The 57671-nt window shown below is 68.2% G+C and carries 51 protein-coding genes (1 of these 51 running past the window's edge); 8 read left to right on the top strand and 43 right to left on the bottom strand.

Annotated features, from left to right (window positions below; genetic code table 11):
• A protein-coding gene (locus ACVOMM_RS12780; RefSeq protein ID WP_053518585.1) for a ribonucleoside-diphosphate reductase subunit alpha crosses the window boundary here: on the bottom strand, positions 1–1573 show its 5' portion. 830 nt of this gene lie to the left of the window's left edge; the window shows 1573 of its 2403 coding nt (coding positions 1–1573); the start codon lies at positions 1571–1573; the stop codon falls past the left edge of the window.
• Between the two features lie 560 nt (positions 1574–2133).
• Here ACVOMM_RS12780 and ACVOMM_RS12775 point away from each other — a divergent pair.
• Positions 2134–2943 carry a DUF2884 family protein gene (locus ACVOMM_RS12775; RefSeq protein WP_053518587.1) on the top strand — a complete coding sequence of 270 codons (810 nt, stop codon included), beginning with the start codon at positions 2134–2136 and terminating at the stop codon, positions 2941–2943.
• A gap of 67 nt (positions 2944–3010) precedes the next feature.
• On the opposite strand, the gene zapE is transcribed toward ACVOMM_RS12775, so the two are convergent.
• Together zapE and ACVOMM_RS12765 are read right to left on the bottom strand one after the other, a co-directional pair.
• A complete protein-coding gene (gene zapE, locus ACVOMM_RS12770; protein WP_053518589.1) occupies positions 3011–4111 on the bottom strand; it encodes a cell division protein ZapE in 1101 nt (366 codons plus the stop codon).
• Positions 4108–4779 (bottom strand): alpha/beta hydrolase, encoded by a 672-nt coding sequence (locus ACVOMM_RS12765; RefSeq protein WP_065174186.1) that lies wholly within the window; start codon positions 4777–4779, stop codon positions 4108–4110. The genes zapE and ACVOMM_RS12765 overlap by 4 nt, the downstream gene beginning before the upstream one ends.
• A 43-nt stretch (positions 4780–4822) precedes the next feature.
• Here ACVOMM_RS12765 and ACVOMM_RS12760 point away from each other — a divergent pair, with 43 nt between their 5' ends.
• Entirely contained in the window at positions 4823–5680 is an 858-nt protein-coding gene (locus ACVOMM_RS12760) for an EamA family transporter (RefSeq protein ID WP_481526323.1), read from the top strand.
• A 136-nt stretch (positions 5681–5816) separates the two neighbouring features.
• Here ACVOMM_RS12760 and ACVOMM_RS12755 read toward each other — a convergent pair whose 3' ends face one another.
• From ACVOMM_RS12755 to ACVOMM_RS12745, 3 genes are all read right to left on the bottom strand, one after another.
• Entirely contained in the window at positions 5817–7262 is a 1446-nt protein-coding gene (locus ACVOMM_RS12755) for an ExeM/NucH family extracellular endonuclease (protein ID WP_481526322.1), read from the bottom strand.
• Positions 7263–7462: 200 nt separating this feature from the next.
• Positions 7463–7981: a c-type cytochrome gene (locus tag ACVOMM_RS12750; RefSeq protein WP_053518595.1), complete on the bottom strand. Its 519-nt coding sequence runs from the start codon at positions 7979–7981 to the stop codon at positions 7463–7465.
• 199 nt (positions 7982–8180) lie between these two features.
• Positions 8181–8798 carry a TetR/AcrR family transcriptional regulator gene (locus ACVOMM_RS12745; protein ID WP_053518597.1) on the bottom strand — a complete coding sequence of 206 codons (618 nt, stop codon included), beginning with the start codon at positions 8796–8798 and terminating at the stop codon, positions 8181–8183.
• A 155-nt stretch (positions 8799–8953) separates the two neighbouring features.
• Here ACVOMM_RS12745 and ACVOMM_RS12740 point away from each other — a divergent pair, with 155 nt between their 5' ends.
• Genes ACVOMM_RS12740 through ACVOMM_RS12730 form a run of 3 tightly spaced genes read left to right on the top strand, consistent with a single transcriptional unit; the run spans position 8954 to position 13746 of the window.
• Positions 8954–10117: an isovaleryl-CoA dehydrogenase gene (locus ACVOMM_RS12740; protein WP_053518598.1), complete on the top strand. Its 1164-nt coding sequence runs from the start codon at positions 8954–8956 to the stop codon at positions 10115–10117.
• A 9-nt stretch (positions 10118–10126) separates the two neighbouring features.
• Entirely contained in the window at positions 10127–11737 is a 1611-nt protein-coding gene (locus ACVOMM_RS12735) for a carboxyl transferase domain-containing protein (protein ID WP_065174183.1), read from the top strand.
• A gap of 26 nt (positions 11738–11763) precedes the next feature.
• Positions 11764–13746 carry an acetyl/propionyl/methylcrotonyl-CoA carboxylase subunit alpha gene (locus tag ACVOMM_RS12730; RefSeq protein ID WP_481526321.1) on the top strand — a complete coding sequence of 661 codons (1983 nt, stop codon included), beginning with the start codon at positions 11764–11766 and terminating at the stop codon, positions 13744–13746.
• Positions 13747–13752: 6 nt separating this feature from the next.
• Here the strand turns inward: ACVOMM_RS12730 and ACVOMM_RS12725 are convergent, their stop codons facing one another.
• The gene (locus ACVOMM_RS12725; RefSeq protein WP_053518602.1) at positions 13753–14922 is read right to left on the bottom strand and encodes a putative peptide maturation dehydrogenase; all 1170 of its coding nucleotides are present in this window, start codon (positions 14920–14922) and stop codon (positions 13753–13755) included.
• A gap of 118 nt (positions 14923–15040) precedes the next feature.
• Here ACVOMM_RS12725 and ACVOMM_RS12720 point away from each other — a divergent pair, with 118 nt between their 5' ends.
• Complete coding sequence (locus ACVOMM_RS12720; RefSeq protein ID WP_053518604.1) at positions 15041–15325, top strand: NHLP-related RiPP peptide; 285 nt, start codon at positions 15041–15043, stop codon at positions 15323–15325.
• 7 nt (positions 15326–15332) lie between these two features.
• Here the strand turns inward: ACVOMM_RS12720 and ACVOMM_RS12715 are convergent, their stop codons facing one another.
• From ACVOMM_RS12715 to aceB, 4 genes are all read right to left on the bottom strand, one after another.
• Positions 15333–17849: a putative peptide modification system cyclase gene (locus ACVOMM_RS12715; protein ID WP_065182044.1), complete on the bottom strand. Its 2517-nt coding sequence runs from the start codon at positions 17847–17849 to the stop codon at positions 15333–15335.
• A 16-nt stretch (positions 17850–17865) separates the two neighbouring features.
• Positions 17866–18906, bottom strand: coding sequence for a GGDEF domain-containing protein (locus tag ACVOMM_RS12710; protein ID WP_053518607.1), 1041 nt, complete (start codon positions 18904–18906; stop codon positions 17866–17868).
• A 357-nt stretch (positions 18907–19263) separates the two neighbouring features.
• Positions 19264–20556, bottom strand: coding sequence for an isocitrate lyase (gene aceA / locus ACVOMM_RS12705; RefSeq protein ID WP_053518608.1), 1293 nt, complete (start codon positions 20554–20556; stop codon positions 19264–19266).
• Positions 20557–20620: 64 nt separating this feature from the next.
• Positions 20621–22243 (bottom strand): malate synthase A, encoded by a 1623-nt coding sequence (aceB, locus tag ACVOMM_RS12700; protein WP_053518609.1) that lies wholly within the window; start codon positions 22241–22243, stop codon positions 20621–20623.
• Between the two features lie 109 nt (positions 22244–22352).
• Here aceB and ACVOMM_RS12695 point away from each other — a divergent pair, with 109 nt between their 5' ends.
• Both ACVOMM_RS12695 and ACVOMM_RS12690 read left to right on the top strand, forming a co-directional pair.
• A complete protein-coding gene (locus tag ACVOMM_RS12695; protein ID WP_053518611.1) occupies positions 22353–23321 on the top strand; it encodes a LysR family transcriptional regulator in 969 nt (322 codons plus the stop codon).
• A gap of 316 nt (positions 23322–23637) precedes the next feature.
• On the top strand, positions 23638–24546 hold the full coding sequence (locus ACVOMM_RS12690) for a LysR family transcriptional regulator (RefSeq protein WP_053520468.1): 909 nt from the start codon (positions 23638–23640) through the stop codon (positions 24544–24546).
• Positions 24547–24650: 104 nt separating this feature from the next.
• On the opposite strand, the gene ACVOMM_RS12685 is transcribed toward ACVOMM_RS12690, so the two are convergent.
• The 32 genes from ACVOMM_RS12685 to fliD form a co-directional block, all read right to left on the bottom strand.
• Positions 24651–26477 carry a chemotaxis protein CheA gene (locus tag ACVOMM_RS12685; protein ID WP_164153067.1) on the bottom strand — a complete coding sequence of 609 codons (1827 nt, stop codon included), beginning with the start codon at positions 26475–26477 and terminating at the stop codon, positions 24651–24653.
• A gap of 2 nt (positions 26478–26479) precedes the next feature.
• Positions 26480–27085: a protein phosphatase CheZ gene (locus ACVOMM_RS12680; protein WP_053520062.1), complete on the bottom strand. Its 606-nt coding sequence runs from the start codon at positions 27083–27085 to the stop codon at positions 26480–26482.
• The gene (cheY, locus tag ACVOMM_RS12675) at positions 27085–27477 is read right to left on the bottom strand and encodes a chemotaxis response regulator CheY (protein ID WP_053520063.1); all 393 of its coding nucleotides are present in this window, start codon (positions 27475–27477) and stop codon (positions 27085–27087) included. The genes ACVOMM_RS12680 and cheY overlap by 1 nt, the downstream gene beginning before the upstream one ends.
• Positions 27478–27534: 57 nt before the next feature.
• Entirely contained in the window at positions 27535–28278 is a 744-nt protein-coding gene (locus ACVOMM_RS12670; protein ID WP_053520064.1) for an RNA polymerase sigma factor FliA, read from the bottom strand.
• Complete coding sequence (locus ACVOMM_RS12665) at positions 28275–29162, bottom strand: MinD/ParA family ATP-binding protein (protein WP_053520065.1); 888 nt, start codon at positions 29160–29162, stop codon at positions 28275–28277. The genes ACVOMM_RS12670 and ACVOMM_RS12665 overlap by 4 nt, the downstream gene beginning before the upstream one ends.
• A complete protein-coding gene (flhF, locus tag ACVOMM_RS12660; protein ID WP_180875118.1) occupies positions 29149–30801 on the bottom strand; it encodes a flagellar biosynthesis GTPase FlhF in 1653 nt (550 codons plus the stop codon). The genes ACVOMM_RS12665 and flhF overlap by 14 nt, the downstream gene beginning before the upstream one ends.
• Positions 30802–30946: 145 nt before the next feature.
• The gene (gene flhA / locus ACVOMM_RS12655; RefSeq protein ID WP_065176156.1) at positions 30947–33052 is read right to left on the bottom strand and encodes a flagellar biosynthesis protein FlhA; all 2106 of its coding nucleotides are present in this window, start codon (positions 33050–33052) and stop codon (positions 30947–30949) included.
• The gene (gene flhB / locus ACVOMM_RS12650; RefSeq protein WP_053520068.1) at positions 33049–34179 is read right to left on the bottom strand and encodes a flagellar biosynthesis protein FlhB; all 1131 of its coding nucleotides are present in this window, start codon (positions 34177–34179) and stop codon (positions 33049–33051) included. The genes flhA and flhB overlap by 4 nt, the downstream gene beginning before the upstream one ends.
• Before the next feature lie 84 nt (positions 34180–34263).
• Entirely contained in the window at positions 34264–36498 is a 2235-nt protein-coding gene (locus tag ACVOMM_RS12645; RefSeq protein ID WP_481526320.1) for a CocE/NonD family hydrolase, read from the bottom strand.
• A gap of 72 nt (positions 36499–36570) precedes the next feature.
• On the bottom strand, positions 36571–38703 hold the full coding sequence (locus ACVOMM_RS12640) for a putative bifunctional diguanylate cyclase/phosphodiesterase (protein ID WP_481526319.1): 2133 nt from the start codon (positions 38701–38703) through the stop codon (positions 36571–36573).
• Between the two features lie 163 nt (positions 38704–38866).
• Positions 38867–39658 (bottom strand): flagellar biosynthetic protein FliR, encoded by a 792-nt coding sequence (fliR, locus tag ACVOMM_RS12635; RefSeq protein ID WP_481526318.1) that lies wholly within the window; start codon positions 39656–39658, stop codon positions 38867–38869.
• A 13-nt stretch (positions 39659–39671) separates the two neighbouring features.
• Entirely contained in the window at positions 39672–39941 is a 270-nt protein-coding gene (locus ACVOMM_RS12630) for a flagellar biosynthetic protein FliQ (RefSeq protein WP_053519605.1), read from the bottom strand.
• Between the two features lie 93 nt (positions 39942–40034).
• Positions 40035–40817 (bottom strand): flagellar type III secretion system pore protein FliP, encoded by a 783-nt coding sequence (gene fliP / locus ACVOMM_RS12625; RefSeq protein WP_053519604.1) that lies wholly within the window; start codon positions 40815–40817, stop codon positions 40035–40037.
• Position 40818: 1 nt separating this feature from the next.
• Positions 40819–41226: a flagellar biosynthetic protein FliO gene (gene fliO, locus ACVOMM_RS12620; RefSeq protein WP_053519603.1), complete on the bottom strand. Its 408-nt coding sequence runs from the start codon at positions 41224–41226 to the stop codon at positions 40819–40821.
• A complete protein-coding gene (gene fliN / locus ACVOMM_RS12615; protein ID WP_053519602.1) occupies positions 41223–41558 on the bottom strand; it encodes a flagellar motor switch protein FliN in 336 nt (111 codons plus the stop codon). Before fliN ends, fliO begins: the two co-directional genes overlap by 4 nt.
• Positions 41555–42559 (bottom strand): flagellar motor switch protein FliM, encoded by a 1005-nt coding sequence (gene fliM / locus ACVOMM_RS12610; RefSeq protein WP_065176161.1) that lies wholly within the window; start codon positions 42557–42559, stop codon positions 41555–41557. Before fliM ends, fliN begins: the two co-directional genes overlap by 4 nt.
• A gap of 10 nt (positions 42560–42569) precedes the next feature.
• Entirely contained in the window at positions 42570–43088 is a 519-nt protein-coding gene (locus ACVOMM_RS12605; RefSeq protein ID WP_481526317.1) for a flagellar basal body-associated FliL family protein, read from the bottom strand.
• A gap of 111 nt (positions 43089–43199) precedes the next feature.
• Positions 43200–44291 carry a flagellar hook-length control protein FliK gene (locus tag ACVOMM_RS12600; RefSeq protein ID WP_346480327.1) on the bottom strand — a complete coding sequence of 364 codons (1092 nt, stop codon included), beginning with the start codon at positions 44289–44291 and terminating at the stop codon, positions 43200–43202.
• The gene (gene fliJ / locus ACVOMM_RS12595) at positions 44288–44755 is read right to left on the bottom strand and encodes a flagellar export protein FliJ (protein WP_164153022.1); all 468 of its coding nucleotides are present in this window, start codon (positions 44753–44755) and stop codon (positions 44288–44290) included. The genes ACVOMM_RS12600 and fliJ overlap by 4 nt, the downstream gene beginning before the upstream one ends.
• A gap of 3 nt (positions 44756–44758) precedes the next feature.
• Positions 44759–46144, bottom strand: a complete 1386-nt coding sequence (locus tag ACVOMM_RS12590; RefSeq protein WP_481526316.1) for a FliI/YscN family ATPase — start codon at positions 46142–46144, stop codon at positions 44759–44761.
• Positions 46141–46782 (bottom strand): FliH/SctL family protein, encoded by a 642-nt coding sequence (locus ACVOMM_RS12585; RefSeq protein ID WP_053519596.1) that lies wholly within the window; start codon positions 46780–46782, stop codon positions 46141–46143. Before ACVOMM_RS12585 ends, ACVOMM_RS12590 begins: the two co-directional genes overlap by 4 nt.
• Positions 46779–47765, bottom strand: a complete 987-nt coding sequence (fliG, locus tag ACVOMM_RS12580) for a flagellar motor switch protein FliG (protein ID WP_053519595.1) — start codon at positions 47763–47765, stop codon at positions 46779–46781. The genes ACVOMM_RS12585 and fliG overlap by 4 nt, the downstream gene beginning before the upstream one ends.
• 7 nt (positions 47766–47772) lie before the next feature.
• Positions 47773–49419 (bottom strand): flagellar basal-body MS-ring/collar protein FliF, encoded by a 1647-nt coding sequence (gene fliF / locus ACVOMM_RS12575; RefSeq protein WP_053519594.1) that lies wholly within the window; start codon positions 49417–49419, stop codon positions 47773–47775.
• Positions 49420–49431: 12 nt separating this feature from the next.
• Entirely contained in the window at positions 49432–49797 is a 366-nt protein-coding gene (fliE, locus tag ACVOMM_RS12570; protein WP_053519593.1) for a flagellar hook-basal body complex protein FliE, read from the bottom strand.
• 259 nt (positions 49798–50056) lie between these two features.
• Complete coding sequence (locus ACVOMM_RS12565) at positions 50057–51562, bottom strand: sigma-54 dependent transcriptional regulator (protein WP_053519592.1); 1506 nt, start codon at positions 51560–51562, stop codon at positions 50057–50059.
• Complete coding sequence (locus tag ACVOMM_RS12560; protein ID WP_053519591.1) at positions 51559–51936, bottom strand: response regulator; 378 nt, start codon at positions 51934–51936, stop codon at positions 51559–51561. Before ACVOMM_RS12560 ends, ACVOMM_RS12565 begins: the two co-directional genes overlap by 4 nt.
• Before the next feature lie 14 nt (positions 51937–51950).
• Positions 51951–53360 (bottom strand): RNA polymerase factor sigma-54, encoded by a 1410-nt coding sequence (gene rpoN / locus ACVOMM_RS12555; protein ID WP_053519590.1) that lies wholly within the window; start codon positions 53358–53360, stop codon positions 51951–51953.
• A 269-nt stretch (positions 53361–53629) separates the two neighbouring features.
• Positions 53630–54262, bottom strand: a complete 633-nt coding sequence (locus tag ACVOMM_RS12550; protein ID WP_053519589.1) for a response regulator — start codon at positions 54260–54262, stop codon at positions 53630–53632.
• Between the two features lie 91 nt (positions 54263–54353).
• Complete coding sequence (locus tag ACVOMM_RS12545) at positions 54354–54932, bottom strand: PilZ domain-containing protein (RefSeq protein WP_053519588.1); 579 nt, start codon at positions 54930–54932, stop codon at positions 54354–54356.
• A complete protein-coding gene (locus tag ACVOMM_RS12540) occupies positions 54929–55222 on the bottom strand; it encodes a hypothetical protein (RefSeq protein WP_111186089.1) in 294 nt (97 codons plus the stop codon). The genes ACVOMM_RS12545 and ACVOMM_RS12540 overlap by 4 nt, the downstream gene beginning before the upstream one ends.
• Positions 55219–55635 carry a flagellar export chaperone FliS gene (gene fliS / locus ACVOMM_RS12535; RefSeq protein ID WP_053519586.1) on the bottom strand — a complete coding sequence of 139 codons (417 nt, stop codon included), beginning with the start codon at positions 55633–55635 and terminating at the stop codon, positions 55219–55221. The genes ACVOMM_RS12540 and fliS overlap by 4 nt, the downstream gene beginning before the upstream one ends.
• Before the next feature lie 127 nt (positions 55636–55762).
• Positions 55763–57178 carry a flagellar filament capping protein FliD gene (gene fliD / locus ACVOMM_RS12530; protein WP_053519585.1) on the bottom strand — a complete coding sequence of 472 codons (1416 nt, stop codon included), beginning with the start codon at positions 57176–57178 and terminating at the stop codon, positions 55763–55765.
• Positions 57179–57671 lie beyond the last annotated feature (493 nt).

Here is a 57671-nt window from a genome sequence, read left to right as displayed (position 1 = left end):
AGCCCAGGCCGACGGGGCGCCAGCGCAGGTTGGCGCGGCGGGCGGTTTCGATCGGGTAGAAGTTCAGGTCGATGACACGGTCGAGCTGGCGCACGGCCAGGCGCACGGTCTCGGCCAGCTTCTCGAAGTCGAACTCGTTGTGCTCGTCGAAGTGGTTGCCCAGGTTGATCGAACCCAGGTTGCACACCGCGGTTTCATCGTTGGAGGTGACCTCCAGGATTTCCGTGCACAGGTTGGACAGGTGGATCACGTTGCCCGGACGCAGGGTCTGGTTGCTGGCGCGGTTGCACTTGTCCTTGAAGGTCATCCAGCCGTTGCCGGTCTCGGCCAGCGTACGCATCATGCGGGCGTACAGCTTGCGGGCGGAGATGGTGCGGTTGGCCTTGCCCTGGGCTTCGGCCTGCAGATAGGCCTGCTCGAAGGCTTCGCCGAACAGATCGGTGAACTCCGGCACGACGCGCGGATCGAACAGCGACCATTCCTGGTCGGCCTCGACGCGCTTCATGAACAGGTCCGGCACCCAGTTGGCCAGGTTCAGGTTGTGGGTACGGCGGGCTTCGTCACCGGTGTTGTCACGCAGCTCGAGGAAATCCTCGATGTCGGCGTGCCAGGTTTCCAGATACACGCAGGCCGCGCCCTTGCGCTTGCCCCCCTGGTTCACCGCCGCCACGGACGAGTCCATGGTCTTCAGCCACGGCACGATGCCGTTGGAATGGCCGTTGGTGGACTTGATGAGCGAACCACGCGAACGCACGCGGGTGTAGCTGACGCCGATGCCGCCGGAGAACTTCGACAGCTGGGCGATATCGCCGTACTTGGAGTAGATCGACTCCAGCGAGTCCTGCGGCGAATCGAGCAGGAAGCACGAGGACAGCTGCTCGTGGGTGGTGCCGGAGTTGAACAGGGTCGGGCTGGACGGCAGGTAGTCCAGGTTGCCCATGCGCTTGTACAGCGCCAGGGTCTCGGACACGTCCTCGCTCAGCGCGCTGGCGATGCGCAGGAAGAACTGCTGCGGGGTCTCGATCACCTTGCGGGTGTGCGGATGGCGCAGCAGGTAGCGGTCGTACAGGGTACGCAGGCCGAAGTAATCGAAGTTCAGGTCCAGCGAGATGTCGATCGCATCGTTGAGCTTGCGCGCGTTGGTCTGCACGAAGTTCAGCAGGCGGTCGTTGATCAGGCCGACTTCATGGCCACGGCTGACCGACTGCGAGAAGGCATAGATTTCCTGGCCCGACACTTCCTTGGCGATGTAGTTGGCCAGCAGGCGCGCGGCCAGACGGCCGTACTCGGGTTCTTCACCGATCAGCAGGGCGGCGGTGCGGATGGACAGCTCGTCCAGCTCGCGGGTGGTGGCGCCGTTGTACAGGCCGGAAATGGTGCGGGTGGCCACGCGCATCGGATCGACGGCGTGCAGGCCTTCGGAGGAACGCTGCACCGCACGCACGATCTTGTTCAGGTCCACCAGTTCGGTCGTGCCATTGCGCTTGGTCACACTCATCGCGTTGGCCGTCGGCGGCGACGTCAACAGGAACTCGCTTTCCTTTTCGATGGTGGCGCTGGTTTCGGTGGTCACGGCGTGTGTCCTCTTGGCGTGATGGGGTGGTTGCAGGTGCATCGGTGGCGCGGCCCAGGACATGACGGTCCAGGATGGCAGCTGGGCGTCGCAGGAGGTGAGACCTGCGCCTGCCGCTGCCGTGACGGTCGCCGACGGGTATCGCGGTGGACGTGGGTGCCGCGTAGCTCCCGCCTCCGCGCCTTCCCCGTTGTCCTTGCGACGTGGGGTCGCTGCGACCGATGGCCACAAGATAGTGGGGGTGGTGGGGTCCGTCAACGCCAAATGTAGTGAAATTCGGCAATCCCTTGCGCCGCAAGGATCGTGCCATCGGCGCCCGGATCAGACGCTTTGGACCTGCCGGAACGGGCCGCGCAGTCAAGACCGGAACGCGTCATTCCGGCAGTACAACGGAGTGCGGAAACAGAACAATGACAGCTTCACATGACAGTAACGGAATGACCAAGGGACAACCCTGTGGATAGAAGGTGGGCAGCCGGTGGACGGCGTGACTTCCGGCCGATGACGGACAGGCCGGAGAGGCGGACGCTGGGCTCTGGCGACTGGAAAAGGAATGTCCAATGGACCTGCGACTGCCTGCCCTGGCAGTGCTGTCGGCGCTGTGCATCATGCCGGCGCAGGCGGCCGACGCGCCGAAGCTGCACGCGGACCAGTGTGGCATCCGCACGGACTATGACGTGCTGGTGGACAGCGGCGGCATCTGGCTGCGACACGGCCCACAGGCGCCGCACGAGGTGGTGTTCCACGATGGTGTGCTGAGCCTGGATGACACGATCGTGCCGGTCAGCGACGCCGATGCCGCCCGCCTGCGCCAGCTGGAGGCCGGCGCGCGCCGGTTGATGCCCGCCGCCACGGCATTGGCGCGCGATGTCAGCCAGCTGAGCTTCGACGCGCTCGATGGCGTCTACGAGAGCCTGACCGGCACCGCCAACAGCCGCAAGGTCAGGCGCCTGCGGCGGCAGGCGGATGACTGGATCGAGGGGACGCTCGGAAAGGGCTACTGGGAACAGGCGACCTTCGGCCCCGGATTCGAGGCGAAGGTGCAGGACATGGCCGAGACGCTGTCCGGCTCGATCGCCCGCAGCGTGCTCTGGCAGGTCTTCACCGGCCGCAGCGACGCCATGGAGGAACGTGCCGAGCGCCTGGATGCCGAGCTGGACCGGCGCCTGGAAGCCGGTGCCCAGCGTGTGGAGGCCAGCGCGATGGCGTTGTGCCCGCTGGTGCGTGCGCTGGCCGATACCCACGATGCGCTGGAAGTGCGTTACCAGGGCCAGCCGCTGCGGCTGCTCGAGCGCAGCGACAACGGCCTGCAGGTGTCGACCGGGCCGGAGGAGCGGCCGCAGGGCAACGCACTGGCGCCCAGCCGGTAACGTCGAGCTGCCGCTGCAGCGCCTGCGCGCGGCTGCCCTTCCGGCAGATCGTGCAGCTCCCGGGCCCTCACGCCCGGTGCGGGGTACCCAGGTATTCAGCGCTCTGCATCTCGATCAGGCGCGAGGCGGTGCGCTCGAACGCGCCCTGCAGGCGCTGGCCGGTGTACAGCTCGACCGGCGAGGTGCTGGCGGTGCAGACCAGGTTGACGTGGCGGTCGTACAGTTCGTCGATCAGGTTGACGAAGCGGCGCGCGGCGTCCTCGTTCAGGCGATCGAAGGCGGGAATGCCGCCCAGCAGCACCGTATTGAACTCGTGCGCGATCTCGATGTAGTCCGATGGGCCGCGCGGGCCTTCGCACAGGGCGGCGAAGTCGAACCAGGCGATGCTCTTGCCCCGGCCGCGGACCGGAATCTTGCGGCCTTCGATCTCAATGTTGCCGGCCTTGGCGGGCTGACCACCACTCAGTTCGTTCCAGCGCGTGGCGAGCCAGTCGTCGCTGTCGGCGGCCAGCGGCGCGCGGTACACCGGCGAGCGGGTCAGCGCGCGCATCCGGTAATCCTCCGTGCCTTCGGCGTACAGCTCGACGCAGAAGCGCTGCAGCAGGCTGATGGCGGGCAGGAAGCTCTCGCGCTGCAGGCCATTGAGATACAGGTTCTCCACCGCCGTATTGGAGGTGGTGACCAGGGTCACGCCCTCGGCGAACAGGCGTTCGAGCAGGCGCGCCAGCAGCATGGCGTCGCCGATGTCGGTGACGAAGAATTCGTCCAGCACCAGCACGCGCAGGTTGCTGCGCCATTCCTGGGCGATCTTCGCCAACGGGTCGCTCTGGCCCTGGTGCTCGCGCAGGCGCTCGTGGACGCTGCGCATGAAACGATGGAAGTGGGTGCGGTACTTCTGCTTGATTGGCAGCCCGTCGTAGAACAGATCCACCAGGAAGGTCTTGCCGCGGCCGACTCCCCCCCAGAAATACAGCCCCTTGACCGGCTCGGGCTTCTTCCAGAACGAGGACAACCGGTCCAGCCAGCCGTCGTCGGCGTTGTCCAGCAGGCCCACGTGGATGCGGTCCAGCTCGGCCAGCGCCGCGTGCTGGGCGGGGTCGTCCTGCCAGTCACCCCGGGCAACCCCGGCCGCATACCGCTGCGACGGGGTCAACTCGACTGCACTCATGCCGCTGCGCCCAGCCAGTGCTTGACGCCGTGGGTCAACGCACCCCGCAGGTCGATCAGCTTGCGATGGAAGAAGTGGCTGGTGTCGGGCATCCGCACCAGCTCATGCGGAGCCTGCAGCGCGTCCAGCCACTGATAGACCGCCTGCGGGTCGACGATCTCGTCCTGCTCGCCCTGGATCACCAGCCAGCGGGCCGGTGGCTGCACGCCGTCGAAATCCCAGCGGCCGGCCGGCGGCGCGATCGAGATCAGCGCCTCCGGCTGCAGCGTGGCGGCTGCCTTCAGCGAAACGAACGCACCAAAGCTGAAGCCGGCCAGCCACAGGCGGTCGTCGGGGCGCTGGCTGCGCACCCAGGCGGTCACGGCCTTCAGGTCATCCTGCTCGCCCACGCCGCCATCGAAGGTGCCCGCCGAACCACCGACGCTGCGGAAGTTGAAGCGCACCGTGGCGATGCCCAGCTCGCGCAGGGTGCTGGCGGTCATGGTGACCACCTTGTTGTGCAGGGTGCCGCCCTCGGTGGACAGCGGATGGCAGACGATGGCCACGATCGGCTGCACCGGCACATCGGCCTTGGGCAGGTCGACGACCACTTCCAGCGGGCCGGCCGGGCCGTCCAGTTCGAGGCAGGCGGTTTCGCCGGGGGCGACGGGGAACGAAGGCTTGTGCATGGCACCATGATACCGTCCCCCGCCCCTGCCCTGTGCCCGCCCCATGCTCTACCTGTCTTTGGCCGTGATCTGCAGCGTGCTGGTTTCGGTGTTGTTGAAGGTGGCCGGACGCCGCCAACTGGATGTTGCGCAGATGGTCACCTGGAACTATCTGGTGGCTGCGACCCTGACCGCCGTGGTGCTGCAGCCGCCGCTGGATGCGCTGCGCGCGCCGCATGCCCCGTGGCCGTCGTTGCTGGCGCTGGCGGTGGTGCTGCCCTCGATCTTCCTGGTGCTGGGCCGCGCGGTGGCGGTGGCCGGCATCGTCCGCAGCGACGTGGCGCAGCGGCTGTCGCTGCTGCTGTCACTGGCGGCGGCGTTCCTGTTCTTCGGCCAGACCGCCACGCTGTGGAAGCTGGCCGGGCTCGGCCTGGGCCTGCTGGCGATGGTGGCCATCAGCCTGCGCCCGCGCGGTCCGGCGGTGGCGTCCTCGCCGGGTGGCTGGGGCTGGCTGCTGGGCGTGTGGGGCGGCTTCGCGGTGGTGGACGTGCTGCTCAAGCAGGTGGCGCTGTCCGGCACGCCGTCGATGGCGGCGGTGCTGGCCAGCTTCAGCGTGGCCTTCGTACTGATGCTGGCATTGCAGCTGTGGCGGCACTTCAGCGGTCGCAGCCGGCTGGCCTGGCACAACCTCGGCGCGGGTGCGCTGCTGGGCCTGCTCAACGGCGGCAACATCCTGTTCTATGTGCACGCGCACCAGGCGATGCCGGACAGCCCGGCCACGGTGTTCGCCGGCATGAACATCGGCGTGGTGGTACTGGGCGCGCTGGTGGGCGTGTTTGCCTTTGGCGAACCAACCACGAAGTGGAACCGGGCCGGCCTGGCGCTGGCAGTGCTGGCGATCGGATTGATCGCCTGGGGGTGAGTACGGCCCGGGGGTCGGATCCCATTCCAACGGAATGGGCTCTGACCCCACGTGCGGCCCACGCGTTCATGGCCCGGCGATGCATCGGGGTCAGAGCCCATTCCGTTGGAATGGGATCCGACCCCGGCGTTGGGCATTACTTGTCGAAGCCCAGCAGCAGCGGGTCGTGGTCGGAACTGCGCCATGGGCCGGGCACATTGCGCCCCTGGTAGCCGCTGGCGTCCTGCTCGTCGGCATTGCTGTGCCATTCGGCGGCGCCCGCCAGGCGGCGGGCCATGGACGGACTCAGCAGGGCGTGGTCGAGGCGGCCGCTGTAGCCGTTGTAGACGTAGCTGTAGGGATGTTCGACCTTGGCCACCTTGAAGGCGTCCTGCCAGCCCAGCGTGTGCAGCGTGCGGATCGGATCCTCCATCGCATAGGCGTTGAAATCGCCCAGCATCACTACATCCTTCACCTTCAGGCGCGCGGCTTCGGCCTGCACCCACTGGTTGAGCTGGCGGGCCGATTCGACGCGCGTCGCATTCCAGCAGCCCTGGCCATCGTTGCGGTCGGCGTCGGCACCGCTGGCGTCGCGGCACCCCTTGGACTTGAAGTGGTTGGCGACCACCATGAACGGTGCGCCCTTGCCCTGGAAAGCCTGTGCCAGCGGTGCGCGGCTGTGCTCGGCAAACGGGCCGTCAAGCTTGGTCAACGGCGGGCCCAATGTCTTGAATGCACCGCGCTTGTAGATGATGCCGACGCGGATGGGATTGGTGCCGGGGCCTTCGCCCGGATCGACCGCCACCCATGCGTCGTCCGGTCCGGCGTGTGGCCGGTCATTGAGCGCGGCCAGCAGCTCGGCAATGGCCGACTGCGGTCCGTAGCCATCGTTCTCCAGCTCCATGAGGGCGGCGATGTGGGTATCGAGCGCATTGATGGTGGCGACCAGCTTGGCCACCTGGGCCTTGTGCTCCTCCAGCGTGCGGGCACCGCGCAACGTCGGGAAGCCGCCGCCCTGGCCGTCGCCATTGAAGTAGTTTTCCAGGTTGAACGCCGCGATACGCAGGCTGCCAGGCACGTCCGGCACCGCCGGCCGCTGCAGTGCGGGCAGGCTCAGCGTGCCTTCCACCTGCAGCTGCGGGCGGCCCTGCGCGTCCACGCGGACAGTGCCTTCCACATTGCGCAGCAGCATGCCGGTGCGCAGCACCGGGTTGCCCGGCAGGTAGGCCACGCTGCCCGGATCACGCACGTCGCTGCCATCGTCCAGGACCAGGCGGCGGCGCAGGTTGTCAGCCATCACCTGTTCGATGCCGGCGGTGCCTGGCGCGGCCACTTCGGTCGGCTGCCACAGGCGACCGCCGAAGGCGACCGTCAGCTGGCCGGAGCGTTCCAGAGCGTCGGTGCCGGCCAGGGTCAGCGGCGCAGCGATGCGCACACGCTGGCCGTCCAGCGCGCGCCAGTCGGCCGGCGCGGTGGCCAGTACAACGGTGGAGTTGCGCGGGGTGGACGTCGCCGGGGCCGGCATGGCCTGCGGCTGGGCCTGGGCAAAGGCAGGTGCCGGCAGCAGCAGGGACAGGGCGAGAACAAGGGAACGGCGGCGCATCGACGGGCGACTCCACGGAATGGGGGGCACAGACTAACCCCGAAATACGAACGCCCGACTGCAGCCCGGCGATCGGCCTGGGTGGGCAAAGCCCCGGGGGCCGTCGACGACGGGATGGCAGCGCCGGGCCCATGTCCGGCAGCCGCCCGCGCAGGTGGCGCAGAGGCTGCCGAGGGCAGGCCCGGCGCTGCGGAAAGGTCCTACTTCAGGTTGCCCAGCATCCAGTCCACGGTGGCGTGGATCTGTTCCTCGGTCAGCGCCGGGTTGCCGCCCTTGGGAGGCATGATGCCGCCGTCCGGGCCGGTGTAGCCCTCGATGGCGTGCTTGTAGAGCGTGTCCTTGCCCTGCGTGATGCGCTGGTCCCAGTGCGCGCGGTCCAGGGTCGGCGCTTGGCCCACCCCGGTGGTGTGGCAGGCGGTGCAGAGGTTGTCGAAGATGACCTTGCCATCGGTGGTGCCGCCGTAGGCCACCTGCGAGGCGGCCTTGGCCAGCGCGGCCGCCTTGGCCGCCGCCTGCGCGGCTGCACCGGTACTGCCGGCGTACACCGCTCCGGTCGGCGCGATGCGCTGTTCGGTACGTTTGGCCGCAGTGGGCGACACCTCGGGCGGAATCCGGGTGTGCAGGAAGGCGGCAAGGAAGATCAGACCCAGAGTGATGGCCATCAACAGCGCGATCACCATGGAGAAGCGTTTCAGGAACTCCAGATCGTAATTCCGCACTCTTCGTTACCCCTGGCTGGTAGTCGTTGGACCACGGCTGAGCGACTGCGTGATGGGCCGAGTATAGAACGCGCCCTGCGCGCGACAACAGGCGTCAATGCTGGTGCGGCGCAACATGCCGGGGGCTGGGGTCAGATCCCTTTTGCGCCGCAAAAGGGATCTGACCCCAGCAACACAAGCCACCGGGCATGGCCCGGCGCTACCGATTTACCGGTGCGCCGATGGCACGCAGGCAGAAGCTGCAGATCGCGTCGACCAGCGCATCCTCGTCGCGATGCGCTTCACGGCTGGGCGCAGTCGGGCCAACCATCGCTTCGGTGAAGGCGCCGACCAGGCACGCGGCCGCCACATGCGCATCCTGCGCAGGCAGTTCGCCGGCGGCCACGCCTTCCTCCACCAGGCGCAGGAACACATCACCGAAGGCACGGCGGCCGCGCATGCGCTCGGCTTCCACGTCCGGATCGACCGGTTCGACGATGAAGGCGTGGGCCAGCCCCGGACCCGCCAGGGCGCGACGCACGAAGGCGGCGATGGCCAGCCGCAGGCGCTCGCTGGCGGCCTCCGGGCCGCTGGCGATGCGTTCCATGATCGCCACTTCATGGGCCACCGCCGCGTTGAGCACCTCCACGAACAGGTCGGCCTTGGAGGGGAAATGACGGTAGATCAGGCCGGTGGAGACCCCCGCCTGGGTTGCCACGGCGGTCACCGGGGCGTTTCGCCAGCCGCCGGTGGCGACCCGTTCACGGGTTGCCAGCAGGATCCGCTCGCGGGCCCCGGCCAGGCGTTCTTCCATCAGTGCAGAGCGTTTGTAGGCCATGTTTTGATTCTGGTTTCAATTTTTGAATTTGTGTTCACTTCTTTCCCGAACCCCGTTACGCTGGGGCCTCGCCCGTGCCGGCGCGGTCCTGGAAACCATCGCCGGCAAGCCCTGGGTGCGTCCATCCCCCACTTTGCCGCCGTGGAGCCGCTGTAATGCACGTGCCATCCCTGAACTTCGATCTCGGTGAAGAGATCGACCTGCTGCGCCAGAGCGTGGCCCATTTTGCCGCCGCCGAGATCGCGCCGCTGGCGGCCGAGGCCGATGCAACCAACCAGTTCCCGCAGGCACTGTGGCCGAAACTGGGCGAACAGGGCCTGCTCGGCCTTACCGTCGAGGAAGAATACGGCGGTACCGGCATGGGCTACCTGGCCCACGTGGTGGCGATGGAAGAGGTCTCGCGCGCCTCCGGCGGCATCGGCCTGTCCTATGGCGCGCACTCCAACCTGTGCGTGAACCAGCTGCGCAAGAACGGCAGCGAGGCGCAGAAGCAGCGCTTCCTGCCCGACCTGTGCAGTGGCGCCAAGGTGGGCGCACTGGCGATGAGCGAACCCGGTGCCGGTTCGGACGTAGTGTCGATGAAGCTGCGCGCCGACAAGCGCGGCGATCGCTATGTCCTCAACGGCAACAAGATGTGGATCACCAACGGCCCGGACGCCGATGTGCTGGTGGTCTATGCCAAAACCGACATGGACGCCGGCGCCAGGGGCATCACCGCCTTCCTGGTTGAAAAGGGCATGCCGGGTTTCTCCACCGCCCAGAAGCTGGACAAGCTGGGCATGCGCTCCTCGCCGACCTGCGAGCTGGTGTTCCAGGACTGCGAGATTCCCGAAGAGAACGTGCTCGGCAGCGTCGGCGGTGGCGTGCGCGTGCTGATGTCCGGCCTGGACTACGAGCGCGTGGTGCTGTCCGGCGGCCCGCTGGGGCTGATGGCTGCGGCCATGGACGTGGTGATGCCGTACGTGCACGAACGCCACCAGTTCGGAGAAGCGATCGGCAGCTTCCAGCTGATCCAGGCCAAGATCGCCGACATGTACGTGGGCCTGGGCGCCTGCCGCGCCTACGTGTACGCCGTGGCACGCGCCTGCGACCAGGGCCGTACCACCCGCCAGGACGCGGCCGGTGCGATCCTGTACGCCGCCGAGAAGGCCACCTGGCTGACCGGGCAGGCGATCCAGATCCTCGGTGGCAACGGCTACATCAACGAGTACCCGACCGGCCGCCTGTGGCGCGACGCCAAGCTGTACGAGATCGGTGCGGGCACGTCGGAGATCCGCCGCATGCTGATCGGCCGTGAATTGTTCCAGCGCACTCTGTAAGGCCACCCCATGACCGTCCTGAACAGCCAGCTGCAACCGGGCAGCGACACGTTTGAAAGCAACCGCGCGGCGATGCAGGCCGTGGTCGACGATCTGCACGCCACCCTCGCCCGCACTGCCCTGGGCGGCAGCGAGGCGGCACGCGCCAAGCACACCGCGCGCGGCAAGCTGCTGGTACGCGACCGCATCGACGCCCTGCTCGATGCCGGCAGTGCCTTCCTGGAAATCGCGCCGCTGGCTGCTCATGGCATGTACGACGACGCTGTGCCGGCAGCCGGCGTGGTCGCCGGCATCGGCCGGGTCAGCGGCGTGGAGTGCGTGATCGTGGCCAACGATGCCACGGTCAAGGGCGGCACCTATTACCCGATGACGGTGAAGAAGCACCTGCGTGCACAGGAGATCGCCGAGCAGAACCACCTGCCGTGCATCTATCTGGTCGACTCCGGTGGCGCCTTCCTGCCGCTGCAGGACGAGGTGTTCCCCGACCGCGACCACTTCGGCCGCATCTTCTACAACCAGGCCAACCTGTCCGCGCAGGGCATCCCGCAGATCGCCTGCGTCATGGGCAGCTGCACCGCCGGTGGCGCCTACGTGCCGGCGATGAGCGATGAAACGGTGATCGTGCGCGAGCAGGGCACCATCTTCCTCGGCGGCCCGCCGCTGGTGAAGGCGGCCACCGGTGAAGTGGTAACGGCCGAGGAACTGGGCGGCGCGGACGTGCACACGCGCATTTCCGGCGTGGCCGACCACATGGCCGACAACGACCTGCAGGCGCTGGCACGGGTCCGCGCGATCATCGCCCAGCTGAACTGGCGCAAGCCGGAACCGGCGATGGCGATGCAGCCGCCGGAGGAACCGTTGCTGCCGGCGCACGAACTGTACGGCGTGATCCCGGCCGACACGCGCAAGCCCTACGACGTGCGCGAGGTGATCGCACGCCTGGTCGATGGCTCGCGCTTCGATGAATTCAAGCCGCGCTATGGCGCCACCCTGGTCACCGGCTTCGCCCATCTGAACGGCTACCCGATCGGCATCATCGCCAACAACGGCATCCTGTTCTCCGAGTCCGCGCTGAAGGGCGCGCACTTCATCGAGCTGTGCACCCAGCGCGGCATCCCGCTGCTGTTCCTGCAGAACATCACCGGCTTCATGGTCGGGCGCAAGTACGAACAGGGCGGTATCGCCAAGGACGGTGCCAAGCTGGTGATGGCGGTCGCCTGCGCGAAGGTGCCCAAGTTCACCGTGGTGATCGGCGGCTCGTTCGGCGCCGGCAACTACGGCATGTGTGGGCGGGCCTATTCGCCGAATTTCCTGTGGATGTGGCCCAACGCACGCATCGGCGTGATGGGTGGCGAACAGGCCGCCAGCGTGCTGGCCACGGTGCGTCGCGATGGCATCGAAGCCAAGGGCGGGCAATGGCCCGCTGCGGAAGAGGACGCGTTCAAGGCGCCGATCCGCGAGCAGTTCGAGCAGCAGGGCCACCCGTACTACGCCAGCGCGCGCCTGTGGGACGACGGCGTGATCGATCCCGCCGATACCCGCCGGGTGTTGGCCCTGGCGCTGTCGGCCAGCCTCAACGCCGCCCCGCAGCAGACGCGCTTCGGCGTGTTCCGCATGTAACCCGCGCCATGACCGAGCCTGTCGCCATGTTCACCAAAGTCCTGATCGCCAACCGTGGCGAAATCGCCTGCCGCGTCATCGCCACCTGCCGCCGCCTCGGCATCGCCACCGTGGCCGTGTATTCCGATGCGGACCGCAACGCCCGCCACGTGCGCCTGGCCGACGAGGCCATCCACATCGGGCCGGCCGCCGCACGCGAGAGCTATCTGCGCGGCGAGGCCCTGCTCGACGCCGCACGCCGGAGCGGCGCGCAGGCGATCCATCCCGGATACGGCTTCCTGTCCGAGAACGCCGACTTCGCCGATGCCTGTGCCGCCGCCGGCATCACCTTCATCGGGCCGCCGGCCAGCGCGATCCGCGCGATGGGTGACAAGAGCGCGGCCAAGGCCTTGATGGCCAAAGCCGGCGTGCCGCTGACGCCGGGTTATCACGGTGACCAGCAGGCGCCGGACTTCCTGCGCGCGCAGGCCGATACGATCGGCTATCCGGTGCTGATCAAGGCCAGCGCCGGCGGTGGCGGCAAGGGCATGCGCAAGGTCGAACGCAGCGAGGACTTCATCGATGCGCTGGCCAGCTGCCAGCGCGAGGCCGCCTCGGCGTTCGGCAACGACCACGTGCTGGTCGAGAAGTATGTCGAGCGCCCGCGCCATATCGAGATCCAGGTGTTCGGCGACAGCCACGGTGATGCGGTCTACCTGTTCGAGCGTGACTGCTCGGTGCAACGCCGGCACCAGAAAGTGCTGGAAGAGGCCCCGGCACCGGGCATGAGTGCCGAGCGCCGCGCGGCGATGGGCCAGGCGGCGGTCGACGCTGCACGCGCCGTGGGCTACGTCGGCGCGGGCACGGTGGAGTTCATCGCCGGCCCGGACGGTGATTTCTACTTCATGGAAATGAACACCCGCCTGCAGGTCGAGCATCCGGTCACCGAGTTCGTCACCGGTACCGACCTGGTGGAATGGCAGCTGCGCGTGGCCTGTGGCCAGCCACTGCCGCTGCGCCAGGACCAGCTGGCCATCCAAGGCCACGCGATCGAAGCACGGCTGTACGCCGAAGATGCCGACCGCGGCTTCCTGCCGTCCACCGGTACCCTGCGCCGCCTGCGCCTGCCGGCGGCCTCGGCCAACGTGCGCGTGGATACCGGCGTGGAGGAAGGCGACGCCATCACGCCGTATTACGACCCGATGATCGCCAAGCTGATCGTCTGGGATGTGGACCGCGACAGCGCATTGCGGCGCATGAGCCAGGCACTGGCTGACTGCCAGGTGGTGGGCGTGACCACCAATGCCGGTTTCCTGCGCCGGCTGGTCCACACTGATTCATTCGCGCACGCCCGGCTGGATACCGCACTGATCGAACGCGAGCAGGCCGCCTTGAGCGCCATCGGTGACAGCGACGATGCCTTGTGGCAGTTGGCCGCGGTCGCCGCGGTTGCCAGCACGGCCGACGCCGGCAGCGACCCGCGCGACCCCCATTCGCCCTGGCGCGCACAGGATGGCTGGCGCCTGGGTGCGCCCGCGCCCCGCGTGCTGCCGCTGCAGCAGGGAGAGCGCCGGCACGTGCTGAAGGTGTGGGCACAGGCCGATGGCTGGCGTGTGCAATGTGATGATGCGGCCCCGCAGTCGGTGCTCGGTCGCCTCGACAGCCAGCACCTGACGGTGCAGCTGGACGGCCGTCGCTGGTCACTGCAGCTGCTGCGCGAGGGTGACCAGCTGTATCTGTTCGGCGCCGATGGCCAGCACCGCTTCACCCTGCACGACCCGGTCGGCGAGTCGGAGCATGCGGTGGCCGATGCAGGCAGCCTGCTGGCGCCGATGCCCGGCAGGATCGTGGCCACGCTGGTCGAGGCCGGTGCCCAGGTCAAGCGCGGCACGCCGCTGGTGGTACTCGAGGCGATGAAGATGGAGCACACCCTGCAGGCACCGGCCGACGGCACAGTGAAGGGTTACCGGGCGAAGGCCGGCGACCAGGTCGGGGACGGCGCGGTCCTGGTCGACTTCGAAGCGACCTGAGCCACGCTACGGCGTGATCCTGGCGGGCCAGACACGGCCCGCCGGGTCCATCTCCGAGGTCTGCATCGTTGCCGCGCGCCAGCCGAAGCCGCATACCGCCAGCGCGCCTTCCGCCATCGGCTGCAGGGCAAGCGCGCGCGCGGCCTCGGCCTCGTTGATGGCCGCCGTGACGAACGCGCCCAGGCCCTGTGCGGTGGCCGCGCTGTAGAACGCCTGCGAGATGTGCCCGGCGTCGAGCATGACCGCACGGTAGGCCTTGGCGTGGTTGCGGTACTTCCAGAAGGTGCGCTCGAAGCGGCACACCAGTACCAGCAGCACGTGGGCATCGGCGAACCAGTGCTGGCCCGCCAGCAGGCGCAGGCGGAACCCTGCGGGATCGTCGGGCTGCACCGGCAGCGGGGCCAGTTCATGCGCGACTGCGTGGTAATGGTAGAGCCCCGGCGCCAGGCCCTGCACGTCGCGCACCATCAGATAGGCTTCCAGCGGATGCAGGCTGCCGGCCGAGGGCACGTTCTTCTTCAGGAACCGCACGTCCGGATCGGTTTCCACCTGTGCCTGCGCCATCAGCACCTGCTGCAGCAGCCGTGCCAGCAACGGCAGCGGCAGCGCGCGGGTCGCATCGAAATTCCGGCAGGTGGCACGCGCCTGCAGCAGTTCCTGCATCGGATCATCATCGCAGCGGGGCAGCGCAAGCGCGCCGGGCTGGCGTGGCGGCGCCTCCGGCGGCGGATTGCCGAAGCTGCGGACCAGGTCGCGCGCGGTCACCAGCTGCTGACGCTGCATGTCCGCGCTGCTGTCCACGCCATCCCAGCAGGATTGCTGGTAGTGCAGCGCCGACAGCGGCCACCAGTGGCTGTCGCGCACGCGCTGCTCGGCCGCACAGGCCTCGGCATGGGCCGGATCGTCGCTCACCAGCAGTCCCTGCTGCAGCAGCGCCAGTACGCGGCGGCGGCAGGCCGCATCCTCCGGCATCGGCTGCCAATGCTCGGCGCTGCAGGCCAACAGCCAGGCGCAGCTGTCGGCATCGATCTCGCATGCCGAAGGCAGGTGGGCGGTACGCACCTGCAGCCGCTGCTCGAAGGTCACCCCGGTGCCGCCGGCCATCAGGTCGGCCAATGCAAAGGCCGGGCGTTCGACCGGCTCGACGAACAGTGTCCGGCAACGGCGGAATCTCATCGGCGTGCAATCGAAAGGCCTGCGGGGGCGCCGATCATAGCGCGATGCACGTGCCTGCCATCAACTTCGCACGATCGCCGCCGATACTTCCATTTTCCCAGCCCGTCGGTTGCACGCCATGTCTTCTTCACCGCTTCCCACCCACGTCGTCCAGCAGCTGCTGGAACGCCTGTCCAGCGACGATGACTTCCGCAAGGCTTTCGCCGCTGATCCGGGCCAGGCACTGCTCGATCTGGGCGCCGATGAAGACTGCGTGCGCGCCTGCCATACGCCGCTGGCCACGCTGGGCAGCAAGGCCGAGTTCGCCAAGGCCGCTCCGCGCCTGCGGGAGCTGCTGGACGCGCGTGCCTCGTTCACCGTGCCGTTCCTGTTCGAGGATGGCCTGCCCGGCCTGGATCGATAGACCGGCCTCAGGGCGCGGCCACCGTGCCCTTGTCAGGCATCACTGCGGCGGCGCGGCCTGCCGCCAGCCGCTGCACGTCCATCGCGTTCAGTGGCAACAGAGCGTAGTCACCGGTGTCTTCAGCAAATGCCAGGCCGGCGTGGCGCTGCAGCCACGCCGCCTGCCGTGCGACCGCGGCCTGGTCGCCGCGCGCGGTCACCAGATCCAGCTGCAGCACCCGCCACTGGAACAGGTTCGCCGACGGCTGCTGCGCCAGCAGGTCCTGCGCCTGGTCCAGGTCACCCTGGTCGAAGGCCATGCGGGCACGCAGCAGGTTCCAGAGCTCGCGCAGACGCGGATCCGCGTCGCGCTCGGGCAGGGCCTGCAGCGGGTCCCTGCGCTGCATCACCACCGAGGCGTGGCCTGCGCGCGCGGCATGATAGGCCGCCGCCAGGGCGATGAATGCATTGCGGCGCGCTGGCGCAGGATGGCGACGGTCGACCGCGGCCAGCGCCCGGTCCAGCACACGCAGGTATTCCTGCGCCGTCACGTGGTCGCCTTCCTGTTCGCGCCAGGCCAGTGCCTGCAGCGCGTAGATGTCGCACAGCCCACCGACCGTCGTGCACTGGGCAGCCACCTGCCGCATGTCGGTGGCTGCCTCGTGCGCGCGCTCCTGCATGGCCAGCACCGCCGCGCGCAGCATGCGCGTGCCCGGCCCCGATACGGGCATCGCCGCAAAGCCGGCATTGGCGGCCTCGAAATCACCAGCCAGCGCGGCGATCACCGGCTCCATGCCATCGCCATTCCAGCCCGGATGAAGGCGTGCGCCACGCAGCGCCGCTTCGGCTGCGGCGACTTCGCCACGGGCCAGCTGCACCCGCGCCACGAACACCAGCACCAGCGCACGCCGAGAATGCTGGCGGGCCAGCAGCGGCTGCGTTGCGGCCAGGGCGCCGTCATAGTCGCCCTGGGTGTACAGGATCTTGGCGTAGTTCATCCAACCGGCCGGGTCGTCCGGGTACAGCTCGGTCAGCAGGCGCCACTTGTCGGCGATGCGCATGGGCGGTGCACCTGCGAAATCCGCTGCCCACGCGTCAAGGTACAGCTGGTCGCGTGCGGTCAGGTGGGCACGCTGGCTGACCGCCTTTCGGTACAGCACGGCGGCCTGCTCCAGGTTGCCCTTGGCGTGCTGGATGGTCATCTGCCCCACATAGGCAAAGGCGAATGCGGGATCGAGCCGGGTGGCCTGCTCGTAGAACATCAGTGCGTCGTCGTAGCGGGCGGCCGCCGTGGCATCGACGCCCTTGGCGTAGGCATGCAGGGCATCGAGATTGGCCGTCGCCACGGTGGGCAGTGGTCGCTGATCGCGACCGACATCACGCAACGCTTCGCCCAGGTCGGCGCGCAGCGCTGCCACCACGTGGTCGGTGGAGGTCAGGATCGATTCCAGGCCTCGACCATCGGCGTAGCGCGTATAGACGGTCTGGCCGCTGTGCGGATCGACCACTTCGACACTGACCCGCACCTTGCCGTTGAGCTCGAGCACGCTCGGTACCAGCACCGCGCGTGCGCCGTCGCGCAGGGCCACCTCGATGGCCAGGCCTCGGTCGAGCCGTGCCTGTGGCGAGCGCTGCATCAGCTGCAGGGTGTCGCGCACCTTCAACTCGCTGAGGATGTTGACGAAGCGTGACTGACCCAGGCTGATGTACAGCGCCTGCTCCAGGCTGCTGTCCAGCTGCGGATAGGCGGTGGTGTTCTGCACCGCGGCCAGGATCACCCAGTCCCGTTCGGCGAAGGCGATGGCCGGCGCCGGGCGCAGCAGCATCCACAGCAGCACGCCCAGCGTCACCGCCAGCGCGGCCTCGGTGACCACAGCCGCGGGACGCCGCCACAAGGGTAGATCGCGCCATGCCTTCTCGCCCGAACGCGGTCGACGCAGCGGCGCACTGCCACGCAGGCCGATCTCGAACACATCCTGGCGCTCGGTGATGCCCTTGAAGCGCCAGCGCCCATGGTGCTTCCAGCGCAGCGCCTCGCTGGCCCAGGGCAGCGTGGAGGTAGCGCGCCGTGCCATGTGCTCGGCGGTGGCCGACAGCAACACCTGGCCCGGCCATGCCAGCTGCATCAGCCGCGCCGCCATCGGCTTGGCCAGGCCCTCCACCTCCACCGGCTTGGCGCCATGGGCCATTGCTTCGGCACTGTTGTTCCACAACAGCACGTCACCGACATGCAGGCCCGCACGCGCGCGCAGCACGATGCCGCGCTCACGCCCCAGCGCCTCCACCGCAGTCTGATAGGCCAGGGCAAAACCGACGCCATCGATGGTGCGCTCGAACAGTACGAACAGGCCGTCGGAACGGTCGATCAGCTGCCCGTTCCAGCGCTGCTGCAGACCCAGCACCAGACGGTCATGCTGCTGGAACAGCTCGGCCGCCGCCACATCACCGATCCGCTCAACCAGCTGCAGCGAATCGCACAGGTCGGTGAACAGCAGCGCGCGCAGCTGCTGGTTGTGTGGCGCCGACGTTCCTTTGTCGCCCTTCATCACCGGTGTCTCCGCTCTAGTGCCCGTCCGGCGCGTCCACCCAGCGCAGGCAGTTGCCGCCATCGCGCTTGGCCTGGTACAGCGCGCGGTCCGCACGCGCATACCACTCGCTCCAGTCCGCATCCGGCGCCAGCAGGCTGGCGCCGATGCTCACCAGGCTCACATGGGGCGTGCCATGGCTGCGTTCGAGTAGACCATGCACCGCGCTGAGGATGAACTCGGCGGCATGCTGCACGATTTCGTGGGTGCCGCGCCGCAGGATGAGGCAGAACTCATCGCCGCCCAGGCGGCAGGCCAGGTCGTGTTCGCCGGCCATCGAGCGCAGGATGTTGCCCATGCTCTGCAGCACCCGGTCGCCGGCCTGGTGACCGTGCCGGTCGTTGATCTGCTTGAAGCGATCACAATCGATCAGCAGCAGGCCCTGCGGTGCGCCCTGCCCATCGGCCCGGCACTCCTGCAGGTACAGGGTCAGCCCGCGGCGGTTGTGCAGCCCGGTCAGTTCGTCGGTACGCACCAGCTCACGGGTGTGCGTGAGCTGGTGGGTGGTGATGTACAGATTGTCGAGCGCCGTTTCCAGATCGTGGTTGCGGCGCCGCAGCTGGCTGATCAGGGCCTGCTCGTTGGTCAGCACGCGCATGATCGTACGGCGCAGGAAGTAGGCCACCAGCCCTGGATCGGCATCGACCAGACGCTGGAAATCGGCCGGCCCCAGTTCCAGCACCTGGCAATCGACCAGCGCACGTGCACCGGCACTGCGCAGGTGATCGCCGACCAGCAGGCCCAGCTCGCCGAAGAACTCCTGGTGGCCGAGGACCTTGATCACCAGATCCTCGCCGAAATCCAGTTCGATCCGGCCTTCCAGGATCACATACATGCGCTCGCCACGATGGCCGCGCTGGAACAGCCACTGCCCGGCTTCGAGCCGGCGCGGCCGGCCGAATCTGGCGAACAATGCGACCTCGGCATCGGACAGCAGCGCATGCACGATCTCGGCCATCGCCACATGGGCGATACCGGTCGTTGCATCAGTGTTCTCGGCCGCACCCCTGCCGGTCATTCCCTGCACCCGCCGCCAGCGTCCCCTGGTGAGCCGCGGAGCATAGCACCGCTTTAAAGTGTGCGCCCTATCTCATTTTTACGAATCGACAGCCGGTAGGTGCGTGGAGACCGGGGGCTGCACCTTGGGAGCACGACTGTCCGTAAAAATTCCTGCCGGATCAAGCTGATGCCCGTCTTCACAGGGTTTGGGCCAAGTTGCGTGGCGAGGCGTGCGCCCGATTGACGCGGATGCCATGCGGGACCGGGCCGAGGGGATACAACAACGCCGGCAGGTCCCCCGACCGGCCGGCGTTGTCTGGCCCTTCCCTGGCCACCCTGAGCGGTGTCGGCAGCCGATCGCACGGCCACCGTTGGATCAGGCCGCGCGTTCGCTGTGGAACTGCTCTTCTTCGGTCGAACCGGTCAGCGCGGTGGTGGAGGACTGTCCCTGCTGGATCGCCTGGGTGACCGCGTCGAAGTAACCGGTGCCGACCTCGCGCTGGTGCTTGACCGCGGTGAAGCCGCGCTCGGCCGCTTCGAACTCCGCCTCCTGCAACTCGACGAAGGCGCTCATCTGCCGGCGCGCGTAACCGTGGGCCAGGTTGAACATGCCGTAGTTCAGCGCGTGGAAACCAGCCAGGGTGATGAACTGGAACTTGTAGCCATAGCTGCCCAGCTCCTTCTGGAACTTGGCGATGGTGGCGTCGTCCAGGTTCTTCTTCCAGTTGAAGCTCGGCGAGCAGTTGTAGGCCAGCAGCTTGCCGGGGAACTTCGCATGGATGGCTTCGGCGAACCTGCGCGCGAACTCCAGGTCCGGCTTGCCGGTCTCGCACCACACCAGATCGGCATACGGTGCATAGGCCAGGCCGCGGCTGATGGCCTGTTCCAGGCCGTTGCGGGTCTTGTAGAAGCCTTCGACGGTGCGCTCGCCGGTGGTGAACGGCTTATCGTTGCCGTCGATGTCACTGGTCAACAGGTCGGCCGCTTCAGCGTCGGTGCGCGCCACCAGCAGGGTCGGCACACCCAGCACATCCGCCGCCAGCCGCGCGGCGTTGAGCTTCTCGATGGCCTCGCGGGTCGGCACCAGCACCTTGCCGCCCATGTGGCCGCACTTCTTCACCGATGCCAGCTGGTCCTCGAAATGCACGCCCGCGGCGCCGGCTTCGATCATCGCCTTCATCAGTTCAAAGGCATTGAGCACGCCACCGAAGCCGGCCTCGGCATCAGCCACGATCGGCTGCAGGAAATCGATGTCGTCCTTGCCTTCAGCGTGATGCAGCTGGTCGGCGCGCAGCAGCGTGTTGTTGATGCGCTTGACCACCGCCGGCACCGAATCGGCCGGATACAGCGACTGGTCCGGATACATCTGCCCGGCCAGGTTGGCATCGGCCGCCACCTGCCAGCCGGACAGGTAGATGGCCTTCAGGCCGGCCTTGACCTGCTGCATGGCCTGGTTGCCGGTCAGTGCGCCCAGCGCGTTGACGAACTCGCGCTCGTGCAGCGACTTCCACAGCTTCTCCGCGCCCAGCCGGGCCAGCGAATGCTCGATATGGACAGTGCCGCGCAGGCGCACCACGTCGGCGGCGCTGTAGTTGCGCTGGATGCCTTCCCAGCGCGGGTTGGTATCCCAGTCGTGCTGGATCTGTTCGGCAGTGGGCAGGGTGCTCATGTCTATCTCCAGTTCAGTGGTGCGTGCAGCGGGAAGGGAAGCGGCGTGGAAACGGGCGCGGGGATCAGTCGATGCGCGCGTAGGCCGGCAGGGTCAGGAAGTCGGTCAGTTCATCGTTGCGGCTCAGTTCGCCAAGCAGGGCGATGGCTTCGCCGATGCGCGCGCCGCCGGGCAGCGCCGTGGTATCACCCAGGCGTGCGGGCAACTGCGCCAGGGTGGTGTCGAGCAGTGCCAGGTCGATGGCAGTGCCGTCGTCCAGCTGCTGGCCCGGGGTATGCAGCCACTGCCACAACTGGCTGCGGCTGATCTCGGCGGTGGCCGCGTCTTCCATCAGGTGATGGATGGGCACGCAACCGTTGCCGTCCAGCCACGCGGCCAGGTAGCGCACGCAGACTTCGACATTGCCCTCGAAGCCGGCGCGGGTGATGGTGCCCGGCGGACGCGCGATCAGTTCGTCGCGGCCCACGCGCACGTCCTGACGCAGGACGTGGTGCTGGTTGGGCGCAGGCATGTGCTCGTCGAAGATCGCCATCGCCACCGGAATCAGCGCCGGATGCGCGACCCAGGTGCCGTCATGGCCTGCACTCACCTCGCGCAGCTTGTCGGCACGCACACGCGCCATCGCCTGCTCGTTGGCAGCGGCGTCGTTGTTGATCGGAATCTGCGCCGCCATGCCGCCCATCGCATGTGCCCCCCGGCGGTGGCACGTCTGGATCAGCAGTTCCGAATACGCCTTCAGGAACGGCTGGGTCATGGTCACCTGGCCGCGCTCGGGCAGCACGCGGTCGGCGTGGCGGCGGAAGGTCTTCAGGTAAGAGAAGATGTAGTCCCAGCGCCCGCAGTTCAGGCCGACGATGCGGTCGCGCAGCGCGTGCAGGATCTCGTCCATCTCGAACACCGCCGGCAGCGTTTCGATCAGCACGGTCACCTTGATCTGCCCGTGCGGCAGGCCCAGCATGCCTTCGATGTGCGACAGCGCGGTCTCCCACAGGGCCGCCTCTTCCATGCTCTGCAGCTTGGGCAGGTAGAAGTACGGGCCACGATCCTTGCGCTGCAGCGTGCGGGCGTTGTGGAAGGCGAACACCGCCGCGTCGAACAGGCCACCGGCCAGGAACTGGCCATCGATGCGGACGTGCTTCTCGTCCAGATGCCAGCCACGCGGGCGCACGATCAGCACGGCCTGCTCGTCGTACGGGCGCAGGGTGTAGTGCTTGCCATTGGCCGCGGTGTACTCCAGGTCACCACGCACCGCAGCGGCCAGCGACTGCTGCCCGGCCAGCAGGTTGCGCCAGGTCGGCGAGGTCGAATCCTCGAAGTCGGCCATGAACACCTTGGCGCCGGAGTTCAGCGCGTTGATGACCATCTTCGGATCGGTCGGGCCGGTGATCTCGACGCGGCGGTCCTGCAGCGCGGCCGGCAGCGGTGCGACGGTCCAGTCGCCGCTGCGGATCGCGGCGGTGTCCTCACGGAAGTCCGGCAGGCCGCCGCGGTCGAAGAACGCCTGGCGCTCACGGCGAGCCTGCAGCCGCGCCTGCCGACCCGGCTCCACCGCCCGGTGCAGCGACACCAGCAGGGCCAGCAGCGGCGCCGGCAGCAGGGTGTCCTGGCCGGCCACCCGGGTCGCCAGGGCGATGCCGGGCGTGGCCTTGGCGGCGGGGGAGGGAACAGCGGAAGCGACGGCGGACATGGGACGACTCCAGCAGTGGGGAACGTCTCCACCGTGCCGCTGGCGCTCAGTATTTGGCAAAACAGTTTTTGCAATGCTTTACATAAATTGTGCTAATACTCGTTACGCCATGACCACGCGCAGCTCGCCAAGTCCTCGTTTTTCCTACAAATCCGACCGCCTGAAGCCCTTGCGTGCGTTCTGCCAGACCGTGCGTCTGGGTTCAGTCTCACGGGCGGCTGAGGCGCTTTTCGTCAGCCAGCCGGCCATCAGCCTGCAATTGCAGGCGCTGGAGCGGGAGCTGGGCGTGCCGCTGTTCGAGCGCAGCGGGCGCCGCCTGGTGCCCAGCCGCGAGGGCCAGCTGCTGTATGAAATGGCGCAACCGCTGGTGGAGAGCCTGGACGGGCTGGAGGCGCGCTTCCGCGACAAGGTGCGCGGGCTGGATGCGGGCGAACTGAACATCGCGGCCAACAGTTCGACCATCCTGTACCTGCTGCCGAAGATTGTCGAGCGCTTCCGCATGCATCACCCGGACGTGCGCCTGACCCTGCACAACGCGATCAGCGCGGACGGCACCGACCTGCTGCGCGAGGACGCCGCTGACCTGGCCATCGGCTCGATGACCGACGTGCCCGCCGACCTCAGCTACGCCCCGGCCTATCGTTTCGAGCAGGTGCTGATCGCGCCGCATGACCATCCGCTGGCCCGGGGCGCGGAGCTGGAGCTGGCCGACATCGCCCGCTATCCGCTGGTGCTGCCGCCGAAGCGGCAGATCACCTACCGTCTGGTCGACCAGGTGTTCCAGCGCCATCGCATCGCGTACACCGTCGCCCTCGAGGTGGGCGGCTGGGAAGTAATCAAGCAGTACGTGGCGATGGGCATGGGTATTTCCATCGTGCCGGCGCTGTGCCTGAACGAGACCGACCACGAGCGGCTGGCGGCGCGGTCGATGAAGCGCTGGTTCCCGGAGCGCAGCTATGGCGTGATCGTGCGCCGCGGCAAGGCGCTGTCGGCGCAGGCACGAGCGTTCATCGAGCTGATCCAGCCGGAACTGTTCAGCCCGCGCGATTACGACCAGAGCGGGCACTCCGAGCGGTGAGGGGGTTCTGGTTTGCAGGGCTGCCGCCCTGCACCTGCCGAAGCCTCAAGCCGAAGCAACGGCAACAGCTGGCTATGTGTGGGACGGGGGGGGGGGGGGGGGGGGGGGGGGGGGGGGGGGGGGGGGGGGGGGGGGGGGGGGGGGGGGGGGGGGGGGGGGGGCGGCCCGCGCCCCCCCCCCCCCCCCCCCCCCGCCTTCGACAGTTTCCCTCTGCTGTTTAGTGCCAGCTGCTGTTGGCGGATGCCGACCGTTGGTCGGCACGGGGTCAGATCCAACCTCTGATTCATTTCCGGCTGGCGATGAATAGACTGGGCGCATGTCCATCGAACTGCGCCACCTGCGCTATTTCCTTGCCGTTGCCGAGACCCTGCACTTCGGCCAGGCGGCCGAGCGGCTGGGCATGTCGCAGCCGCCGCTCAGCCAGCAGATCCGCCAGCTGGAGGACCTGATCGGGGCGCGCCTGTTCGTGCGCAGCCATCGCCGCGTGCAGCTGACGCCTGCCGGTGAACTGCTGCAGGAGCGCGCGCGGGCCATCGTGCAGCAGGTGGAGACGGCAGTGGACGAGGTGCAGCGCGCACAGCGCGGCGAGCAGGGTGAGCTGCATATCGGGCTGACCCGGGCCACACCGCTGTCGCCGCAGATTCCGCGCTCGATCCTCCGCTACCGCCAGCAGTATCCGCAGGTGCGGCTGCAGCTGAGCGAGATGAACACGCTGCAGCAGATCGACGCCCTGCTCGACGGTTCACTGGACGTGGGCATCATCCGCAAGCGCGCGCTGCCGCCGGAACTGGTTGCGCACAGCCTGTTCGTCGATCCGCTGGCGTTGATCGTGCATGCCGACCACCCTGCCCTGCGCCGGCTCCCGGAACAGGGCACGCTGTCGCTGCGTGCGTTCGCGCAGGAACCGTTCGTGGCCTTTCGACGCAGTGCCGGCGCCGGCATCCATGACCACATGATCGCGCTGTGCGCGGCTGCCGGATTCACTCCACGCATCGTGCAGGAAGCCGGTGAGGCGTCCACGCTGATCAGTCTGGCGGCGGCTGGCCTGGGTGCGGCGATCCTGCCGTCCTCGTGCGACCACATCCGGGTGGAAGGCGCGCGCTTTGTCGCGTTGGCCGATGCGGGCGCGCACTCGGAGGTGCAGCTGGCATGGCGCCGTGAGGGAGTGACGCCGCTGATCCGCAACTTCGCCGGCCTGCTGCGCGGCGCGTTCGCCGAAGAGTGAAGCGCCGCGCTGCGCGCTCGCCCCGGGGGGGGGGGCCGCGCCCCCGCGGGGGGGGGGGAGAGGGGGGGCGGGGGGCGCCCCCCCCGCCCCCCCCCCGGCGAGCGTCATCGCAGGCCATCCACGTCGAGGATGAGGGCCATCCGGCCATCACCGATCAGCGTCGCACCGGCGTAGCCGCGCAGGCCGCGCAGGGCCTTCGGCAATGGCTTGATGACCACTTCCTCGCGCCCACGGACCTGGTCCACGACCAGGCCGAAGCGCGCCTCGCCGGCCTGCAGCACCACGATGGTGAGCAGCGCCGAGGCGGCGGGCGTCACATCCAGCCACTGGCGCAGATCGACCAGCGGCAGGGTGTGCGAGCGACGATCCAGCACCGCCCGGCCATCGAACCAGCCCAGCGAGGTGCGCGGTGCATGCAGCACTTCCATCACGCGCGCCAGCGGCAGCGCATAGACGTCCTCGCCGGCCTGCACCAGCAGGGTTGGCAGGATCGCCAGGGTCAGCGGCACGCGGATCAGGAAGCGGCTGCCCCGGCCCAGTTCCGACTGGATCTGGATCTGCCCACTGAGCTCGCGGATGCGCGACTGCACCACATCCATGCCGACGCCGCGGCCGGAGATGTCGGTCACCTGCTGCTTGGTGGAGAAGCCGGGCAGGAACACCAGGTGCAGACATTCCTCGCTGCTCAGCCGGGCCGCCGCCTCCGGGTCGATCAAGCCCTTTTCGCGTGCTTTCGCGCGCAGTTTTTCCGGATCGATGCCGGCGCCATCGTCCTGCACCTCGATGCTGACGTAGTCGCCTTCCTGCTGGGCCGACAGACGCACGTGACCCATGCGTGGCTTGCCCTGTGCTTCGCGCAGATCGGGCATCTCCACACCATGGTCGATGGCGTTGCGGACCAGGTGCACCAGCGGGTCGGCCAGGGCCTCGACCAGGTTGCGGTCAAGCTCGGTTTCGGCGCCGACCAGCTCCAGGTCCACTTCCTTCTTCAGCGAGCGGGCGACATCGCGGGCGACCTTGGGGAAGCGCGAGAACACCTTGCCGACCGGTTGCATGCGCGTGCGCATCACTGCCGACTGCAGGCGCGCGGTGGCGATGTCCAGGGTCGACACGGCGCGGTCCAGTTCCTCGTCGCGCAGGCGCGCACGCAGGGTCTTGAGACGGTTGCGCGACAGCACCAGCTCGCCGATCAGGTTGACGATCGCATCCAGCCGCTTGGTATCCACGCGCACGGTGTGCTCCGCCTCGGCCACCGGCTTGTTGGCCGCGGGCTTGGCAGCGGCGGCCGCGGGGCGCGGTGCGGGCAGTGCAGGCGCAGGCGGAGCAGCCACGGGTTTCGCGCCCGGGGCGGCGCCGCCGTGCAGCTGGTCCAGCAGGGCTTCGAACTCATCCTCGCTGATCAGGCCATCGTCGGCCTTGGTAGGCGTCGCCACCGCGGTGGGGGCGTTGCTGCCGTGCAGCTGATCGAGCAGGGCCTCGAACTCGTCGTCGGTGATCAGGTCACCGGCAGCGGGCGCGGCCGCTGCGGGAGCGGCGGCGGCCGGCGCAGCAGCGCCGTGCACGTCGAACTGGGCGATCAGGTCCGGCGGGGCATAGCCGGGTTCGTTGCCGGAAGACACGGCATCCAGCATCGATTGCAGGTAGTCCAGTGATTGCTGTGCGGCATCGAAGTGATGCGGCTGCAGCACCGCCTGGCCAGCGCGGACGGCGCCCAGTGCCTCTTCGGCGGCATGGCACAGCTCGACCATGGCGGTGATGCCGAGGAAGCCGGCGCCGCCCTTGAGCGTGTGATAGCCACGGAACACGGCGTTGAGCTGGTCGGCGTCCTGCGGCGCCTGTTCCAGCGACACCAGCTGTTCGCCGAGGCGATCCAGGATTTCCTGTGCCTCGATGATGAAATCGGCGGTGATGTCGTCGGATACCGCGCTCATGCTTACAGTCCCAGGTCCGACAACAGGTCGTCGGCGTCGTTCTGAGAGACCGCGTGGCGGTCCAGTCCCTTCAGTGCCGGTCCGGCCAGCGCCGGATCGGTGCGATGCTGCTCCGGTGGCAGGCCCAGCGCGCCAAAGCCTTCGTGCACGCGGCGGACGATGCCGACCACGCGACGGATGATCTGTCCGGTCAGGTCCTGATAGCTCTGGGTCAGGGCAATCTCGGTCAGGTTGTGGCGGATGCGTTCCAGCTGCGCATCCTGCCCCGGCTGCAGGCCTTCGGCGCGCAGCTGTTCGGTGAGGCTGCGGCACTCTTCGGCCAGGTCCAGGGTGCGGTGCGTGGCCTGTTCGGTCATCGCCACCACATGGTCCAGGCGCGCGCAGGCGTCGTCCAGCTCGCCCGCCTCGCTGGGGACGGTCGGCAGTTCGCCCAGGGCCTGGCCCAGTTCGCGGGCCAGCCGTGACAGGCCGCTCATCATCGGCTGCGTGCGTGCGGCCACCAGGGCATCGATGCGCTGGCGCCAGGCGCTCTCGTCGCCGGATTCGAGCGCGTCGAGGGCTTCCTGCAGGCGCAGGGCGAGGGCGTTCTTGTCGACCGTGGCGTCCATCAGGCGCTGGCCGCCAGGCGTTCGAAGATCTTGCCCAGTTTCTCTTCCAGCGTCTGCGCGGTGAACGGCTTGATGATGTAGCCGTTCACGCCGCTCTGCGCCGCTTCGATGATCTGCTCGCGCTTGGCCTCGGCGGTGACCATCAGGACCGGCAGGGTCTTGAGCTTGGCATCGGCGCGGATCGCCTTGAGCAGTTCGATGCCGGTCATCACCGGCATGTTCCAGTCGGTGACCACGAAGTCGAATGGCTGGCTCTGCAGCATCGACAGTGCGGCATGCCCGTCCTCGGCTTCGGCGGTGTTGGTGAAGCCCAGATCGCCCAGCAGATTCTTGACGATGCGACGCATGGTCGAGAAGTCGTCGACGATCAGGATGCGCATGTTCTTGTTCAAAGCGGAGTTCCTTTGTTGTTCAGTCGCCCGCGCTGGCCGTGGCCGCCGCGGGCATGTTCATTCTTCAAGCCCGGCATCCGCGGCCTCGAAGATCTTCAGCCGGCCGCGCAGGCGCAGCACGGCCTGGCCGTGGATCTGGCAGACGCGCGATTCGCTCACGCCGAGCACCGCGCCGATCTCCTTCAGGTTCAGCTCCTGCTCGTAGTACAGCGAGAGCACCAGCTGTTCGCGTTCGGGCAGATGGCCGATGGCCTTGCCCAGTTCGCGGCCGAATTCGCCACGTTCCAGGACCTGCTGCGGTGTGGGTCCGCCCTGGGCGACGGTGTCCAGTTCGCCCTGGTCTTCGATGCGCGATTCCAGGCTCAGCACCTGGCCGCGCGAGGCGTCCTCCATCAGCCGCAGGTACTCGGGCAGTGGCATGTCCATGGCCGCCGCCACCTCGGTGGCACTGGCTGCACGGCCCGTGGTCTGCTCCAGGCGGCGGATGGTGGCGGCAGCATCGCGGGCGCGCCGATGCACCGAGCGCGGTACCCAGTCGCCACGGCGGATCTCGTCGATCATCGAGCCGCGGATGCGGATCGAGGCATAGGTCTCGAACGAGGCACCCTGGTCGGCGTCGTAGCTGCGCGAGGCTTCGATCAGGCCCATCATGCCGGCCTGGATCAGGTCGTCCACTTCGACGCTGGCCGGCAGGCGTGCGGCCAGGTGATGGGCGATGCGCCGCACCAGGTCCGAGTGCTGGGCGATGACCTCGGTCGCCGCCGAGCGCTGGACTTCCCTGTACTGGGCCGCGCCTTTCATGCTGCCACCCCGCGTTGCTTGAGGATGCGCTCGAGGAAGAATTCAACGCCACCGCGTGGCTCGGTGGGGGCCTGCCAGCGGGCGGTGCGACGGGCGATCTCGGTGATCGCCAGCGCCGCCGGGCTGGATGGATAGGCCTTCACCACCGGCTGCTGGCGCTGCACCGACAGGCGCAGCCAGTCATCCTGCGGCACGCAGCCCAGGTAGTTCAGCGAGACATCGGCAAGGAACTTCTCGCAGACCCGGGTCAGCTTTTCATACAGCACGCGGCCCTCGTTGGGGTCGCGCACCATGTTGGCCACCACCTGGATGCGGTCCACGCCGCGCTCGCGCGACAGCACCTTGATCAGTGCGTAGGCGTCTGTGATCGAGGCCGGTTCGTCGCAGACCACGACAACCGTGTCCTGTGCGGCCTGGCAGAAGGTCAGCACGCCGTCGGTGATTCCGGCGGCGGTGTCCACCACCATGATGTCCAGCTCGCGTTCCAGTTCGGAGAACACGTTCACCAGGCCGATGTGCTCGGCCGGGGCCAGCTCGGCCATGTGCCGCCGACCGGACGCGGCCGGCACCACCAGCACGCCGTTCGGACCTTCGACGATCACGTCTTCCAGCGAGCAGCGGCCGGCGACCAGATCCGCCAGGGTGTGGGTGGGATTCAGGCCCAGGATCACGTCGATGTTGGCCAGGCCCAGGTCGGCGTCGAGCAGCAGCGTGCGCTTGCCCATGCCGGCCAGCGCCACGGCCAGGTTGGCCGAGACGTTGGTCTTGCCGACGCCGCCCTTGCCGCCGGTCACGGCGATGGTGCGCACAGGGCCGAGCGGCTCGCTGCGGGTGGCCGACAGCGGGAAGGTCTTGGTCAGCTTGGCGTACTCACGCGACGGCATGGTTCAACTCCGGGTTGCAGGGCATATCGGCCGCTCGGCGCAAATCTTCAAGGCGAAGTACAAGATTGGCCGCACTGGCCCGGTGCAGGTCGTCCGGAACGTCCTGGCCATCGGTCACCCAGGTGATCGGCAGCGCGTGGTCCACCGCGACCGACAGGGCGTTGCCGAAGCGGCCGGTCTCGTCCAGCTTGCTAAGCACCAGGCCCTGCAGGTTGGCCGCGCCGAAGCGGCGCACCACCTCGTCCATGTCGCCGAAGCTGGTATTGGCCGGCAACACCAGCAGGGTGCGGACCTGGCGGGCGGCACGCAGCCACTGCAGCTGGGCGGCCAGGGCGCGGTCGCGCGGGCCCAGGCCGGCGGTATCGATCAGCACCAGCTTGTAGTCCTTCAGGCGCTCCAGCAGCTGGTCCAGGTCGGTACCGCTGTTGGCTTCATGCACCGCGATGCCGAGCTGGCGGCCATAGCCGTACAGCTGCTCGCGGGCACCGATGCGCAGTGTGTCGGTGGTGACCAGGGCCACATCGCGCGGCGCGTGCTTCTCGGCGAAGCGCGAGGCGAGCTTGGCGATGGTGGTGGTCTTGCCGGCCCCGGTTGGACCGACCAGAGCGATCACGCCGCCTTCTTCCAGCGGATCGACCGGCGCGATCGGCAGCCTGCGCGAGATCAGGCCCAGCATCAGCCCGCGGCCCCGGTGGGCTTCGGTATCCAGCGGTATCTGCATGGCCACATCGCGGGCCAGCCCGGCATCGAATCCGTACTCGTCCATCAGGTCCAGGGCGGTCGCCCGCACCGGGCAGCCGCGCAGGCGCTCGTCGGTGAAGCGGTTCATCTCGCGCTCGATGACCTGGCGCATGCCGGCCACTTCGTGGCGCAGCTGGCGGATCTCGGCATCGTCCTGTGCAACCACCGTCAGTACCGGCGCCGGGGCAAGGAGCGGCGCCGGGGCCGGCGCGGTCTCCGCTTCAGCGGCAGCGGCAGGGGCTGGCGTGGTCTCGGCAACGTCCTGCGCGTACGGCGGCTCGGGGTGCACGGACTCGGCCTGCGCAGTGGCCGCAGCGGTGATCGGCAGCGGCGGCGGCAGCACTGCCGGCGCGGGGGATTCGTGATGCTCGTCCTGCGGCGGGTCGATCAGGAAACGGGCGCGGTTGGCGGGCGCCGGTGCGGGAGCCACGACGGCGCTCGCGAACGGCGCGAAGATCTGCTCCGGCAGTGCCGGATCGTTGACGGTGGCACGCGCCAGGGTGGCAGCGAAGCCGGAACTGCCGCGGGTGGGCACGATCTCGTCCGCACTGTCCAGGGTGCGGCCGGTGGCACCGACGGCCGCGCGGGCGAGGGCGGCCACGGCCGATGTGGTGGCGGTCACCGGCTGCTGGGCCGGTGTCGCGGAGCGGCGGCGGGTGACTGCGGCGATCACTGCATCCGCGGCGGTGCGCGGTTTCGGCGGCGGCGGAGCCACGTCGCGCCGCGAGGCTTCCAGCGCGCGTTGCACCGCGCTCTCGTCATAGTTGGCTGCGGCGACGATCTCGACGCCTTCCTCGATCCGGCGGTTGGACAGGATCACAGCATCGGGACCATGTTCCTTGCGCACCAGGTTCATGGCCGAGCGCATGTCGGCGGCGACGAATCGTTTGATTTTCATGCTGTGGTCACGGGACGGGGACGGCGGGGTGGGGGTGGGAGAACGCGGGTGGTCGGTGGTCTGCACGGAACGGGTTCCCCTTGGCATCTGTCTGTTGCGGTGGTTCGAAGGTGGTGTCTGTTTTCTGACGCATCGGTGGGCGGCGTCAGCTGATCGTTCCGACCAGCTTCAGGCGCTTGTCCTCCGGCACTTCGCTGTACGCCAGTACCGACAGCGACGGAACGCTGTGACGGACCAGGCGTGCCAACGCGGCACGTACCGGGCCGGGAACCAGCACGACCGCGGGCTCGTTGCGGGCTTCCTGCTTGCTGACACATTCGGCCAGACTCTGATGCAGTCGCTCGGCAAGCCCGGGTTCCAGCGCGGCGCCGTTGCCCTGCGTGGACTCCTGCAAGACACGTTCCAATTGCGGGTTGAGGGTGAACACCGGCAGCTCCGCCGACATTCCGGCGATCTCCTGCACGATGAAGCGGCCGAGCGCGGTGCGCACTGCGGCGGTGAGCGTGGCCGGGTCCTGGCTGGACGGCGCGTGCTCCACCAGTGCTTCGGCGATCTTGCGCAGCTGGCGGATCGGAATGCGTTCCACCAGCAGGTTCTGCAGCACCCGCACCACGGCCGACAACGGCAGCGCCTTGGGCGTCAGATCTTCGACGAGCTTGGGCGCGCTCTTGGCGAGGTTGGCCAGCAGGTGCTGCACCTCTTCGTGGCCCAGCAGCTCCGGCGCATGCTCGCGGATCAGGTGGGAAAGATGGGTGGCGACCACGGTGGCCGGGTCGACCACGGTGTAGCCCATGGTTTCGGCCTGGGCGCGCTGGTGCGGCTGGATCCAGGTAGCGTCCAGGCCGAAGGCGGGATCCTTGCCGGCGATGCCGTCCAGCGGGCCGAGCGCACTGCCGGGGTCCAGCGCCAGTTCGCGGTCGGGATGGATCTCGGCGGTTGCCACCGGCACGCCATGCACCAGCACGCGGTAGCCGTTGGCCGGCAGTTCCAGGTTGTCGCGGATGTGCACGGATGGAATCAGGAATCCCACGTCCTGGGTCAGCTTGCGCCGCACACCCTTGATGCGTGCCATGAGTTCGCCGCCCTGATTGCTGTCCACCAGCGGAATCAGCCGGTAACCGACCTCCAGCCCCAGCGGGTCGACCGGGCGCAGTTCGTCCCAGCTCAGTTCCGCGGTGGGGGCCGGCGCCGCCGGTCGGCCCAGCGCACTGACCGCGCCGGGGTCGCTGCCGGCAGCGTCGCTCGGGGCCGGGGCCTGTCCCTTCCGGTACAGCTTCCAGGCGATGAAGCCGAGAATGGAGGCAAGCGTCAGGAAAGCGACGTTGGGCATGCCGGGCACCAGGCCGACCAGGCCGATGATGCCGGCCGTGATGGCCAGGGCACGGTACTGGCCGAACACCTGGCCGGTCATCGCCTGTGCCATGTCCTGCGAGCGCGAGGCACGGGTGACCAGCATCGCCACTGCGCTGGAAACCAGCAGGGCCGGCAGCTGCGCCACCAGACCGTCACCGATGGACAGCAGGGTGTAGGTCGCAGCGGCATCGCCGAACGGCATGCCATGCTGCAGCACGCCCACGGCGAGGCCACCGAGCATGTTGATGAACAGGATCAGGATGCCGGCAATCGCATCACCCCGGATGAACTTGCTGGCGCCGTCCATCGCGCCATAGAAGTCGGCTTCCTCGCGGACCTCCTCGCGGCGCAGCTTGGCTTCTTCGCGCGTCAGCAGGCCGGCGTTGAGATCGGCATCGATGGCCATCTGCTTGCCGGGCATGGCGTCGAGGATGAAGCGCGCGGTCACTTCCGAGACACGGCCGGCGCCCTTGGTGATGACCACGAAGTTGATGATGGTCAGGATGGCGAACACCACGATGCCGACCGCATAGTTGCCGCCGATCACGAATTCACCGAACGCGGCGATGACCTTGCCGGCCGCGTCGTGGCCGTTCTGGCCATTGAGCAGGATGACGCGGGTGGAGGCCACGTTCAGTGCCAGCCGCAGCATGGTGGTGACCAGCAGCACGATCGGGAAGATGGTGAAATCCAGCGGGCGCTTCACGTACACCACCGCCAGCAGCACCATCAGCGAGATGGCGATGTTGAAGGTGAACAGCGCATCGAGCACGGGCGCCGCCAGCGGCACCACCACCATCGCCAGCAGCGCCAGCACGATCAGCGGTGCGCCGAGGCCTTGGCGGATCATCTCCAGCAGCCGGCGGGTGTTGAATCCGGACGAGGCCTGCGCGCTCATGCCCGGCCTCCCTTGCCGAATTCATCCACCTCGATGTGCGGGGCGCCCGGCATCGGGCCGGTGCGCCAGGCGCGCAGCTGGTAGACGTAGGACAGGACCTGGGCCACGGCCGAATACAGTCTCACGGGGATTTCCTTTCCGAGTTGGCCTTCCCGATACAAGGCGCGTGCCAAAGGCGGGGCGGAGACGATGGCGACCTTGTTGCCATCGGCGACTTCACGGATGCGCAGGGCGGTCTCGTCCACGCCCAGCGCCACCACGGTGGGCGCGTTCATGGCGCCGCCCTCGTACTTCAGAGCCACGGCGTAGTGGGTCGGGTTGACCACCACCACGTCCGCGGTGGGCACCGCTTCCATCATCCGGCGGTTGGCCATCTGCTGCTGGAGCTGGCGGATGCGGCCCTTCACCTCCGGGCTGCCTTCGCTTTCCTTCATTTCCCGCCGCAGTTCCTCGCGGGTCATCTTCAGCTTGCGCATCCAGTTCCAGCGCTGGTACGGCGCGTCGATCGCCGCCAGCACCAGCATTGCCCCGGCGGTGGCCAGCAGCAGTCGCAGGGTGAAGCCCAGGCCATCGGTGATGGCGGTTTCCAGTGGGTGGTGGATCAACCCGCGCAGGGTGTCGAAGCCGCTCCACACCACCAGTCCGGCGGCGACGCCCACGAACGCCACGCGCAGCAGTGACTTGGTGAATTCAGCGATGGCTTCCGGCCCGTACAGACGTTTGAGGCCGGTCAGCGGGTTCAGCCGATTGATGTCGGGCATCATCGCTTTGGCCGACCAGCGCAATCCGCCCATCACCAGCGGGGCGACGAAGCTGGCCAGCAGGCAGACCAGCACCAGCGGGGTGATCACCAGCATGAACTGCAGCAGCAGGTCGCCAAAGTGGCCGAACAGTTCCTTCGGGTTCTGCCGCAGCCCCTGCTCGGGACTCAACGCCTGTTTCATCCATTGCGTGGCACCACGGCCGATCGAGCCGCCCATGGCCATCACCGCCAGCACGCCGCCACCGAACACCGCGGCGGTCCCCAGTTCGCGGGAACGCGGCAGGTTGCCCTGTTCCCGGGCCTCGCGCAGGCGTTTTTCGGTGGGTTGTTCGGTCTTTTCGCCGGCGGATTCGTTCTCGGACATCACGGGCACTGCGGCAGGGGATGCCGGGCTGCCTGCAAGAACTGTTCCGCGGCGCGTGGTTCACCGCCGGGGCAACGCCCGACGCTAGCCGGGCAGGGCCGGCCGCAGCGGGATGCTCAGCGTGCTGTCGCTGTGCCAGTCCACCTGCAGGGGCTCACCGGCATCGGCGGCTGACTCGTCGCTGACATCGCGTCCGGTGCCGTGGTTCACCTGGTGCATGGCGTCCTTGAGCACGTCCACCTTCACCAGCAGCCGGCTGCCCGCGCCCACACGGCGGGCGACCATGCGGGTGCGATCGAAGGGCAGGTCGGTCCATCGCCCCGGCACCAGCAGCTGCCGCGTGGTCGGGTCGCGTACGTGGCTGGCCCGGCCGACGTAGTAGGACAGCTGCATCCGGCGCCCATCGGGCAGCAGCTCGTACAGGGTGACCGTGAAGTCCATGTCGCGCTTGTTGATGCGGACCTTCAGATCGCCCGAGAAGCGTCCGATCAGGTCCATCGGTGCTGGGAAGGGCTCGGAGAGGAAGGTCAGTGCCGTGTCCGGCTCGTCCCCGGCGGCCACGATCGGGAACGGATAGTAGCCATGCCGGACCTCCGTGCGGTCAGCGAGGTCCACCGTCTGCCGCAGTGTTCCCGGCGTTGGCCGCTGTTCCTGCAACGGGTGATGGTCGCCCTCAGCGGCTGCCGACAGGTAGTACGTGCGGTGGCCGCCCGCAGCGGCATCAAGGGTGGCTGCATGCCCCCAGGTGTTGCTGCCCATCAGCTGGAAGTTGACCTGGTCGGCCAGAAGCGCCGGGCGCGGGGCACCGCGAAGTACGTGGTCCAGCCACTGGAAGGTCAGCGCAGGCGTATCGAACTGCGCGACCGGGTCCACCGTGTAGCCGCGCAGCTGCATCGGCTTGCTGGCGGCCTGCGCACCGCCGTGGTCATACGGCCCGATCAGCAGGACATGATCGGCGTCCGGCCGGTAGCGCATGTGATCGGTGAAGTACTGCAACGCGGAAATCTGGCCGTCGTCGTAGTAGCCGGTAATGGTCAGCACCGGAATGCGGATGTCCCTGAAGTCTTCGGCGTACGGCACCATGGCCTGCCAGTAACCATCATAGGCCGGGTGGGCGAGCCAGCGCTGCAGCCAGCGATTGGGGGTGCCGTCGATCTGGTCGATCTGCCGGTACGGCCGGCCGGAGGCATACCAGCGGCCGGGCAGCTGTGACCACCGGTCCTGCTGCCCATAGGTGTCGGTATCCAGCATCGGGCCATTGGCCACGTAGAAGGCCCAGCCGTAGTTGGCGCTGAGGAATACGTTGTTCTCCATCGGCAGGCCCTGGCCCGGAATGGCAGCCACGTAGGGCACGATGGTCTTCAGTGCCGGATGGTGATGGCGCGCTGCCGCCCATGCGGTGAATCCTTCATAGCTGCCGCCATACATGGCGACCCGACCGTCGCTCCAGGGCTGGCGGCTGACCCAGTCGATCGCGGCATTGGCGTCCACCCCGTCGTGTTCGTAGGGGGCGATGGTGCCGGTACCCTGACCTTTTCCGCGTGCGTCGACCACGATGCCGGCGTAGCCGTGGGCTGCGGCCAGCAGCATCTTCAGACGGTTCTTGGGCGGGTCGGTGTAGATGGTGAACAGCATGGCCGTCGGCAGCGGCGCGGACGCGCTGCGGGGCCGTGCCAGCTGTGCGGACAGCACCACCCCTTCGGCCACGGGGATACGCAATCCGCTGTCGATCACGAAGCGGCGTTGCTGTTCTGCGTCAAGCAGTGCAGGGGCGAGTGCCGCAGCCAGGGTCTGCGCGCGCAACACAGCCTGCAGGCGCACCAGCTCCAGCGCGGCTGACTGCGGCACGGTGGCGGCATCGGCCTGTGCCGCAAGCGCCTGCGTCAGCTGCGCCTGTACCGCAGCGGGAGGCACGGCAAGCGCTGCATCGGCCTGCACGGCGGCAACATCATCCAGGCCAGCAAAGGCCGAATGGAAGGCGCGCGAATACGCTTCCGCATCCCGCGCGCCAGTGCTTGCCAGCAGCATCGGCATCCAGCGCTGGGCCGCCGCGCCATCGCCGGCAGCGGCCAGCGTCGCGCGCAGCTTCTCGATCATGGCGCGTGCCTCGGCGTAGCGACCCGTGGCCAGCAGCGCATGGCAGCGCTGTGCATCGGTCAGCGTTGCCGACTGCAACAGCTCCGTACCCAGCGCCTGCAGTGCCGTATCCACCTGTGCTGGCGGCGCATCGCGGGGCAGCGACCACCGCAGATCGCTGGCGGCCACGCGGGTGCAGGTGAGCGCCAGCAGCAGGCCAGCAAGAAGAGCGCGTAAGGTCACGGGGTGTTCCTTGCAATGGCGGGCGCGTGGTCATCATACGGTGGGTGACCGCCCGCCGCGGAGAGTCCGACGTTACCCCGGCGGGGCCGGTGGGAGCGGGGTCTGCGCCAGCTCCACCCGTGGCCGCGGCAGGTCGTGCAGTTGCATGAAACGGCCCGCATCGACCGGGCGGCCGAGCAGGTAGCCCTGCAGGTAATCGCACCCCAGCCGCTCAAGGTAGGCACGCTGGGCAGCCGTTTCCACGCCCTCGGCAACAATGTCCATGTCCAGTGCATGGCCCAGCGCCACGATCGCCGATACGATCACCACGTCCTCCGCGCTGTGTTCGAGATCGCGCACGAAGGCGTGGTCGATCTTGATCTCGGTGGCCGGCAGGCGCTTGAGGTACAGCAGACTGGAATAGCCGGTGCCGAAATCGTCGATGGAGATGCCGACCCCCAGCACAGACAATGCCTGCAGCAGCCGCAAACTGGTGTCGGTGTCGCGCATCACGGTGCTTTCGGTGATCTCCAGCACCAGGTTGCGCGGCGTGATGCGATGCCGCTCGATCACGTCGCGCACATCGCGCAGCAGGTGCGGCGAGCTGAACTGGACCGGCGACAGGTTGACCGATATCGACCAGCCCTCGTGGCCGGCGTCGTGCCAGTGCCGCAGTTGCAGGCACGCCTGGTCCAGCGCCCAGCGGCCGATCTCGTTGATCGCGCCGCTGCGCTCGGCCAGGCGGATGAAGCGATCCGGTGGAATCAGGCCCTGTTCCGGATGACGCCAGCGGATCAGCGCCTCGGCGCCGGCGACCTTCTGGGTGGCCACGCGGATCTTCGGCTGGTAGTGCAGGAACAGCTGTTCGCTGCCGATCGCCCGGCGCAGGTCGGCCAGCAGGCGGAACTGCTGTTCGGCGCTGTCGTTCATCCAATCCGCGAACAGGACAAAGGAGTTTCGGCCGGATTCCTTGGCCTGGTACATCGCAGCGTCGGCGAAGGCCATCAGCTGGCGTTCGCTGGCGGCGTGGTCGGGGCAGATGGCGATGCCGATGCTGGCAGTCACCTGCAGTTCGTTGTCGGGCAGCAGCGGGCCGCTTCCCACCGCCTGCAGGATGCGCCGGGCCAGGGTCGGCAGGTCCTCGTCATGGTCGATGCGCACCACCAGCACGAACTCGTCGCCGCCCAGCCGCGCCAGCAGGTCGTTCGGCCGCAGCAGCTGGCGGGTGCGCTCGGCGACGGCCACCAGCAGGGCATCGCCGGCCTGGTGGCCATAGGCATCGTTGACCTGCTTGAAGCCATCCAGGTCCATGAACATCACCGCGAAGCGGCTGCCGCCCTGTTCGGCTTCGGCCAGTGACTGCACGATGCGCCGTTGCAGCAGCAGCCGGTTCGGAAGGCGGGTCAAGGGGTCGTGCAGCGCGGCCTGGGTCAATTCCTCCTGCGCATCCGTCAGCGAGGTGCTCAGCATCGCGTTGCGAAGGCGCAGCAGCTGCGCTTCCACCCGCTGGTCCAGCCAGGACACCACCAGCACCACCGCCAGGATCGCGACGGTCAGCACCACCACCAGCATCGCCAGCCAGGTGCTCTGCAGGCCATCGCCCACCGCAGCGCCGCAGATGCTGCCCTGTGGAAAGCGTGCGGCGGCCATGCCGGTGTAGTGCATGCCCACGATGGCCAGACCGAGCAGGCCGGCGGCGGCCAGCCGGTCACCGACCCGGGTGCGCTGCGCGCGCAGGCGGAAGGCGACGTAGAGGGCGGTCCAGGATGCAGCGACCGCAACCAGCAGCGACAGCAGCAGCCAGCCCGTGTGGTAGTCGATGCCGGGTTGCATGCGCATCGCGGCCATGCCGACGTAATGCATGCCGGCGATGCCGGTGCCCATCAGCAAGGCGCCCCCTGCCAGGCGGGGATGTGGCAGGGTGGGCAGCGAGACCAGCCAGAGCGCGAACACCGACGAGGCGATGGCCAGGGCGAGCGACAGCAGGGTGATCGGCAGGTCGTAGCCCAGCGGAATGGGCAGGTCGAAGGCCAGCATGCCGATGAAGTGCATCGACCAGATGCCCAGGCCCATCGCGAAGCCGCCACCGAGCCGCCACCACCAGGTCGCGCCCCTGCCGGGTGCCGTGACCGTGCGTCCGGCCATCGCCAATGCCGTGTAGGAAGCCATCACGGCCACCAACAGCGAGACTGCCACCAGCCATGCGTTGTACGTGCCTACCAGCATTCGTCAGTCTCCCGGACCTGCCTGTCGACGGAAACTACGGTGGGGCATGCATGTGGCAGGCAGCCAGAAGCGGCCGCCAGGTGCGGCATCCCCCCGGTTGCCGCGTATTCACTCTAACGCGCGTCCCCGGGGGGACGGCAAGCAGCAAAGCGTGATGGAAGCGTCAGTGTGTGACCGCGTCCGCAGCCTGGAACGCCGCATCGAACAGTCGTTGCACCGGGGGCCCCATTTCGCCGGCCAGCAGGACCAGCAGGAACAGGCCCAGCAGCAGCGACACCGGCAGGCCGAGCTGGATCGGATTGAGCGCAGGTGCCGCACGGGCGAGCACGCCGAACGCCAGGTTCACCGCCAGCATCGCCACCGTCAACGGAATGGCCAGTGTCAACGCACCGCGCAGCACGGTAAGCAGGAACGTCGGGGCGATGCTGAAGAACGCGTGCGGATCGGGCAGCGGCGCACCGATCGGCAGTGCCCGGTAGCTGTCCACGACCAGCGAGATCAGCGCGAGGTGGCCGTTCGCGGTGAAGAACAGCAGGCCGAACAACAGGTAGAACCACTGCCCGATCACGCCGGAGGTGCCGCCGCGCAGGGGGTCGCTCATCTGCGCGAACGCCAGGCCGGTGCCCTGTGCCACCAGTTCGCCGGCCATCGCGCCAGCTTCGAACACCAGCCGCAGCAGGAAGCCGATGGCCACGCCGATGGCCAGCTCACGGGCGATGGTCAGCACGGTGGCCGCATCGAAGCCGGTCCACTCCGGCACGGGCGGCAGCAGCGGGGCGAGCGCGATGGCGAGGGTACCGGCCAGTACCACGCGGATCCGCGCCGGCACCGCACGGGTGCCGACCATGGGCATGGCCATGGCTACCGCGCCGATGCGCAGCATCGTCCACAGCACGGTGCCGATCATGCCGAAGGCCTGCAGGCCGTCGGCAACCATCTGGGTGGCGGCATCCATCGCGGTGCGCGTCCTAGCCGATCAGGTGCGGAATGCGCTGGAACAGCAGCGTGGTGTATTCGACCAGATGGCCGATCAGCAGGCTGCCCAGGGCGAACAGCACGGCGGTCAACGCTGCCGCCTTGGCGACGAAGGCGATGGTGGGCTCATTGAGCTGGGTCGCGGCCTGCACGACACCGACCACCACACCTACCACCAGTACGGTCAGCAGCAGCGGGCCAGCCACCCACAGTACGGCAATCAGGCCGCCACGCAGTTCGGTCAGGGCAAGTTCGGGAGACATCGTCTTTCCATCGGTAGCGCCGGGTCCTGCCCGGCGGTGGTCAATGCGGCCGCCGGCAATGGCTGGCGGCCCCTGCAATCACGCCGGTCCGGGTCACGCCGGATTGAAGCTGGCCGCCAGCGTTCCCACCGTCAGCACCCAGCCGTCGACGAGCACGAACAGCAGGATCTTGAATGGTGCCGAGACCAGCATCGGCGACAGCATCATCATGCCCATCGACATCAGCACGCTGGCCACGACCAGATCGATGATCACGAACGGGATGAAGATCAGGAAACCGATCTCGAAGGCGGTCTTCAGTTCGCTGGTCACGAACGAGGCGACCAGGACCGGGAACGGGATCGCATCCGGGCTGGCGTAGGTGCCGTGCCCGGCGATGCCGGCGAAGGTCATCAGGTCGGTCTCGCGGATCTGCGCCAGCATGAAGCCGCGCAGCGGCTGGGTGGTCAGTGTCCACGCGGTCTGGAAGTCGATCTGGCCGTTGAGGTAGGGCGCCATTCCGCTGCTCCACGCCTTGTCCCAGGTCGGCATCATCACCATCGCGGTGAGGAACAGGGCCAGGCCCAGCAGCACCTGGTTGGACGGGGTCTGGCCGGTGCCCAGTGCCTGCCGCAGCAGGCCCAGCACGATGATGATGCGGGTGAACGAGGTCAGCACCAGCAGCATCGACGGGATCAGAGTGATCGCCGTCATCAGCAGCAGTGTCTGCAGCGGCAGGCTGACCGGCTGGCCACCGATCCTGCCCACGTTGACATCCGGCAGTGGCGTGGTCGGAGCAGCGCCCGGCGCGGCAAAGGCGAGCGCGGGCAGCAGGCACAGGGCAATCAGCAGCAGCCACGCGATCAGGGTAGCTGGACGGGTACGGATGACACGCATGTCAGGGGTCCTTGCGCAGCCGCTGCTGCAGCAGCTGGGCGAAATTCGGCAGGTTCTTCAGGTCCGGCACGCGCACCGGCGCGGGCGGCGGCAGCGGTTCGGAAAGGGTGTGCAGGGCGTTGATGCTGCCGGCGGTGACGCCCAGCAGCAGTTGTTGGCCGTTGACCTCCACCACCACGACGCGTTCCTTGGCGCCGACGCTGAGGCTGGCCACCAGCTTCATGCCGTCGGCCGGGCGGAAGCCGCTGCCGGGCAGGCGCTTGAGCAGCCAGCCCAGGCCGACCACCAGGGCCAGCACGGCCAGCAGCGCCAGCACCGCGCCGAACAGGCCCGGTGCCGAGGCCGCGTGCTGGCCGACCGGGGCGGCGGCCTTGCCGACGCCCAGCAGGGTGGACGCCAGCAGGCTCAACGCAGTCTCCGGATGCGTTCGCTCGGGCTGACCACATCGGTCAGGCGCACGCCGAAGCGGTCATTGATCACCACGACCTCGCCATGCGCGATCAGGGTGCCGTTGACGAACACGTCAAGCGATTCGCCGGCGCCACGCTCCAGCTCCACCACCGAACCCTGGTTGAGCTGCAGCAGGTTGCGGATCGGCAGGCGGGCGCGGCCGACCTCCAGCGACAGGGTCACCGGCACGTCGAGGATCACGTCCAGATTCAGATCGACCCCGGAGGCCTCGTCGGCGTGCAGGGTGCCGAACTGGGCCGGAGTCGGTTCGAGGGCGTCGGTATCGTTCATTGCGGGTCTTCCTGGATGACGGGTACGCGCGGGCGGGTGCCCGGCGGATGGGTAGCAGTGATCTTCACGGCATTCATGCCGTTGGCGATGCCGAATTCGCCGGTGAACACCGGGATGTTCTCCACGCACAGCGGCACCTGCGGGCTCAGCTCGATCGGCAGGATGTCGCCGACCTTCAACCGGGTCAGGTCACGCAGGGTCATGCGCTTGCTGGCCAGCACGCTGGACAGGGTCACTTCGGCGATGTTGAGCTGCTCGCGCAGGGTCTGGCCCCAGCTTTCGTCGCGGTCGTTGCGATCGCTCTGGATGCCGGCATCGAGCAGCTCCCGGATCGGTTCGAGCATCGAGTACGGCAGGGTGACGTGGATGTCGCCGCCACCGCCGTCGAGCTCGACATGCAGGCGGCACACCACCACGTATTCGCGCGGGGTCACGATGTTGGCGAAGTGCGGGTTGATCTCCGAGTTGATGTACTCGAATTCCACGTCCATCACCGGTGCCCACGCTTCGCGCAGGTCGGCGAAGGTCTGCTTCAGCAGCAGATGGATCACGCGCATCTCGGTGGCGGTGAACTCGCGGCCTTCGATCCGGGTGGGGTAGCGCCCGTCGCCGCCGAAGAAGTTGTCGACGATGGCGAACACCAGGGTCGGCTCGAACACGATCAGGCCGGTGCCGCGCAGTGGCTTGAAACGGATCAGGTTCAGGTTGGTCGGCACATACAGCGAATGCATGTAGTCGTTGAACTTGATCAGCTCGATGCCGCGCACCGACAGTTCGGCCGAGCGCCGGATCAGGTTGAACAGGCCGATGCGCCACAGGCGTGCAAAGCGCTCGTGGACCATTTCCAGCGTCGGCATGCGGCCGCGGATGATGCGGTCCTGGCTGGCGAAGTCGTATGAACGGGCTTCGCCGGAGGGCGGCTCCGGGTCGGTCTCGACCGCGCCGCTGTCCACGCCGTGGAGCAGGGCATCGATCTCGTCCTGGGACAGCAGATCATTCATCGGTGGGCCCTTACTGGGTCACGAAGCTGGTGAACAGCAGATCGTCGGCACCATTGCTGCCGGTCTCGGCCTTGAGCACCTTCTGCACCTCGGCCAGCGAATCGGCCTGCAGCTTCTTCTTGCCGGCGATATCGGCGATCTGTGCCGGCTCGACCTGCGAGAACAGCATCAGCAGTCGTGCACGCAGGGCCGGGGCGTGGGTCTTGATCGCCTCCAGCGCGGCCGGATCACGGGTCATCAGCTGCACTTCCAGCTGCAGGTAGCGCGGGCCGTCGATGGGACCATTGAGGTTGACCACGAACGCGGGCTCCAGCGCGAAGTACTGCGCCGGTGCCGGCGTGGCGTTCTTCTTCTTCGGCGCCTGGCTGGTCTCTTCTTCCTGCGTGGACTGGGTGAAGAACCACACGCCGCCACCGGCGGCAGCGGCAGCCAGTACGGCCACCAGCGCGGTGATCAGGATCGGACTGCGCGGCGTGCGGGCCTTGTCCTTTTCGACGTTCTTCTTGGTTTTGTCAGCGGCTGCGGCCACGAGGTGAAGCTCCTGAGGGTTGCTTCACCGGGATATGCAAGGGGTGTGCCGATGCACCGGGAACAGGGTGCGACGGAAATCCGTCGGCAGGGCCTGCGTCGGTCGCGCACGTCAGGCGTATGCGTCCAGCAGGCCACGCTGGCGGATCAACGGGGTGGCCGGCAGGCTGGCATCACCCCGCGTCGGTTCTCCGTCACCCCGACCTGCCTCCTGCCCGGCCTGGCCGGCAGGTGCGCCACCGCCGCCCGGCTGATGGCCGACATCGGCGTGGGCCAGCTGGAAGCCTTGTTCGCCCAGCAGTTCTCGCAGGCGTGGCAGGCTGCTTTCCAGCGCCTGGCGGACATCCACGTGCGGGCTGCTGAAACTGGCGTGGACCTTGTCACCGTTGAGCTGCAGGCGTACGTCCACCGGCCCCAGATCGTCCGGGCTCAGTCGGATGTGGGCGTGACCGATCTTCTGGTCGGCCAGCCAGCCCAGGCGGGCGCCGATGGCCTGGTCGAAACCGTCGTCGCCAAGCACCGGCTTCGGCGTCGGTTCACCGTTGAAGACCGCGTTGCTGGACAGCGCCGCCTTAAGATCCTGCAGTGCGGCGGGCAGGGGCGCCTGCAGGGGCGCAGGCGGGGCACGATCACCCTGCAACGCGCTGTCGGTGTCAGCGCTGCGCTCCAGCGCGGCGTCGCCCATCGGCAGAGCGGGCAGGGGCAGTGCGCCGTCTTCGCCATCGACGCCCGGGGCGGGTGACTGCACCACGGCGGCAGGCGACGCGGCAACCGGCGATGGGGGGGCGGTGGTCGCCGCCAGGGCCGGAGGCGCTGTGCCCGTTGCGGACGGTGGGACGCTGGCCGCAGGGTCGGCGGGCAGTGGGGTGGCCAGCACCAGCCCGGCCAGTCCAAATGGAGGCCAGGGCGCTTCGTCGGTTTCCGTCGTCGCGTCCTGGTCGGTCGCAGCCTTGCCGGCCGGTGGCGCAGCGGCCTCGCCCGTAGCCTGCTCGCTGGCGGGGGGCCGCACGCTGGCGGCGTCATCGCTGCCGGTGGCCGCAACGCCGGTCGGCGCGGGGCTGTCCGCGGGCGGGACGGGCGCACCGCCCTGCAGCAGCTGACCGAAGTCCTTGCCGCCTTCGCTGCGTGCCGTGCGCGACGGGCTGCTGCCCACGCCGGGCGGAGTGGCCGTCGTGCTGCTGCCGGAAAGCGCGGCGGGCGTCACGAACGGACTCCGGTGTCTGCGCCGTCCTGGTCCTCGGCCTGCGCCAGGCGGGAGCGGCGCGCGCCGATGTCATCCATCTCGCGCTGGTCACGGCGGTCTGTCACCACCTTTTCCTGTGCGCGATAGCTGGCGGCCAGCTGCTCCAGCACCGCCTTGTCGCGGCTGGCCAAGATCAGGCGCGCGCGTTCGGCTTCGACCTTCTCGCGGTTGCCGTCGACGGTGCGCTGCTGTTGCTCCACCGCACTGTCGAGGCGGTCAAGGAACGCACGCCGGTTCAACAGCTGGGCGGGACTGGTCGCGGCCATCTGTGCGTTGGCGTACTCCTCGGCATAACGTCGCAGTTCGTCCAGACGCGACAGGTGAGTGTCGAGAAGGCGCTGGCGCTCGGCCAGGTCGCGGGCGACCGCATCTTCATGTTCCTGTGCCCGCCTCAGCAGAGGGTCGATACGCTTGGACTGGTTCATCGCTTACACCCCGTTTTCCACCAGGCGCTGCAGCGCCGCCTGGCTGTGCGGGAGATCCGCGGCCTTGGCCACGTCCTGTCCCAGGAATTCCATGATTTCCGGCCAGCGTTCCAGTGCTTCGTCGGTGGCTGCGTCGTTGCCGCGCTGGTAGGCGCCGATGGCGATCAGGTCGCGGTTGGCCGAGTAGGCCGACACCAGGCGCTTGAGCTTGCGGATGCGCAGGCGCCACGGTTCGTCGGCGATTTCCGTGACCACGCGGCTGACGGACGATTCCACGTCGATGGCCGGGTACAGGCCGCTGTCCGCGACCCGGCGCGACAGCAGGATGTGGCCGTCGAGGATCGCGCGTGCGGCGTCTGCGATCGGATCCTGCGGATCGTCGCCTTCGGTCAGTACGGTGTAGAACGCGGTGATGGAGCCGCGCCCCTTGGCGCCGTTGCCGGCGCGCTCGACCAGCGCGGGCAGCTTGGCGAACACCGACGGCGGGTAGCCGCGCGTGGTCGGCGGTTCGCCCACGGACAAGCCGATCTCGCGCTGTGCCTGCGCGAAGCGGGTCAGCGAGTCCATCAGCAGCAGGACGTTCAGGCCCTGGTCGCGGAACCATTCGGCAATGGCGGTTGCACGGTAGGCGCCATGCAGGCGCGCCAGCGGTGGCCGGTCGGCCGGGCTGGCGACCACCACCGCGCGGCGCAGGCCTTCCTCGCCCAGCGTGGTTTCGACGAAATCGCGCACTTCGCGGCCGCGTTCGCCGATCAGCCCGACCACGATGACGTCGGCAGCGGTGTAGCGGGTCATCATGCCCAGCAGTGTCGATTTGCCGACGCCGGAGCCGGCGAACAGGCCGACACGCTGGCCACGGCCGATCGGCAGCAGTGCGTTGATGGCGCGCACGCCCACATCCAGTGGCTGGGTGATCGGCTCGCGCGCGAGTGGATTGATCGACACACCGGCCATGCCGACGTGGCCTTCGGCACGGATCGGGCCCTTGCCGTCCAGCGGCACGCCATCGCTGTCGATCACCCGGCCGAGCAGGCCTTCGCCCACTTCCACGCCGCCGCGCCGTGCCGACGGCACGACCCGCGCGTTGGGCAACAGGCCATGCAGTTCGGCGCTGGGCATCAGGTAGGTGCGCTCACCGGCGAAGCCGACCACTTCGGCATCCACCCAGCCACCGTCGACCACTTCGACCTTGCAGCTGGCCCCCAGCGGTGCTTCGCAGCCGACCGCTTCCAGGGTCAGCCCGACCGCGCGGCGCAGCACGCCTTCGCGGATCAGGCCACGGCCGTGTGCGGTGTCCACGCGCAGCCCGTCCAGGCGACGGGCCAAGCGCAGATTGCGGGCCAGGGCCCAGTCTGCCGCAGGTGGCGGCAGTGGCGTTTCGGCCGTCATGCGTTCGCTCCGGTCTGGCGGATCACTGCGTCCAGCGCGCCACGCAGGCGGGCTTCGAGAGTGCCGTCGATGCGCACGGCCTCGGCATGCACGCGCAGGTCGCCGCGGCTGAGGCTGGTGTCGGCAACCAGCCGCTGCTGCGGTGGCAGGGTGAGCAAGGGGGCGAGGGCAGCGATGTCGTCCGGGTGCAGGCGCACTTCCACTTCGCGCGTGCTGCCGCCGACCGCATCGATGGCTTCGCCGACCAGCTGTGCCAGCAGCGCCGGTTCGGCCTCGTAGGCGCGACCGACCAGGGCACCGGCGATGCGGACCGCCAGCTCTCCCAGCGCACCGACCACCTCGTTCTCCAGGCGGACCAGCGGGCGGCTGAAGTTGTCCAGGATGCCCTCGATCTGCGCGGCAAGCCGGCGCACCTCGGCCTGGCCCTGGCCATAGCCCTCCGCATGGCCGTGCTGGAAGCCTTCCTTCTCGGCACTGTCCTGGATGGCCTGTATCTCTTCCAGGGTCGGCAACTGCAGCGGCGGTTCCGGCTCGTGCTCCGGGTCCGGCCCGGCATGCCCGGACGCGTCCTCCTGTTCCAGCACGGGTTCCGGCTGGGCCAGCAGGTCAGGGGCGAGCCAGCGCACGACGGTGCTCACAGCATGGCCTCCGCGCTGCCGCCGATGGTGATGGTGCCTTCATCGGCCATGCGCTTGACGATGGCCAGGATCTCGCGCTGCGCGCCTTCCACGTCGGACAGACGCACCGGCCCACGGGCCTCCATGTCCTCCAGCAGGATCTCGGCGGCACGCTGGGACATGTTGCGGGTGATCTTGTCGCGGACCTTGATGTCGGCGCCGCGCAGGGCCAGTCCCAGCCGCTCGCCGCTGACTTCGCGCAGCACCAGCTGCATCTCTCGGTCGTCCAGATCCACCAGGTCGTCGAACACGAACATCAGGTCCTGGATGCGGCCACTCAACGGCGCGTCGATGCGTGCGATCTCGCCCAGGATCGCCTGGTCCTGGCCGCTGTCCATGAAGTTGAGGATGTTGGCCGCGCACTGCACGCCGCCGATGTTGGATGACTTCAGGTTCTGGTTGCCGGCGAACTGGCGCTCCATGATCTCGTTGAGTTCATTGAGTGCGTTCGGCGGAATGCCATCGAGGGTGGCGATGCGCAGCAGCACGTCCACGCGGGTGCGGTCGGGCAGCAGTTTCAGCGCATCGGCGGCCTGGTCGGTTTCCAGGTGGGCCATGACGATGGCGATGATCTGCGGGTGCTCGTTGCGGACCAGGTCGGCGACCGCACGCGGATCCATCCACTTCAGCGCATCCAGGCCGGTGGTGTTGCGGCCCAGCAGGATGCGATCTATCAGGTTGCCGGCCTTTTCGCTGCCCAGTGCCTGCACCAGCATGTTGCGGATGTAGTCGTCCGACCCCACGCCCAGCGAGGTCTTGGAGCCCAGCTCCTGGCCGAACTGGTCCATCACCCGTTCCACCTGTTCGCGGGTGATGTCGGACATGGTGGCCATCGCGATGCCGATCTTCTGGACTTCCTTGGGTTCCATGTGACGCAGCACTTCGGCCGCGTCCAGTTCACCCAGCGACAGCAGCAGCACGGCGGCGCGCTGCACTCCGGTCAACGGTACCTCAGTCATTGGCCACCCAACCCTTGACCACCTGGGCCACGCGCTTGGAGTCGGTCTTCACGGCTTCACGGGCCATCCGCAGTCGTTCCTCGTAGGAGTCCACCGGCAGGGCCAGTGCCTCCGGTCCACCCAGGCCAGCGCGTTCGGCACCCAGGGCCGGCAGCGGGCTGCCATCGTCATCGACCAGCTGCACGTCAGCGGTATGCGGTTCCAGTGCCAGCGGGTCGTGCTTCTTCGCCTGGCCGGTGATGGCACGCAGCGCCGGACGCAGTACGCCGAACAGCAGCGCCAGCACCACCACGGCCCCCAGCAGCATGCGGCCGGCATCGTGCACCCACGGCAGTTCCCACCAGGCCGGGCCTTCCACCGGTGTGGTCTCGCGCACGAATGGGGCATTCATCACCGAGACCGTATCGCCGCGTTCGGCGCTGAAGCCGACGGCCTGCTTGACCAGCGCCTCGACGCGGGTCAGTTCGGCGGCCGACAGCGGCTGCGGGGTAAGTGCGCCATTGGCGCCGGGGCGCGGCACGTTGTCCACCAGCACCGCCACCGACACGCGCTTGATGCGGCCGGCCGGCTGGCGGGTGTGCTGCAGCGTGCGGTCCAGCTCGTAGTTGCGCGTGGCGTTCTTGCTGCTTTCGCTCGGCGTTTGCGCGGTCTGCGGCGGCGCAGCCTGGCCCGGCGGCGTGTTGCTGGTTGCGCCAGGCACGCCCTGCGGTCCGGGCGTGCTGGTGGTGTTCTCGCTCATCTGTTCGCTGCGCAACTTGGCCGGCTCGCCGTTGTACAGCTCACGCGCTTCCTCGGTGACCGAGAAGTCCATGTCCACGCTGACTTCCGGATTGACGCGGCCCGGGCCGGTCATCGGTTCCAGCAGCTCGCGGATGCGCTGGTTGAAGGAGGTCTCCTGCCGGCGGACCTGCTCGAACTGGGCGGCGTTGACCGCCGCCTCGCTGTTCGGGTCGCTGATGCTGAGCATGCGCCCGCTCTGGTCGACTACGGTCACCCGTTCCGGCGACAGGTCCGGAATGCTGGCGGCGACCATGTGCACGATCGCATCCACCTGGCTGCGTTCCAGCTGCTGGCCACCGCGCAGTTCCAGGGTTACCGAAGCACTGGCGACGTCGCGCTGGCGGGTGAAGGCGCTGGGCTTGGGGATGGCCAGGTGTACGCGTGAATCACGCACCGGTCGCAGCGTGTTGATGGTGCGCGACAGTTCGGTCTCCAGCGCGTGCTGGTAGCGCGCGCTTTCCACGAACTGGCTGACACCAAAGCCCGGGTCGCGCTCCATCAGCTCGAAACCCAGCTTGCCGCTGTCGGTCAGGCCGGAGCCGGCCAGCTTCAGGCGGGCGTCATGCAGGTTCTTCTCCGGCACGGTGATGCCACCGGTTGCCGGGTCCAGGGCAAACGGGATCTGCGCTGCACGCAGCAGGTCGGTCGCTTCAGCGGTGGCCTTCTGGTCCAGGCCGGTATACAGCGGAACCATGCCGGGCTTCTGCGACCAGAAGAACACGAACAGGCCCGCCGCCACCGCCACTGCGATCATCGCCATCAGCCCCAGCCGACGGGTGATCTGCAGGCTCTGCAGGCGGTCGAACCATTGCCCCGCCTTCTCGGCGTTCAGGCTGTCCTTGGAAAGCGTCAGTGCCATGCGTCAAGTTCCTTACAGCGGCATGTTCATCACGTCCTGGTAGGCCTGGACGAGACGGTTGCGGACTTCCACGGTGGCGCGGAAGGCGATCTGGGATTGCTGCGAGGCGACCATCACCTTGGCCAGGTCGGCGCCGGGTTCGCCCATCTCGAACGCCTTGGCCAGCGCGCCGGACGTCTGCTGCGCATTGTTGACGCCGGCAATCGCACCGCGCAGGGTCTCGGTGAAGCTGGCCGGCTGCACCTGCGGCGCATCCAGCACCGCACCAGGAAGGGCATTGCTGCGCGGCGCTTCAGCCAGCGGATTGAGCACCGGCTGTCCCATCTGGGACTGGTAGGTGCGGATCTGCGAAAGGATCGAAGTGACGGAGTGGGACATCTGCAACGGTTCCAGGAACAGGGATGGGGAATCTGCAGGGATCACTGCAAGTGCCGTGCCGGAACGCCTGAGTGGTTCAGAAACGTGACGGAAGTTTGCGTTCGGCGGAGGAAGGGCGAGCTGGCGTGCCGATACGCTGTCGTCATCTGCCGGTGTCAGTGAACCGGCGTCGGTTTTTTGGCCTTGCCGGCGGCCGCCGGATACACAAACGCCCGGGCAAGCCCAGGCGTCCGTGCCCCCTTCATGCTGGCGATCACGCTCAGCTGGCCAGTTCGGCCTGCTCGCGTTCGATGCCGTACTTGCGCAGTTTTTCCACCAAAGTGGTGCGGCGCAGGCCCAGCAGCTGCGCGGCGTGGGCGACCACCCCCTGCGTCCGCTCCAGCGCTTCATTGATCAGGCCCAGCTCGATGCTGGCCATGTGGTTGCGCAGGTCCAGGCCGTCGTCGGGCAGGGCCGTGGCAGCCGCAGCGCGGTTGACCGCGATGCCGTGCTCCAGCGACGGCTGGCCGCCGCTGCCGGGGGTGTGGAAGGAGAAGCTGCGCAGGTCCAATCGCTCTTCGCTGGGTGCTGCCGGTACCGCTGCCGGGGTGCTGACGGGGGCCAGCAGGGCGTCGCCCCGGTAGCGCGCGGGAAGGTCCTGCACGCGGACCGAACCACCCGGATGCAGCACCGCCAGGCGTTCGACCAGATTGGTCAGCTCGCGTACGTTGCCTGGCCATTCGTAGCCCGCCAGCGCCTGCAGGGCTTCGGCAGTGAAACGGACTTCGCCGCGGCCGGTGCGCGCCAGCTGCGCGGCAATGGTTTCCACCAGTGCCGGCAGATCCTCGCGCCGTTCGCGCAGGGCCGGCACGTCGATCGGGAACACATTGAGGCGGTAGAACAGGTCTTCGCGGAACTTGCCGTCGGCGATCCGGCTCTCCAGATCGCGGTGGGTCGCTGCGATCACCCGCACGTTGCAGCGGATGGTCTGGTTGCCGCCGACACGCTCGAAGCTGCGCTCCTGCAGCACGCGCAGCAGCTTGACCTGCATCGGCAGGCTCATGTCGCCGATCTCATCCAGCAGCAGGGTGCCGCCCTCCGCCATTTCGAAGCGGCCCTTGCGCGCGGTCAGCGCGCCGGTAAAGGCACCCTTCTCGTGGCCGAACAGTTCGCTCTCGAGCAGGTCGGCTGGAATGGCGCCACAGTTGATCGCCACGAACGGTCCGTCACGGCGCGGCGAGCGCTGGTGGATGGCGCGCGAGACCACTTCCTTGCCGGTGCCCGACTCGCCCAGCACCAGTACGGTGGTGTCGAATGCCGCGACCTGGTCGATCATCGTGCGCAGCGCGCTCACAGCGGCACCATTGCCGGTGGGTCCCTGCTCCTGCACCGCGCCCGCCTGGTGCTCGGCATCCAGGCGCTTGAGGCTGGCACGGCGCAGCAGGGCTTCCATCTGCGCATGGCGCAGCGGCGTCTCCAGCGGCCAGATGTTGGCTTCATGCAGGCCGTGGCGGTGGGCGAAGGCACTGGCCTCGCCATCGGCCAGCAGCACCGGCGGCGGCAGGCTGCTGCCACCCAGCCATGCGTAGAGGGCGGTGCTGGCGGCGCTGTCGTCGAGGCTGCCGACGATCACCGCCATCCAGTCGCTCTGGCGCTGCCGCCCCAGGTCGAAGTCTGCCGCGTCGGAAACCCAGCGCGGATTGAAGTCCATGAATTCCAGCAGGGCAACGGTGCGTTCGGCACGCACGGCGTCGTTGTCCAGCACCAGGATGCGCGACTCGCTCACGATCGATCCTCCCTGAGGCCTTCCAGGATCGGCATCACTTCCTGGATGTAGGACAGCTTGCTGACGAAATTGTCGGCGCCGGCGCGCAGTGCATGCTCGCGGTGCTCGGCGTCATCGAAGTGGCTGGCGATGACGATGTACGGGGCGTCATCCTGCGACTTGATCAGGCGTGTCGCCTGCAGGCCGCCCATTTCCGGCATCGCCAGGTCCATCAGCACCACCTGCGGGCGCAGGGTCTCCGAGCGCTCGATCGCTTCCAGGCCGTTGCCGGCACTGCCGACGATCTGCAGCCAGTCGATCTTGCGGAAATGGCGCATCGCTGCGTTGATGAAACCTTCGTGGTCGTCGACCAGCAGGACCGTGAGCGTGTTCATGTCCAACATCCTTTTCAGCCCACCCGGGCCAGCTGCGGTTGCCTGGCGCTGAGCCGGCGCCGTTCGCGGGCCGGGGCGATATCCAGTTGTTCTCGGTATTTTGCGACGGTTCGGCGGGCAATGTTCACCCCCTGGCGCGAAAGCAGGGCGGCGATGGCCTCATCGGCCAGCGGCCGACCGGCCGGCTCGGCATCGATCAGGCGGCGCACCATGGCCTTCACCGCTTGGCCGGAGACGCTGGCGCCTTCCAGGCGCACCGCGAAGAAGTGCTTCAGCTCGAAGGTGCCACGCGGGGTCTGCAGGTACTTGCCGGTGGTGATGCGCGAGACGGTGGACTCGTGCATGCCGATCTCCTCGGCCACTTCCTTCAGGGTCAGCGGCGCCATCGCTTCCTCGCCCCGGACCAGGAACGCAGCCTGGCGCTCGACGATCACCCGCGCGGTACGCAGCAGGGTGTCATAGCGCATCGACAGGCCACGGCTGAACCAGCGCGCTTCCTGCAGCATCTCGCGCAGCGCCGGTGCAGCCTCGTTGCTGTCGGCCAGCGCCTGTTCGTACTGCGTGTTGATCGATACGCGGCGGCTGGTCGCCGGATTCAGGGCCACTTTCCACTGGCCGTCGGCGTGCCAGGCGACCACGTCCGGTACCACCACGGCGTTACGTTCCGGCAGCAGGTTGTCACCCGGGCGGGGTTGCAGCGAGAGGATCAGTCGCACTGCTTCGCGCACGTCACCGATCTCGGCGTCATGCAGGCGGGCGAGGGCGGGGTAGTCGTGCGCGGCCAGCGGCTCGAGCGCGCCCGCAAGGATGCGGGTGGCCAGATGCCGCGCGGGAACCACGCCGTCCAGGCTGCGCAGCTGGGCCTGCAGGCTTTCGCGAAGGTCCCGCGCGGCCATGCCGGCGGGCTCGCCATGCAGCAGGCGCTGGCGGACCGCTTCGACACCATCGGCGGCGATGTCGAACTGGGCGCTGGCCAGCAGTTGCAGCTGTGCCAGCGGTGCCTGCAGATAGCCGGCGTCATCGCAATGCTCGAGCCAGAAGGCGGCGACCGCCAGCTCGCGGTCGTCCAGGTCCAGTGCCAGCCGCTGCAGCACGCGCAGCTGCGGATCACTCGATTCGCCCGCCGCGATGCGTGCCATCCGGTCGTCGTCGCCGTCCTGCCAGCTGGCGCCGGCAACGTCCCACATCGAGGACTCCGGCAGCTCGTCGAACGCCGCGGTTTCCAGCGTGGTGGCGCCGGCGTCGCCGGGTTCGGGTGCAGGTGCTTCGGCATCCTCGATCTCCAGCATCGGGTTGGAGTCGAGCAGGCGCTGGATTTCCTGTTCCAGATGCAGTCCGTCCAGCTGCAGCAGCCGGATCGACTGCAGCAGCTGCGGGGTGAGGTGAAGTTGTTGGCCCAGCTGGGCCGAGAGTGCAGCCTTCATCGTGGTTCCCCGGCGTCGCTCCCCGACGCCTTGTGGAACGCATCTTGCTTCTGATCCGGCGGGTCCGGAATCAGGGGGTTCCTGAGGTGGTTAGTGAATTACCCGACAGCGTGTAGGGGTTTTCCTGACATGTGCGCGGGATGTTGACGTTCCCCGGTCGCAAGTCCTTGATTCCCTGTTGCGTACGCGGTCGGGGCGTCGTGCCGGCGTGTACGGGATTCCGTCAGTGCCTGTGGGGGTGACGGGAACCCGTCATCCGGGTGACGTGGTCACTCCAGCTCGTGCTGGTGGCGGGCGGCGAGCAGCAGCAGGTCGTTGGCGCGGCGGCACCCCAGCGATTCCATCATGCGCGCGCGGTGGGTTTCCACGGTCTTGACGCTGATGCCGAGATCGGCGGCGATTTCCTTGTTGCTTTCGCCTTTGCCGATGCGGCGCAGGATCTCGCGCTGGCGGGGTGACAGCGCGGCGATGCCGGTGGGCTTCTCGCGGCCCAGCATCGGCGCCAGCATCTTCGCCGAGATCTGCGGGCTCAGGAACACCTGGCCCGCGTGTGCAGCGCGCAGCGCCAGTTCCAGTTCCTGCGGAGCGGCATCCTTGACCACGAAGCCGACGGCACCGCGATCGAGTGCGTCGCGCACGTGGGCGGCATCATCGTGCATGGTCATCATCACCACCCGCGTGCCGGGTGCGCGCATGCGGATGTCGCTGAGTGCTTCCAGGCCGGTGCGTCCGGGCAGGGACAGATCCATCAGCACCACGTCCGGCGCGTGCTGCAGCGCCAGTTGCAGCGCCTGCTCGGCGTTGCTGGCCTCGGCCACGAGCTGCACGTCGGCAAACCCCTGCAGCAGCCGCGCCAGGCCGGCGCGGACCAGGGTGTGATCGTCGACGATGAGAACTCGCACAGGCACGCTGGAGGTCCGGGAGGGGAGTCCACCTTAACTTAGCTGAACGGGCGAGCCAAGCGTCGTCCGTTGCGGGCGGGCGTGCCAGGGTTCAGCGCGCCCGCCTTGCTTCGGCCACCTGACGTCTGTGCAGGCGGAACAGATGCCGCTCCATGGCCATTTCCAGCCCGTCGCCGAGGCGATGGAAACGCAGCCAGAGATAGTGGCCTCCGCTGCCATCGGCGGCCTCGGCAACCACTTCCACCGGCAGATCGATATGGTCGGGCAGCCAGTCGCTGGGCTGCACACGGACCACGCCGGCCTGGCCCGGCGCCGCGCCACTGCGGGGCCCCAGCTGCAGGCGGATGCCGCGCCGCGACCAGCGCACCGGGCGCAGGGTCAATGCCGGGCCCTGCTGGCGCACGAGTCGGCCCAGCAGCACCATGGCCAGATCCAGCTTGGCTTCCAGCCGCTGCAGCGGAAGGCTGGCCTCGCTGCGTTCGTCGTGTTCATCGACACGGCTGTCTTCGACCAGCGCCAGGCTGCGCAGCAGGCCTTCGGCGCTGCTGGTACGTCCCGCCGCGTTGCCGGCCTGGAACTCGACCGGCAGCGCCAGTTCGCAGCTGAGCGTCTCGTCGAACAGCTCGCTTTCGGCCGGGTGATGCAGCGACGTGGTCGGCAGGAGGGTCATGCCAGCGATTCTGCCTGCAGGTAGGCGTGCGCGGCGCGAAGGGAGCGCCGTCCATCGTGCAGCTGCACGGCCACCGCGTCGCGGCGGTGGCGCAGCAGGGTGAGCAGGTTCTGCTGGCGTTCGAACAGCGCGGTCAGGGGCGCATGGTCGGCGGCCGCCAGCGGTTGGCTCAACAGCGCGTGCAGCTTGCTGTCATGGCCTTCGAGCAGGCTGTCGGCGGTGTCGAAGGCATCTTCACCCAGCGCCTTCTCGAAAGCATCCAGCTGCGCATGCAGTGCCTGCAGGCTCATGGTGCCACCGCTGCCGTACGGCGCTGCTCGTGCGGAATTGCGTTCCAGGCGCTGTCGATCTCGCCCAGCAGCTGCAGCGATTCGTCCAGGGCGGCGCGGTCGTTGTGCAGGTTGGCCTCGGTCAGGCGCTGCAGCACGTAGTCGTAGAGGGACGAAAGATTGCCGGCAATCTCGCCGCCGGCCTCATGGTCCAGCGAGCCGTTGAGGTGGCCGACGATGGCGCAGACCTCGCCGATCGCCTTGCCCTTGCCGGCATGGTCGCCGCGCTCGAGGCTGGCCAGCGCGCGCCGCACGCGCTCCAGCGCGCCCGCCAGCAACAGGGCCACCAGCTTGTGCGGATCGGCATCGGTGACCGCACTGGTCACACCCACCTGGCGGTACTGCTCGGCGTACTGACGGCTGGAACCGTACATTCGTGATTCTCCTTGCGCTGGGTGCTGCAGCAGGATCGTGACGATCGCTGCCGGCAGTACCGCGATGATTGCTGTTGCGTCCGTTATCGGTGCGTTCGGCGCCAAACTTGAGTGCCGCGCGCGTCCGTCAACCGTTCAACTGCGCCAGCTGCTGCTGCAGCGCCGAACTGCTCTGCTGCAGCTTGCCCATCAGGCTGTCCAGTGCGAGGAACTGCTTCTTGTACCGTGCCTCCACGCCGACCATGCGTGTATCCAGGTCCTTGCGGCGCTTGTCGATGCTGTCCAGGGTGTTGTTCAGGCCCTTGGTGCGGGCAACGAACGCCCCCTCCTTGCCGACCGTCGTGCTCACGTAGCCGTCGACCAGCGAGTACAGCTGGCCCGCACCGCCGGCATCGCCGGTGATTGCCTGGCGGATCTTCTCCGGCTGGCTGGCAAGCGCGGCAGCGAACTTGGTGGTATCAAGCACCAGGCTGCCATCGGCATTGGGGTAGCCACGGGTCTGCAGGCCGATGGCCTTGGCGTCCAGGCCATCGCCGGACAACGACTTGAGCACGCCCGACATCACCGAGCGCAGCTGGCTGGCGGCGCCGCGCATCTGTGCGTCGCCGGTGAGGGCTGCCGCTTCCTTGGTCTTGGCGTCGTACTTGGTTTCGGTGTTGATGGCGGCGATGGCCGCGTTGTACGCGGTCACGAAATCCTGCATCACCTTGGTCGCCGCGGCCGTGTCGGTGCTGATCGTGACCGTGCTCTGTCCTTCCTTCTTCAGGTTCAGGGTCAGGCCTGGCACGGCGTCGGCCACGGTGTTGCTGGCGCTCACCACTTCAACGCCGTCGATGGTCAGTTTGGCATCGGCGGCCGCGGTGTTCTGCTTCAGGCTGCCGACCAGCGCTCCCAACTTCGGGTCGCTGCCGGCGTATTCGAGCTTGATCGCGTTTGCCGCGCCGGTCTTTTCCTGTGCGATCGACAGGTACTGGTTGTCGCCGGAGCTGATCAGGGTGGCCTGCACGCCTTCCTTGCGGCCGGCGGCGTCGATCTTGTTGCGGATCGTGGTCAGCGTGTCGCCTTCCTCGACCTCCACGTTCATGGTCTTGGCCTTGTCGCCGACGCCGACGGTCAACGTCAAGGTTCCGGCGGCGAACGTATCGGTCTTGGGCACGGAGGTGTCGGCGATCAGCTTGTGTGCGGTCGCCAGCGACTTGACGTCGATGATGTGCGTGCCATTGGACGCTGCCGCCTTGGTGGTGCCGACGTCATACAGCGCCACGCTGGCCGTCAGGATCTCGTCGGTACCGCCGCTGCCGCCCTTGCTGGCGGTGACCGTGCGGGTGTCGAAGGCCGTGGTGGCCTTCAGTGCCGTGAGTGCGGTCTTCAGCTTGTCGAAGGCCGCGGTGACGGTGCCGATCGACGACAGCTGCATCTTGGTCTTGGACTGCTGCAGGTTCAGCGCATTGTCGGCGGGCTTGCGGTCGGCCGCGACCAGCTGGCTGACGATGCTGGAGATGTCCAGGCCCGAGCCGATGCCACCGTATCCAAAGTCTGCCACGTCGTTTCTCCTGGTAATCCGGGCGCCGCGCTGCGGCCGCCCGTCGTCAACGAAAATAGCGGCCTGCGCCGCTGGGTCTTGAGGACTTCGTTGATGCATGCGCCGTGCCAGTGCCGGACGGCAGGTTTGGCATGCAGGTTGCAGGAGTGACAGGGCAGGGTGCGGTCGGGACGACGCAGGCTGCCGGGAGTCTGCAAAAAACCCTCCCCCAAAGCAGGGGAGGGATCAGGCTACTGACAATCGGGGGGAGACGAAGCCGCCCGGTGCGTACAGTCAAAGGTACAGCGCTGAAACAGAGGTCCGCAGGGGCGGGCGATGCCAAGCCGGTTCGGGAAGCGTCCCGGGCCGGGCATGGCCCGCGCCTGCGTGCGCCGTGGCTGTCGGGTTGCGGGGGGAGCCCCGGGGGGCGGCGGGCGCCGGGGACAAAATGAGCGGGAGAACCCCCCCCACCGGGGCCCCCCCCCCCGGCCCCGGGGTGGGGGGGCCCCCACGC

It is taken from the genome of Stenotrophomonas sp. STEN009, from assembly GCF_056760395.1.
This window is presented reverse-complemented; position numbering and strand designations above follow the sequence as displayed.

Coding starts and splice junctions, on each gene's coding strand:
- ACVOMM_RS12775 (WP_053518587.1), top strand. CDS start 2,134: ATGGACCTGCGACTGCCTGCCCTGGCAGTGCTGTCGGCGCTGTGCATC.
- zapE (WP_053518589.1), bottom strand. CDS start 4,111: ATGAGTGCAGTCGAGTTGACCCCGTCGCAGCGGTATGCGGCCGGGGTT.
- ACVOMM_RS12765 (WP_065174186.1), bottom strand. CDS start 4,779: ATGCACAAGCCTTCGTTCCCCGTCGCCCCCGGCGAAACCGCCTGCCTC.
- ACVOMM_RS12760 (WP_481526323.1), top strand. CDS start 4,823: ATGCTCTACCTGTCTTTGGCCGTGATCTGCAGCGTGCTGGTTTCGGTG.
- ACVOMM_RS12755 (WP_481526322.1), bottom strand. CDS start 7,262: ATGCGCCGCCGTTCCCTTGTTCTCGCCCTGTCCCTGCTGCTGCCGGCA.
- ACVOMM_RS12745 (WP_053518597.1), bottom strand. CDS start 8,798: ATGGCCTACAAACGCTCTGCACTGATGGAAGAACGCCTGGCCGGGGCC.
- ACVOMM_RS12740 (WP_053518598.1), top strand. CDS start 8,954: ATGCACGTGCCATCCCTGAACTTCGATCTCGGTGAAGAGATCGACCTG.
- ACVOMM_RS12735 (WP_065174183.1), top strand. CDS start 10,127: ATGACCGTCCTGAACAGCCAGCTGCAACCGGGCAGCGACACGTTTGAA.
- ACVOMM_RS12730 (WP_481526321.1), top strand. CDS start 11,764: ATGTTCACCAAAGTCCTGATCGCCAACCGTGGCGAAATCGCCTGCCGC.
- ACVOMM_RS12725 (WP_053518602.1), bottom strand. CDS start 14,922: ATGAGATTCCGCCGTTGCCGGACACTGTTCGTCGAGCCGGTCGAACGC.
- ACVOMM_RS12720 (WP_053518604.1), top strand. CDS start 15,041: ATGTCTTCTTCACCGCTTCCCACCCACGTCGTCCAGCAGCTGCTGGAA.
- ACVOMM_RS12715 (WP_065182044.1), bottom strand. CDS start 17,849: ATGAAGGGCGACAAAGGAACGTCGGCGCCACACAACCAGCAGCTGCGC.
- ACVOMM_RS12710 (WP_053518607.1), bottom strand. CDS start 18,906: ATGACCGGCAGGGGTGCGGCCGAGAACACTGATGCAACGACCGGTATC.
- aceA (WP_053518608.1), bottom strand. CDS start 20,556: ATGAGCACCCTGCCCACTGCCGAACAGATCCAGCACGACTGGGATACC.
- aceB (WP_053518609.1), bottom strand. CDS start 22,243: ATGTCCGCCGTCGCTTCCGCTGTTCCCTCCCCCGCCGCCAAGGCCACG.
- ACVOMM_RS12695 (WP_053518611.1), top strand. CDS start 22,353: ATGACCACGCGCAGCTCGCCAAGTCCTCGTTTTTCCTACAAATCCGAC.
- ACVOMM_RS12690 (WP_053520468.1), top strand. CDS start 23,638: ATGTCCATCGAACTGCGCCACCTGCGCTATTTCCTTGCCGTTGCCGAG.
- ACVOMM_RS12685 (WP_164153067.1), bottom strand. CDS start 26,477: ATGAGCGCGGTATCCGACGACATCACCGCCGATTTCATCATCGAGGCA.
- ACVOMM_RS12680 (WP_053520062.1), bottom strand. CDS start 27,085: ATGGACGCCACGGTCGACAAGAACGCCCTCGCCCTGCGCCTGCAGGAA.
- ACVOMM_RS12670 (WP_053520064.1), bottom strand. CDS start 28,278: ATGAAAGGCGCGGCCCAGTACAGGGAAGTCCAGCGCTCGGCGGCGACC.
- ACVOMM_RS12665 (WP_053520065.1), bottom strand. CDS start 29,162: ATGCCGTCGCGTGAGTACGCCAAGCTGACCAAGACCTTCCCGCTGTCG.
- flhF (WP_180875118.1), bottom strand. CDS start 30,801: ATGAAAATCAAACGATTCGTCGCCGCCGACATGCGCTCGGCCATGAAC.
- flhA (WP_065176156.1), bottom strand. CDS start 33,052: ATGAGCGCGCAGGCCTCGTCCGGATTCAACACCCGCCGGCTGCTGGAG.
- flhB (WP_053520068.1), bottom strand. CDS start 34,179: ATGTCCGAGAACGAATCCGCCGGCGAAAAGACCGAACAACCCACCGAA.
- ACVOMM_RS12640 (WP_481526319.1), bottom strand. CDS start 38,703: ATGCTGGTAGGCACGTACAACGCATGGCTGGTGGCAGTCTCGCTGTTG.
- fliR (WP_481526318.1), bottom strand. CDS start 39,658: ATGGATGCCGCCACCCAGATGGTTGCCGACGGCCTGCAGGCCTTCGGC.
- ACVOMM_RS12630 (WP_053519605.1), bottom strand. CDS start 39,941: ATGTCTCCCGAACTTGCCCTGACCGAACTGCGTGGCGGCCTGATTGCC.
- fliP (WP_053519604.1), bottom strand. CDS start 40,817: ATGCGTGTCATCCGTACCCGTCCAGCTACCCTGATCGCGTGGCTGCTG.
- fliN (WP_053519602.1), bottom strand. CDS start 41,558: ATGAACGATACCGACGCCCTCGAACCGACTCCGGCCCAGTTCGGCACC.
- fliM (WP_065176161.1), bottom strand. CDS start 42,559: ATGAATGATCTGCTGTCCCAGGACGAGATCGATGCCCTGCTCCACGGC.
- fliJ (WP_164153022.1), bottom strand. CDS start 44,755: ATGAACCAGTCCAAGCGTATCGACCCTCTGCTGAGGCGGGCACAGGAA.
- ACVOMM_RS12590 (WP_481526316.1), bottom strand. CDS start 46,144: ATGACGGCCGAAACGCCACTGCCGCCACCTGCGGCAGACTGGGCCCTG.
- fliF (WP_053519594.1), bottom strand. CDS start 49,419: ATGGCACTGACGCTTTCCAAGGACAGCCTGAACGCCGAGAAGGCGGGG.
- fliE (WP_053519593.1), bottom strand. CDS start 49,797: ATGTCCCACTCCGTCACTTCGATCCTTTCGCAGATCCGCACCTACCAG.
- ACVOMM_RS12560 (WP_053519591.1), bottom strand. CDS start 51,936: ATGAACACGCTCACGGTCCTGCTGGTCGACGACCACGAAGGTTTCATC.
- rpoN (WP_053519590.1), bottom strand. CDS start 53,360: ATGAAGGCTGCACTCTCGGCCCAGCTGGGCCAACAACTTCACCTCACC.
- ACVOMM_RS12545 (WP_053519588.1), bottom strand. CDS start 54,932: ATGACCCTCCTGCCGACCACGTCGCTGCATCACCCGGCCGAAAGCGAG.
- ACVOMM_RS12540 (WP_111186089.1), bottom strand. CDS start 55,222: ATGAGCCTGCAGGCACTGCATGCGCAGCTGGATGCTTTCGAGAAGGCG.
- fliS (WP_053519586.1), bottom strand. CDS start 55,635: ATGTACGGTTCCAGCCGTCAGTACGCCGAGCAGTACCGCCAGGTGGGT.